This window comes from Agrobacterium sp. GD03872 (assembly GCF_029840625.1).
GTDB lineage: Bacteria > Pseudomonadota > Alphaproteobacteria > Rhizobiales > Rhizobiaceae > Agrobacterium > Agrobacterium fabrum_A.
On sequence record NZ_JAOCCY010000011.1, the window covers coordinates 1 to 56,238 of the forward strand.

Sequence of the window (56,238 nt, forward strand, 5' to 3'; positions counted from 1 at the left end):
GGGCACCCGCTCGCCTCACTCAGGAGCCAAGGCGAGGCAATGGACATTTGTAATTTGCCCTTGATAAACCGAACTCAGTCCCCGCCCCTCACTCAGCCAGCGTCAGCACCAGCGGCCCATTCTTGGTCGCAACCACAGTGTGTTCATACTGCACCGTCGGCGCGCTCGGATCGCTATAGAGCGTCCACGGATCGTCATCGCCGTCTTCGGCCCAGTAAGCCCCCGTCGAGAGAAACGGCTCGACGGTAAACACCATGCCTTCCTGCATGATGCGCCGCTCGTCCTTGTCCGGCCAGGTCGCCAGTTCCTTCGGCTCTTCGTGCAGCGAGCGGCCGATACCGTGGCTGGCGAGATTGGTGATCAGCGTATAGCGGTTCTTCTTGGCGAAAGCGCCGATGGCATTGCCGATATCGGCGAAAGGCCGGCCGGTCTTCACCTGCTGCAAACCCGTCCACATGGCGCGCCTGCCATCGCGGCACAGCCGCTCGATGTCCTTCTTCACCGGCGGCACGGCGAAAGACGAACCCGTATCGCCGAAGAAACCGTTCTTGACGGCCGAGACATCGATATTGACGAGATCGCCCGCCTTGATGATGCGCGGGCCGGGAATGCCGTGCGCCACTTCCTCGTTGACGCTGATGCAGGTCGCACCCGGAAATTTGTAGCAGAATTCCGGCGCCGATTGCGCGCCGTTATCCTCCAGCACCTTGCGGCCGATGGCGTCCAGCTCGGCCGTGGTGATGCCGGGTTCCAGCGCGTCCGCCATGGTCTGCATCGCGACGGCGCAGAGACGGCCGATATCCTTCAGCAGAACCAGTTCTTCTTCGGTGGAAATGACCATGTCTCTGTCCGTCTTCTGTATGGCGGGTCTCAAAACGCCCGCCTTGGCAATCATCAGGCCGTGGCTTTCACCGGATCGGCGCTCCCCGTCAATTCTTTTCTGACGATAGGGGCGACTTTCGTACCATAAAGCTCGATGCCGCGCATGATCTGATCGTGCGGCATCAGGCCGATGGCCATCTGCAGCAGGAAGCGGTCGTTCCTGAAGACGCCATGCGCCTTGATGATCTTTTCCGCCACCAGTTCCGGTTCACCGAGGAAGAGATTGCCCTCCGGCCCACGCGACGCATCGAAATGCGCCCGGTTCGTCGGCCCCCAGCCGCGTTCGCGGCCGATGCGGTTCATTACTTCCGCCTGCGGGCCGTAAAACTGGTCCGCCGCCTTGTCGGTGGTGTCGGCAATGAAGCCGTGCACATTGATGCTGGTGCGCAGTCTGGTCTTTTCCTGCCCGGCGCGGCGCGCGGCCTCATGATAGAGATCGAACAGCGGCGCAAAGCGGCGATATTCACCGCCGATGATGGCAAGCGCCACCGGCAGGCCCATGGCGCCTGCCCGCGCCACCGATTGCGGCGTGCCGCCGACGGCGATCCACACTGGCAGACGCTCCTGCAACGGACGCGGATAGACCCCACGCCCGTTAATGGCAGGATGCTTGGTGCCGGACCAGGTGACGATTTCCTGCTCCCGCAGCGCCAGAAGCAGATCGAGCTTTTCGGCGAAGAGCACGTCATAATCTTCGAGATCGTAACCGAAGAGCGGATAGGATTCGATGAAGGACCCGCGCCCCGCCATGATTTCGGCGCGGCCGTTCGAGAGGAGATCGACGGTCGAAAATTGCTGGAACACCCGCACCGGATCGTCCGAACTCAAGACCGAGACGGCGCTCGTCAGGCGAATGTTCTTCGTCTTCACCGCAGCTGCCGCCAGCACCGTTGATGGCGAGGACACGACATAATCCGGGCGGTGGTGCTCACCCAGCCCGAAAACATCGAGCCCGACCTGATCGGCAAGCTCGATTTCCTCGAGAAGATTCTTTAGACGGCGTGCGCCTTCCGGCCCGCGGCCATCGGCGGGATTGGGATTGACATCCGCGAATGTGTAAAGACCGAGTTCCATAGATGATACCTCTGTTTGCTTGCCTCAGAGATAGGGACGGACTGTCCTTCAGACAAACCTAAAATCTGGAAGTTTAGCTTCGAAAAACTGGATGGGCGCGGCCGGATTCACCGCTCTGCCACCCTCACCCGAAATCGCGATTGCCAGCCCGCCCCCTTTGGGCATACGCTGCCTAAACATGTGCGAAGTAATGCAAAAAGGGGAAAGCATGCATCGGACAGTTATCGTGACAGGCTCCACAAGCGGCATCGGCCTCGCTATCGCGCAGAGATTTGCGAGGGAAGGCGCCAATATCGTGCTGAACGGCTTCGGCGACGAGGACGAGATCGAAAAACTGCGCCTTCTGCTGGAAGCGGAAAGCGGCGGGCGTGTGCTTTATCACCCCGCGGATATGACGAAACCGGACGAGATCGCCGATCTCATTCAGTCCTCGCACGAAAAACTCGGCTCGGTGGATGTGCTCGTCAACAATGCCGGCATCCAGCATATCGCGCCCATCGAGGAGTTTCCGACGGAGAAATGGGACTGGATCATCGCCATCAATCTGACCAGTTCCTTCCACACAATGCGCGCCGCGATACCGCTGATGAAGAAGGCCGGCAAAGGCCGCATCATCAACATCTCCTCGGCCCACGGTCTCGTCGCCTCACCGTTCAAATCGGCCTATGTAGCGGCCAAACACGGCATCATGGGCCTGACGAAGACGGCCGCGCTTGAGCTTGCCCAGACCGGGGTTACCGTCAACGCCATCTGTCCCGGTTATGTGCTGACCCCGCTCGTCGAAAAGCAGATACCAGAGATGGCCAAGGTGCGCGGTATCAGCGAAGAGGCGGTGAAGAACGACGTGATGCTGGAATTGCAGGCGACCAAGCAGTTCGTCACCGTCGATGACGTCGCCGCCGCTGCACTGTTTCTGGCAAGCGACGCGGCAAGTAACATCACCGGCACCCATATTTCCGTGGATGGCGGCTGGACGGCGCAATAATTGCCGAACTTTCTTTCCGTTTTGGAAACAATGAATTGCCAAAACGGAAATCGATATACGCCTGCGGGCGTGCATATGATGCGCAGGGACAATGACAAGAAACCGGCTCGGCAGCCGGTCAAAAAAGCAGGGCATTGCATGAACGACGCGATCAGCTTCATCCTCAACAGCGAAACCATCTCGCTGAAGGATTTCGGACCGACAGACACGCTTCTCGATTATCTCCGCATCAGCAAGCGGTTGACCGGGACAAAGGAAGGCTGCGCCGAAGGCGATTGCGGCGCCTGCACGGTGCTGGTCGGGCGGCTGCTCGATGGTTCGCTGCGTTATGAAAGCGTCAATGCCTGCATCCGCTTTTTAGGTTCGCTGCACGGCACCCATATCGTGACGGTCGAGCATCTGGCCGCGCGCGACGGTACGCTGCACCCCGTGCAGCAGGCGATGGTGGATTTCCACGGTTCGCAATGCGGTTTCTGCACGCCGGGCTTCATCATGTCGCTTTACGGCCTGTGGCTTGCCAGTGAAACCCCCGGCCGCGCCGACATCGAAAAGGCGCTGCAAGGCAATCTCTGTCGATGCACGGGGTATGAGCCGATAGTCCGCGCCGCCGAAAAGATCGCCGCTGCGCGCCCGAGCGCCCTCTTCGACCCGCTGCAACGGGACCGCACCGATATCATGGCCAGGCTCTGGGCCATTCGCGCCAACGAGACGATCATCGTCACCCACGGCGAGGACCGCACCATCATTCCAGCGACACTGACCGAACTGACCGAGATTTACGCTGCTGAACCGAAAGCGACCATCGTGGCCGGCTCCACCGATGTCGGCCTGTGGGTGACAAAGCAGATGCGGGCGCTGAACCCGGTCATCTTCATCAACAATCTCGGGGATCTGCAAACCATCGCCGTGGATGAAGAGGGCGTGACACTCGGCGCAGGCGTCACCTACAGCCAGGCCTTCAAGACCATTGCGGAACACTTCCCGCCGCTTGCCCGGCTGTTTGACCGGCTCGGCGGCGAGCAGGTGCGCAATATGGGCACCATCGGCGGCAACATCGCCAACGGTTCGCCCATCGGCGACACGCCGCCGGCGCTGATCGCACTCGGGGCGACGCTGACCTTGCGATCCTCCTCCGGTAACCGCAGCCTGCCGCTGGAAAGCTATTTCATCGACTACGGCAAACAGGACCGGCTGAGCGGCGAATTCGTCGAGAAGCTCTTCATCCCGTTCCGGAAGCCGGAAAGTCTCTACGCCGTCTACAAGATTTCCAAGCGGCGCGATGAGGATATTTCCGCGCTCTGCGCCGCCTTCAACCTGACGCTCGATACTGACGGCGCGGTCGAAGACATCCGCATCGCCTTCGGCGGCATGGCCGGCACGCCGAAACGCGCCGCGCATCTGGAGGCGGCGCTTCTCGGCAAAGAATGGCGCCAAGAAACGATCGATGCGGCGCGGGATGTGCTGGACGAGGATTTCACCCCGCTGACCGACTGGCGGGCGACTGCCGAATATCGGCAACTGACGGCCAAGAACCTGCTGACGCGGTTTTTCCTGGAGACTTCGGGACAAAGGCAGGAACTCAGCCGTTTCTCGCTGGAGGAGGCGTGATGATGGCGATGGCGACACCCGCACCCTCCCTCATTCCTGTGCTTGTCACAGGAATCCAGCCGACGCGCGTCTGCGCGGCGAAAGACTCTTTTCAGCCCAAAGACTTGGGCTGGCTGGAATCCTGTGACAAGCACAGGAATGAGGGACTATTATCGCTGTCATATACCGTAATTCACCAAGAAGGAGCTTGAACCATGGACACCACAAGCTTCGACAAGACCAAGACCGAAATCGACGGCCCGATGCACGCTTCGCTCCGGCACGATTCCGCCCATAAGCATGTGACCGGCAGCGCCGAATACATCGACGATATTCCCGAACCCGCCGGACTGATCCATGGCGCGCTCGGCCTTGCTGACCGGGCGCATGCCGAAATCGTCTCGATGGACCTGTCCGAGGTCGAAGCCACACCGGGCGTGTTCTGGGTGATGACGGGCAAGGATGTGCCCGGCGAAAACGATGTCTCTTCCGGCGGCCGTCACGACGAACCTTTGCTGGCCGAGACAAAGGTCGAATTCCACGGCCAGCCGATCTTCGCGGTCTTCGCCGAAACCCGTGATATCGCCAGAAAGGCGGCCCGCAAGGCAAAGATCACCTATAAGGACCTGCCGCATTTCACCGATATCGATACGGCGATTGAGAATGGCGGCGCGCTGGTCATCGATCCGATGACGCTTAAGCGCGGCGATGCCAAGCTGGAAATGGATGTTGCGCCCCGCCGCCTCACCGGCACGATGCGGATCGGCGGGCAGGAGCATTTTTATCTCGAAAGCCACATCGCCATGGCCGTGCCGGGTGAGGATGACGAGGTGACGCTGTGGAGCTCCACCCAGCATCCGAGCGAAATCCAGCATATCGTCAGCCACATCCTGCAGGTGCCGTCCAACGCCGTCACCGTGCAGGTGCGCCGCATGGGCGGCGGTTTCGGCGGTAAGGAAACGCAGGGCAACCAGTTCGCCGCCCTTTGCGCCATCGCCGCCAAGAAGCTGAACCGGGCCGTGAAAATCCGCCCCGACCGCGACGAGGACATGACGGCAACCGGCAAGCGCCACGATTTCCGCGTCGATTACGAGCTTGGCTTCGATGAGGAAGGCCGCATCCACGCCGTCGACGCCACCTATGCCGCCCGCTGCGGTTTTTCCTCCGATCTCTCCGGCCCGGTGACGGACCGCGCGCTGTTTCACGCCGATTCCAGCTATTTCTACCCGCATGTGCATCTCACCTCGCGGCCGCTGAAAACCCACACCGTCTCCAACACCGCCTTTCGCGGTTTCGGCGGCCCGCAGGGCATGCTGGGCGCGGAACGCTTCATCGAGGAAATCGCCTATGCGGTGGGCAAGGACCCGCTTGATATCCGCAAGCTGAATTTCTACGGCGAGACCGGCTCAGGCCGCACCACGACGCCCTATCATCAGGAGGTCGAGGACAACATCATCGCCCGCATCGTCGAGGAGCTGGAAACCTCCAGCGACTACCGCGCGCGACGTGAGGCGATCATCGAGTTCAACAAAACGAGCCCGATCATCCGCAAGGGCATCGCGCTCACGCCCGTCAAATTCGGCATCTCCTTCACCATGACCGCCTTTAATCAGGCGGGCGCGCTGGTACATATCTATAATGACGGCTCCATCCACCTGAACCATGGCGGCACCGAAATGGGCCAGGGTCTTTATACCAAGGTGGCGCAGGTGGTGGCCGATGCCTTCCAGGTGGATATCGGCCGGGTGAAAATCACCGCAACGACCACCGGCAAGGTGCCGAACACCTCGGCCACCGCCGCCTCCTCCGGTACGGACCTGAATGGCATGGCGGCCTATGACGCCGCCCGCCAGATCCGCGAAAGGCTCGTCAAATTCGCCGCAGAGAACTGGAACGTGCCGGAAGAGGAAGTCGTCTTCCTGCCGAACCGGGTGCGCATCGGCCTTGAGGAAATCGCCTTCAACGATTTCATCAAAAAGGCCTATTTCGCCCGCGTGCAGCTTTCCGCCGCCGGTTTTTACAAGACGCCGAAAATCCACTGGGATCGCGCCGCCGGCCGCGGCACGCCATTTTATTATTTCGCCTATGGCGCGGCCTGCTCGGAAGTGTCGATCGATACGCTCACCGGCGAATATATGATGGAACGCACCGATATCCTCCACGATGTCGGCAAGTCGCTGAACCCGGCCATCGATATCGGCCAGATCGAGGGCGCCTTCGTGCAGGGCATGGGGTGGCTGACGACGGAGGAATTGTGGTGGGACGGCAAGGGGCGGCTGCGCACCCACGCTCCCTCCACCTACAAGATCCCGCTCGCCTCCGACCGGCCGAAGAGCTTTAACGTCAAGCTGGCGGAATGGGCGGAAAATGCCGAACCCACCATCGGCCGCTCCAAGGCCGTGGGCGAACCACCCTTCATGCTGGCGATCTCGGTTCTCGAAGCCCTCTCCATGGCCGTCGCCTCCGTCGCCGATTACAAGGTCTGCCCGCGCCTCGATGCGCCGGCAACGCCCGAACGGGTTCTGATGGCGGTGGAACGGCTGAAGAAGGTGTGAGGGGGGAGTATCCATGCGGCCAAGCCCCCTCATCCGGCCCTTCGGGCCACCTTCTCCCCGGCGGGGAGAAGAAAGTTCCCGCAAGCTCCCCGCTGCGGCCAAAAGCCTCTTGAATTGCCGCGACAGCGCGGCAGGTTTCTTCTCCCCGCCGGGGAGAAGGTGGCGCGAAGCGCCGGATGAGGGGGCCAGCACCAATGCCTGATACCTCCCTTTCCAACTTCCTCGCCCGCTCCCCCACCGCGATCCTCGTGGAAATCGAGGCCGTGAAAGGCTCCTCGCCGCGTGAGGCCGGAACCTTCATGCTGGTAAGCCAGGATGCGCTGTGGGCAACGATCGGCGGCGGGCAGTTCGAATATATGGCGATGGACCATGCCCGCGCCATGTTGAGGAACGGTGTGGCCGAGGACCGCATGGATATTCCGCTCGGCCCGGAAATCGGCCAATGCTGCGGCGGTCGCACCCTCATCCGCTTCCAGCGGGTGACGAAGGAGATCGCGGTCGCTCTTGAGACGCGGTTGAAAGGCGAAGCCGAACAGCAGCCCGCCATCTTCATTTTCGGGGCGGGCCATGTCGGCAAGGCGCTGGCAGATGCGCTGTCGCTGCTACCCCTGACGCTGACAGTGGTGGAAACACGTGAGAACGAGTTGTACGGTCTTCCGCAGGACATCGCATCCGTGCTGACCCCCATGCCGGAGGCGCTCGTTACGAAAATCCCGGCAAATGGGGCTGCCATCATCGTCACCCACGATCACGCGCTCGATTTCCTCATCGCGAAGGAAGCGCTCGCCCGCGACAATCTCGCCTATGTCGGCATGATCGGCTCGAAGACCAAACGCGCCACTTTCGCCCATTGGCTGGAGCGGGAGGGAGAGCCCATGTCCCGCCTTGCGAAACTCACCCTGCCCATCGGCGGCAACAGCGTCAGGGACAAACGGCCTGCAATCATAGCGGCCCTTGTGGCAACCGAGCTGCTGCAAGCATTTTCCGCTGCCGAAACCCGTCGCAGCGAAAATCGACACGGCCATCCTCAAGGCCAAGATCACGCCTGAGCCCGTCCGGCAGGCTTTCATCCGCCAGATTGTCGGGTTGAAGGCTTTCAAGGGTAAACCGTTCCGCTGTCCGCAGGCCCGCACGCAGGCGGGACCACGCGCGCAAGAGTGCTGTGCGCATGTTCGTCTCCATTCAAAAATGTCAGAAGCTCAGTTGATGAATTGAGCTAAAAATGCTCTGTTTTCCGGAGAAAAACCAATGAAACCTTCGGCAGTTGGCATAAAGAGAACTTATCCATGAAAATGTCCCGCCAGTTTCCCCTGAACGCCCTGCGGGTGTTCGAAGCCGCCGCAAGGCATCTGAGCTTCACCAAGGCCGGCGAAGAGCTGGGCATGACCCAGACGGCGGTGAGCTATCAGGTGAAACTGCTGGAGGAGAATATTGGCGAGCCGCTCTTCATCAGAAAGGCGCGGCAGGTCTCGCTGACCGAGGCCGGGCAGAAACTTGCGCCGAAAGTCGCGGAAGCCTTCACCAATCTGCGGGAGGCCGTCGACAATCTGCGCGACACGTCCGACGCGACCCTGACAATCCATTCCACCGCTACCTTCGCCTCACGCTGGCTTTCGCGGCATCTGGGCGCCTTCCAGCTCGAACATCCGTCAATCGCCGTGCGGCTCGATACATCGAGCGCATTGATCGATTTTTCCCAGTCGGACTGCGATGTCGCCATTCGCTGGAGCAAAGATAACGGCAAAGGGCTGATCTATCATCAATTGCTGCGCGGCGTTTATACTCCGATGCTGCATCCGGGCCTTGCCGAAAGCATCGGTGGATTGCACAAGCCGGAAGACCTGCTGCGCCTGCGCATCATCGATCCCGGCGACATCTGGTGGAGCCAGTGGTTTCAGGAAGTGGGTGTTGAAAATCCCGGCCTCGACCGTTATCCCCGCAGCCGCCTCAATGTGCAGGCCTTCGAAGCCGCCGCCGCGATCGCCAGCCAGGGGGTGGCCATGCTCACCCCGGAACTTTATGCGGATGAGATTGCGCTCGGCCGCCTTTATCAACCCTTCGAGCATCTCAGCAGCGAAGGCAAGAACTACTGGCTGGTCTATCCCGAAAACCGCAGGAACATTCGCAAGATCAGGCTGTTCCGCGACTGGATATTGAAGCGGATCGAGGAAAGCCGGCCACAACAGTTGCCTCAAAATCCCATGTCCGGCGCATAAAAACAGCGCGGCGTATCCTCATCCGGAAACAGGCAGAGATGATATTCGCCATCCTCGGATCGTCTTGCCTCGCTCTGCGACCAGCTGAAGACGTGGCGTCGCGTGACCATGCGGTGATCGCCGGGTGCGAGCGAGACCTCGTAACCGTCAGACGTAACACGGACACTGCGCGTGGGGATCATCTGACAATCGCCGGTTTCGGCGTCGCCATTGCAGCAATAGCTTTCATATTTGAACCCCTTGTGGGATTCATGGGCAAGCGCGGTGGCGGTGAACGCCATAAGCAGGAAGAGGACCGTCAGAACAAGGCGCATCGGCATGGTCTCCGTTGAAACAACGGCGGCTGCCGGAAGATCGTTGCGTCCCTTTATTCAAATTTCACACATCAATACGCACCCGGACACAACGGCACCGGGAACTGCGATACCTGCCCCCTGAACTGCCCCCGCCCCAGGGTTCGCAGCGCCCGCTTTCGGCTTGAGCCGCCAGCGAAACATGTCCTGGAAGCCCTGCGCATCGGCGCGAAAATCGAAATCGATTCTCGGCAACAGGCCCAAGGCTCCGCAGCCTTATATTTTAGCATATCAGCAGGCTGCACAAAGAATAATAGCTGAGTCGCGTTAGTCAGCTAAGCACAAACTATGCGACAGGAACGAACTCCTGCAACTTTACCGGGATTGCCCGCGCACCTGGAAGAACCGGGCAAAGATTGCGGACACAAATGCATCGGATTGTGAACAATCACTGCCTGCCCTCTGCTTTTCCCTTTCCTAACGGTCAAATTTCTCGCAAGGTGCGCTGCACAAGGATCAGGGGAACCGCATGTACGAATATGCCATTGCGTGGGAATGGATGGCCTTTGCCGTCCGCTGGCTCCACGTCATCACCGCCATCGCCTGGATCGGCTCATCCTTTTATTTCATCGCGCTCGATCTCGGGCTGGTCAAACGGCCGCATCTGCCGCCGGGGGCCTATGGCGAGGAATGGCAGGTGCATGGCGGCGGTTTTTATCACATCCAGAAATATCTGGTTGCGCCCGCCCAGATGCCCGAGCACCTGACATGGTTCAAATGGGAAAGCTACGTCACCTGGCTTTCCGGCTTCGCCATGCTCTGCATCGTTTATTATGGCGGCGCCGATCTCTTCCTCATCGATCATTCGGTGCTGGCGCTCACCCAGTTCCAGGCCATCTGTCTGTCGCTCGCTTCGCTTGCCATCGGCTGGCTGTTTTACGATTTCCTCTGCAAATCGCCGCTCGGCAACAATACCTGGGGCCTGATGATCGTGCTCTATGTCGCGCTGGTGGCGATGGCATGGGGTTATACGCAGGTCTTCACCGGCCGCGCCGCCTTCCTGCATCTCGGTGCCTTCACCGCCACCATCATGTCGGCGAATGTGTTCTTCATCATCATCCCCAACCAGAAGATCGTCGTTGCCGACCTGATCGCCGGGCGCACGCCGGACCCGAAATATGGCCGTATCGCCAAACAGCGCTCACTGCACAACAACTACCTGACGCTTCCCGTCATCTTCTTCATGCTGTCGAACCATTATCCGCTGGCCTTTGCGACGCAGTTTAACTGGATCATCGCGGCACTGGTCTTCCTGATGGGCGTCACCATCCGCCACTGGTTCAACACCACCCATGCCCGCAAGGGCAAGCCGACTTGGACCTGGCTCGCGACCGCCCTCATCTTCATCGTCATCATGTGGCTTTCCACCGTGCCGAAGGTGCTGACCGGCGAAGAAGAACAGAAGGCCGCCACCCTTTCGCCGATGCAGCAGCAATTCGTCGCCGACGCGCATTTCGCCAAGGCGCGCGATGTGGTTCAGGGCCGCTGTTCCATGTGCCATGCGGCCGAGCCTGTCTGGGAAGGCGTGCCCTTCACGCCAAAATCGGTGAAGCTCGAAACCGACGAACAGATCGCCGCCCATGCGCGCGAAATCTATTTGCAAGCCGGCCGCAGCCATGCCATGCCTCCCGGCAACATCACCGCCATCACCCCGGATGAGCGCAAGGTGCTGACCGCCTGGTACGAAAGCGCGGTTTCCGGGGCTGGAAAAGCCGAAGGAAAGACTGAATGAGCATGGTTCTGCTGCGTGGCCGCCTGCTGAGCTTCCGCCGCGCGCCGCTTTCGATCGACGATACGCAAAGCTATCTCTATATCGAGGATGGCGGCCTGCTGATCGAGAACGGCAGGATCGCCGCCATCGGCGACTACGCCGATATCCGCAAGCAAGCCCCCGAAGACATCGAAGAAAAGGACCACCGGCCGCATCTCATCGTGCCGGGCCTCATCGACATGCACCTGCATTTCCCGCAGATGCAGGTTATCGGCTCCTATGCCGCCAACCTGCTGGAATGGCTGAATACCTATACTTTCCCGGAAGAATGCCGTTTCGTCGAAAGCGCCCATGCCCAGCGCATCGCCACGCATTTTTACGACGAGCTGCTGCGCCACGGCACCACCACGGCCGCCGCCTATTGCTCCGTGCACAAGACCTCCGCCGACGCCTTCTTCACTGAGGCCATGAAGCGCAACATGCTGATGGTGGGCGGCAAGGTGATGATGGACCGCAACGCTCCGCAGGGCCTCTTGGACACGCCGGAAACCTCCTATGACGAGACGCGCCAGGTCATCGCCGACTGGCACGGCAAAGGCCGCAACCACGTGGCCATCACCCCCCGCTTCGCCATCACCTCCACGCCGAAGCAGATGGAAGCCGCACAGGCGCTGGCGCAGGAATTTCCCGATCTCTTCATCCAGACGCATCTGTCTGAAAATCTCGACGAGATCAAATATACCTGCGAACTCTACCCGGAAGCGACCGACTATACCGATATCTACGTGCGTTACGGCCTGATGGGCAAAAAGACCCTGCTCGGCCACGCCATCCACCTCTCGGAGCGCGAAGCGGACGTACTCTCGGAAACCGGCGCGGTGGCGGTGCATTGCCCCACCTCGAACCTCTTCATCGGCTCCGGCCTCTTCCCGATGAAAAAGCTGCAACGGCGCGAAAAGCCCGTGCGCATCGCGGTTGCGACCGACATCGGCGGTGGCTCCAGCTATTCCATGCTGCGCACCATGGACGAGGCCTACAAGATCCAGCAATTGCTGGGCGAGCGCCTGAACCCGCTGGAAAGCTGGCATCTGATGACCCGCGGCAACGCCGAAGCGCTTTCCATGGTCGACCGCATCGGCACGCTGGAGGCCGGCACGGACGCCGACATCACGGTGCTCAACGCCTCCTCCACGCCCGCCATGGCGCTGAAGATGGAAGTGGTGAACAGCCTGACGGAAGAACTGTTCCTGATGCTGACCATGGGCGACGACCGCACGGTGGTTGAGACCTATGTGGCCGGCAGGGCGATGAAGAGCACGCTTGCATAGTTCGGCTGGGGCCGAAACATAAAGCTGCGGCCTCATTTATATCGGTCACACATTGGAGTGAGCGGATGCCGCGTCTTTCTTCTCCCCGCCGGGGAGAAGTCCGCGGCAGCGGGATGAGGGGGCAAGGGTGGTGAGATACGGCAACGTTGCCCCCTCATCCGACCCTTCGGGCCACCTTCTCCCCGGCGGGGAGAAGAAACCATGCCGCACCCGCTCGCTCCCAATGACAAGCTGACGCCATCCCGGCCGAAATGCGAATGACCTCTGGAGTGCACCGTGCCGGATCTGGACACAACCACAATGCTCATGGTCTTCACGACCTTCACCATCGCGGGCATCGTCAAGGGCGTGACCGGCATGGGGCTGCCCACCGTCGCCATGGGCGTGCTCGGCCTGTTCATGCCGCCCGTCCTTGCCGCCGGGCTGCTGATCCTGCCCTCCTTCGTCACCAATATCTGGCAATTGCTGGCCGGGCCGGATTTCAGGGCCATCGTCGCGCGGCTATGGCCGATGATGATCGCCATCGCCGCCGGCACCCTCATCGGCATCCGGCTGATGACGGCAGGCACCGGCATCTGGACCACCTCGGCGCTCGGCCTGTGCCTTGCTGTTTATGCGGCCTACAGCCTCTTCGCCAAACCCCTCTCCGTTCCGGCACGGCTGGAATCCAGCCTCTCGCCGGCCATAGGGCTGACAACCGGCCTGCTGACCGGCGGCACCGGAATTTTCGTCGTGCCCGCCGTGCCCTATATCCAGTCGCTCGGTTTCAACCGCGACGATCTCGTGCAGGCGCTCGGCCTTTCCTTCACGGTTTCGACCATTGCGCTTGCCGCCAGCCTTGCGTCTCAAGACGCCTTCCGCGTCGAGCATCTGTCGCTTTCCGCACTCGCCGTGCTGCCGGCACTTCTCGGCATGTGGCTCGGCCAGAAGATCCGTAACATCGTCAGCCCGGCCACATTCCGGCGCTGGTTCCTCATCTGCCTGCTTTTACTGGGAGCCGAGCTGTTCTTGCGGGCTTTCTGGTGATGAGGCCCGTCGATTTTGATGTTGCAACCACCACATTCATGTTATGTGAAGCCATCATTCAAATGTGAAGGCTTTATCCATGGGCAAAATCCTGACCATAGCGGACCTGAAACAACAGGCTCAGCGTCGTGTGCCAAAAATGTTTTTCGACTATGCCGATAGCGGCGCATGGACGGAAAGCACCTACCGCGCCAATGAGGATGATTTTTCCAAGATAAAGCTGCGCCAGCGCGTGCTGGTGGATATGACCGACCGGTCGCTTGCCACCGAAATGGTCGGCGAGAAGGTTTCGATGCCAGTGGCCCTCTCCCCCACCGGGCTGACGGGCATGCAGCATGCCGATGGCGAAATGCTGGCGGCAAAAGCGGCCGAAGAATTCGGCGTGCCCTTCACGCTTTCCACCATGAGCATCTGCTCCATCGAGGATGTCGCCTCCGTCACCTCGAAACCCTTCTGGTTCCAGCTCTACGTGATGAAGGACCGGGATTTCGTCAACAATCTGATCGACCGGGCCAAGGCCGCCGGCTGCTCGGCGCTGGTGCTGACGCTCGATCTGCAAATTCTCGGCCAGCGCCACAAGGATCTGCGCAACGGCCTGTCGGCACCGCCGAAATTCACTCCGAAGCACATCTGGCAGATGGCGACCCGGCCGAAATGGTGCATGGACATGGCTCGCACCAAGCGCCGCAGTTTCGGCAATATCGTCGGCCACGCCAAAAATGTCTCCGATCTCTCCTCGCTCTCCTCCTGGACGGCGGAGCAGTTCGATCCACGCCTGTCGTGGAAGGATGTCGAATGGATCAAGCAGCGCTGGGGCGGCAAGCTTATCCTCAAGGGTATCCTTGATGAGGAAGATGCCCGCGCCTCGCTCGATACCGGCGCTGACGCCATCATCGTCTCCAACCATGGCGGACGCCAGCTCGACGGCGCCCATTCCTCGATCGCCATGCTGCCGAAGATCGTCGACGCCGTCGGCGACAGGGTCGAGGTCCACATGGATGGCGGCATCCGCTCCGGTCAGGATGTGCTGAAAGCGGTCGCCCTTGGCGCCAAGGGCACTTATATCGGCCGGCCCTTCCTCTACGGCCTCGGTGCCGATGGCAAACAGGGCGTAACGACGGCCCTCGAAATCATCCGCAAGGAAATGGATATCAGCATGGCGCTTTGCGGCAAGCGGCTGATTACGGATGTGGACCGCAGCATTCTGGCGTGATGGTGACGGAAAAGTAGGCGGGATGATGCCTGAAAGCAGGGCGTGTCAGAAAGTCCCGCCCCACGCCGCCTCCCTCATCCCTGTGCTTGCCACGGGAATGAGGGCGCGGGGATGCCGTCAATGTCCCACCGTCTTCGAAAACACGTTCACGATCACCACCCCGGTCACGATGAAACCGAGGCCGATAACGGCGGCAAGGTCCAGCGTCTGGTGAAAAACAAAATAACCGATGCCGGAAATCAGCACGATGCCGAGCCCGCTCCAGATCGCATAGGCCACGCCGACCGGGATCACCCGCAGCGTGAACGACAGGAGATAAAAGGCCGCGCCGTAAAACACCGCCATCAGCACTGTTGGCAGCAACCGGGTGAACTGCTGCGACTGCTGTAGGAAGGAGGTGGCGATGACCTCGCAGATAATGGCCGCGACAAGCGCCCCATAGGTAAAAAGTGCCGCGTTCATCGTTCCGTTTCCTTTTTCGTCTGGGCGATCATCCGGGCCTTGAGAGCCGCCCTGTCGCCACCTGCCCTGCCATCATCGGCCAGAAGATCGGCAAACCAGATGCCGTCAGCCGCCAGCCGCACCATTTCCAGTATCACCCCGTCATCCGTTTCCTTATGACGGCTGAGACGTCCCGCAAACCAGCTGGTCCACATGCGCCTCAGCGACGGTTCACCGACCATCGATACCGACAGCGCCGCCCATTGCCGGCCCGAATCCCGGTCGCGATCAGCGAAAACGGCGTTCACATAGGCCCGCGTGAAGCATCCGTAGGCTTCACAATCCTGTGAGATAAGCGCATCGATTTCCGCATCCAGCGCCAAAACAAGGTCCGCCATGACAGCTTCGAGCAAGGCCTGCTTGGAGGCGAAGTGGTGGAACAGCCCACCCTTCGTCACCCCGGCGGCATCCGCCACCGCCTGCACCGAAAGTGCGGCAACACCCTGATCGGCAGCAAGTTTCGCCGCGCAATCGAGGAGATTGCGGCGCACGACGTCTGGCTGCTTCTTGCGTTCATGTGCATTTGTCATGACAATAAACATACCGGATGGTTGGTTTCTTTTCAAGGAAATTGTGAGGGCAGCCATCGGATTGAAATTCATACTTAATTAAGCATGAAAGCGATCTCTAAAGTTTTAGCGGTTTTGTTGCCAGAAAGTGTCAGTAGAACTTCGCGCATCACGGCGGCCGAACAAAAGGGGTGGACTATGTCGGGAACGATCAGACGGGGAATGGCGGGAGCATGGGTCTTTGCACTCGCCTTCTTTTGCGCGATCCTCTCGCTGCAGGCATCGCCTGCTCAGGCCGGTTACGCCCATTTCATCATGGATGCCAATACCGGCAAGGTTCTGGCGGCGCGCAATGCCGATGTGCTGAACCACCCCGCCTCGCTGACCAAGATGATGACGCTTTACATGACCTTCGAGGCCCTGCATGCCGGCCGGCTTCGCTGGGACCAGAAGATAAAGATGTCCAAAAATGGCGCATCCACCATCCCTTCCAAGCTATATGTGCGCCAGGACCAGACCTTCACCGTGCGTGAGGCCGTTTATGGCATGATCGTCAAATCCGCCAACGATATGGCGGAGGGCATGGGCGACCATCTCGGCGGCTCCGAGGCACGGTTCGCCGAAATGATGACCCGCAAGGCACGCCAGCTCGGCATGACCAAGACGGTGTTCCGCAACGCTTCTGGCCTGCCCAGCAAATCGCAGGTGACGACGGCGCGCGACATGGCGAAGCTCGGCCTTGCGCTGCAGCGGGACTTTCCCAAGGAATACGGCCTCTTCGCCATGGAATCCTTCAGTTTCCGGGGAAAACGCATCCGCGGCCACAATAATCTGATGTATCGTTATCAGGGCATGGACGGCATCAAGACCGGCTACACCAATGCATCGGGCTTCAATCTCGTCAGCGCCATCAACCACAATGGCCGCCGTGTCGTCGGCGTCGTGCTGGGCGGCAAGACCGCCCGCAGCCGCGATGCGCAGATGGCAGCGCTTCTCGACAAGGCCGTGCCGCAGGCATCGAGAAGCCGCAACACCGAACAGCTCGTCGCCAGCGCCAATGTCAGCCGCACCTTCGGTGTGACGCCCGCGGCTGTGCCTACCGCCGCCGCACTACCCCCCGCCTCCGTGCCATTGCCGATGTTCGCCGAACGCCGCGCCGATCCGGTCGCCATGCAGATCGCCACGGCGAATAGCCAGATGGCCGACATGATGCAGGTTTCGGCCATCCCGCGGCCGGCTCCCGCCGCAGCCCCCGCAGGTCAGCGCAGCCGCTGGGAAGTGCAGATCGCCGCCACCGACAGCGAAGCCGCCGCCCGCTCCCTGCTCGCCAATGCCCGCGCCAATATCGGCAGCTATGCCGGGATCGCCCCTTACACCGAAGCCGTGCGAAGCGGATCGGCAACGCTTTACCGCGCCCGCTTCACCGGCTTCGAAGACCAGTCCTCGGCGGTTTCCGCCTGCAAGGAGCTGAAGGCGCAATCCTACGCCTGTGTGGTGATGAACAGCGAGGGGTGATCTCTACCGCTTCAGCCAGCCACTCGCCAGCGCATCCGCGAGATAGGGAATACCGTTGACCCGCGCCATCTCGGCCATGGCCAGATTGTCGTAGCGTATTTGCCGGAAATAAACCTGCCAGCCGCGCGCCGTCTCTTCCAGCACGGCATAGCTGGCGAGCGGATGACCGGCCTCGACGTGATGGTCGAAAGGCGTGTCGTCCTTCCAGCCGGGGCAGCCGACGCTGCCGGGATTGACGATCAGCCGACCGTCGGAAAGCTGCACGGTGCGGGGAATATGGGTATGGCCGCACAGCATCAGCGGCTGGGCAATGCCTTCCGCCATGGCTTCGATTTCAGCCAGCGGCCGTAATTTCAGCACGCCTTCCGGCGACAGCGTTTCCAGCCAATAGTCGAGATCGCCTTGCGGCGAGCCATGGCAGCAATAGGCGACATCCCTAAACACCATGCTGAATGGCAGGGTTTGCAACCAGTCCAGATGGGCGGCGCTCAGCTGCGCATGCGCTGGCCTTTCCCAGCTTCCCATCTCTTCCGGGGCACGCTCGATCAGCTCCCGGTCATGATTGCCGCGAATGCTGGGTATCCAGTTGCTAACAAGCACATCGCCGGTAAACCCCGCTTCCAGCGGGCCGCTGAAACAATCGCCGAGATTGACGATGTCCTTGATGCCAAGCCTTGCGATATCCTCCAGCACGGCTTCGAGCGCGGCGCAGTTTCCGTGAATATCGGCAATCGCGGCAAAGATCATGGCAATCAGCTTCCTCGATAGGTGGAATAGCTATAGGGCGAAAGCAGAAGCGGCACATGGTAATGGCCGCTCTCATCGGCAATGCCGAAACGGATCGGGATAATATCGAGAAAGGCCGGCTCCGGCAGCGCCACACCCTTGCCGCGCAGATAATCGCCGGCATGGAAAACCAACTCGTATTGACCCACCTTGAAACTCTCTCCGGCAAGCAGCGGCCCGCCATCGACACGGCCGTCGCTATTGGTCTGCACCGTCTTCAGCTTCTCGCGGCGATCGCCGGAAAGCCGGTAAAGCTCGATCGTCAGCCCTTCGGCGGGCGTGCCCTGGGCGGCATCGAGGACATGGGTGGTCAAACCGGTCATGGCTTGGGCTCCGCGATCATATAGGGCTTATCGAAAAAATACTCTTCCAGATTGTTGCCCGGCCCCTCGCGGTCGGCAACCAGAAAATCCGAAACCGCCTGCAACGGCATCAGCGGATAATGCCAGACATTGCGGCGGTAATTCACACCCTGATCGCCCCGCGCCAGAAACACCTGCGGCCGGCCGGGCCGGCCGCCATCGTCATCGGCGACGACCACGAGGAAAGGCCGGCCGGAAAGCGGCGAAAAACTCTGGCTGCCGAGCGGGTGCCGCTCCATCATCTCAATCTTATGCGGAAAGACGCGCGGCTGCCCGCGAAAAATATTGAGGATGATACGCGCCCCCTCACCCGCCGCCTCCGGTGCTGCAAGCGCATGATGCCGCTCGGTCTGGCCGCCATTGATATGCCGCATGGAAGAGGGCGTTGTTTCGATCACATCGCCGAAGGATGCGAATGCCTCCTTGGTGAGAGGTTTTATCTCGAGAAAATCAGTCAAATGTCATTCACCTTGGGCATGCCAGTTGCGGAGAAGGGAGAGACGCGCCTGTAAATCCGGAATGCTCTGCGTTATCGTTTTCCAGACGACCGAGAGCTCCGCCCGGAAATAATCATGCACGATCAGATTGCGCATACCCTTCATCTTGATCCAGGGGATTTCCGGGTGCTGCTGTAAAAATGCGGGGTAGTGCCTGTCCAGCTTGGCAACCGCCTCGCCAATCAGGGCAAGACCCATCATGACCGCCATCTGCGTCCGCGTGTCGGAAGAAAAAGCGGCCTCATCCATATCCTGAATGAAATCCTGTATTCTGGAGGCGGCAACATCCATCTCCTTCAGATAGAGCAGAAGCCGATCCGTACTCATACCGCTTTGGCTTCCTTCAGAACGCGCGCCCTTATATCCGAATGCAGGCCGCCTGACGTGACGACGTCGACCTCCACACCAAGCAGCGCCTTCAATTCCTCCAGCAAACCGCCGAGATCGAACAGGGTCGTACCCGGCAGCGCATCCACCAGAATGTCGAGATCGCTGTCCGGCCGGTCCTCGCCGCGGGCGACGGAGCCGAACACGCGCGGGTTTGCCGCGTTGAAGCGTTTCGTCGCTTCGCGGATCGCTTCCCTGTTCTTTTCCAGCACCTCGGAAGGTCTCATGATCTTCATCTCCAGACGGCGCGATTCTAGCAGAACGGCCACCGCTCGCCAATTCAGCCTTCCGGCAGCATCGAGGAAAGGCGAAGCCAGGCGATCTTTTCCACCTGCGCCGTCGCCGTCTCAAATTCTTCGGCTGCACCGTTGCCGATGCGCGTCTCGAAGGCAGCTAGAATATCGTGCCTGTTCAGCCCCTTGACCGCGATGATGAAAGGAAAGCCGAATTTTTCGGTATAGGCGCTGTTCAACGCGGTAAAACGGGCGTGCTCTTCCGGGGTAAGGCGGTCCAGCCCCGCGCCGGCCTGTTCGTTGCGGCTATCGGCCGTCAACTCGCCCGCGATCGCCAGCTTGCCGGCAAGATCGGGATGCGCCCGCAACACACCGAGCCTTTCGGCTTCGGAAGCGGCGCGAAACTGCGCGCGAAGCACGGCGTGAACCGCCTTCGCCGTCAGTTCCAGCCCGGCTCCGCCGGCATCATAGGCCCGTTCGGCGATAAAGGGCGAATGTTCGAACACGCCGCCGAAGCGGCTGACAAAGTCCTCACGCGTCACCATCAAAACACCTCCGGCTTGTGATGTTCATGCCAGTGACGGGCAATCTCGATGCGCTGCGGGATCCACACCTTCTCGTGGCCGAGCACATATTCGATGAAACGACGAAGAGCCGCCGCGCGGCCAGGACGACCGACAAGACGGCAATGCAGGCCGACACTCATCATCTTCGGTGCGCCCTCGACACCTTCCTGATAAAGCACATCGAAAGCATCCTTCAGATAGGTGAAGAACTGGTCGCCGGAATTGAAGCCCTGCGGCGTGGCGAAACGCATATCGTTGGTTTCGAGCGTATAGGGAATGATCAGGAACGGCTCGTCGCCTGCGCCCTTCACCCAATAGGGCAGATCGTCGGCATAGGAATCAGACGAATAGAGGAAACCGCCCTCTTCCATGACAAGGCGCAGCGTATTGTCGGAAGGCTTGCCCTGATACATGCCGTAAGGACGTTCGCCGGTAACCTCCGTGTGCAGACGCACGGCTTCGAGAATATGCTTGCGCTCTTCCTCTTCGGAAAAATCCTTGTATTCCAGCCAGCGGTAACCGTGGCTGGCAATTTCCCAGCCAGCTTCCTTCATCGCCGCAACGGCTTCCGGGTTGCGCGCCATGGCGGCGGTCACGCCATAAACGGTGGTGGTGACGCCAAGACCGGTGAACATGCGCCACAGCCGCCAGAAACCGGCGCGCGAGCCATATTCATAGATCGATTCCATGTTCAGGTTGCGCTGACCCGGCCAGGGCTGGGCGCCGACGATTTCCGACAGCAGCGATTCCGACGCCTTGTCATTATCGAGAATGCAGCTCTCGCCGCCCTCCTCGTAATTGATGACGAATTGCACGGCGATGCGCGCGCCGCCCGGCCATTTCGGATCGGGAACATTGCGGCCATAGCCCACCAGATTGCGGGAGTAATTTTCGGAAATCATGCAGCCACCCAGACCATCTCTCCCGAGGCGGAAACCGATCTCGGGAGACATAAAACAGACCTCCAAAGCGCGGCGACCCGGAAGGGGCACAACGCACGCTTCAGATATGCGATATCCGAACGGTAGCATCCGCATCCGGAATGTCGAGATCAATCTTGCCGACATTCCGATGCTTTTTTGTATACGATTATTCCGGCGCGCTCTTCAGGCGATTTTTCGGGCGGAGACACGGCCCATGGGGTGAAGCGAGTGCACCCGGAACGGCGCTCCCGGTTCGTCCTCAATGAAAAGCGCAAGGCTGGAGAACTGCAGGGACCGGGTGAGCAGCGGCTCGAAAACCTTGCGCACGGCCCGTTCAATCCTCTGGCTGCTGGAAGCTTCCACACCGCCCGTCAGCGACATCTGGAACCGGAACTCATCCATCACATGCGGACTGCCCCAGCGATGCAGATTGGTAAGCTGCGAGGCCGAAAGCCGGTCCGGATCGGCGCGCTCGATTTCCGCGTCGGAGAGCGGCGCCCGGTAACGGTCGAATTCCTGCACCACGCGGGCGGCGAAAAAATGCAGCACTTCGCAGGGGCGCTCGGGAACGAGGCTGAAGACATTTTCCTGTCTTGCTACCACGAGTTGCGGCAGCGTGAAGGGCTCCTGCTTGCCGGAGAAATACATCAGGTCGCGCAGAAGCGCGGCCTCGGAATGGCCTTCGGCAAGGCGGAAGGGGGCCTTGATCGTGCCATGGAAACCATAACGGCGCGGCAGCGCCGTATGGTAGGAAATCTCCTGCATGCCGAGATCGATCATGCCCGGCGGCTCCACCGCCTGACCGGAATAGGCATCGCGCCCCAACCACGCGGCGGCCGCCTGCGTCAGGGGGTCATTGGGGGAAGGCGTGAAATGAATGGCGTATCGCATGCGCTGTCACCTCGCCGCAAAAGCGGACAAACCGGCCTCGTTGCAGGCCAGCAGATAAGTGATTTGCGTGACAGATTAACGACGTGGACGGCCTGATCAGCACTTTCTAAAGTCTGCGACGGCAATACTCACGTGTTGTTGAAGGTGAAAGCCCGAGGGGATGACAGGCGTGTGACCGCACACGGTTTGCAGCGCCGCATCGGCAAGAAAATGCGCAAGACCGAAGCTGACCTTGAAGCCGCCCGATAGCGCAACGAGCTTCGGATGGTCGGGGAGAGCGCCCACCATCGGGTCTCTGCCTACCGCCTTCGGACGCAGCCCGGCCCAGCGCTCAAGCACCGGCGCACGGGCAAGCGCGGGAACGACGGCAGACGCATCGGCCAGCAGTTTTTCGAGCTTTTCATCGGTACTGAAGGGGTCGGAAAAACAATCTTCGCTGGTACTGCCGATCGCGACCGTGCCATCCTCATGCGGCACGATATAAAGGCCGTTCAGGAACACCACCGGTAGGGCCGGGTCGGCGGCCGCATCGAGAAGTGCGGCCTGCCCCTTCACCGCCTGCCCGAGCGTCACGCCGGCCTCCAGGCCGAGAGCATCGCGGATCAGGGGGAAGGAATCATGGCCGTTGGCGACGATGGCATGGCCAAAAGAAACCTCATCGCCCGACGACAGCACCGCCCGCCCGGCATCCGCGTCGAGCGAAAGGACGCGGCAACCCTGCGCCAGCCGCACATGCCGCGCCTTGCCGAGAAAAGCCGAAAGGAGGGCGATCATCGCACGCGGCGAGACCCGCGCCGCCAGCGTATCGAACACGAAACCCGCCTCACCCGCCGCATCATCCACCCAGCCAGCGGCCGAAGGGTTCTCGCCGACATGCCAATGGAACCGGCGCTCGCCCGACACCCAGTTCTCCAGCGCATCCCGTTGGTGACCTTCGGCAATGGCGCGCAGATGCGGCTTCGGCAGCGGAATGATACGGCCGGAGCGACGGTAGCCGGCGGGAAGCCCGGTTTCCGCCTCCAGCCCGGCAATCTCTTTTTCCAGCGCAACGAGGGCGTCGAACTGGAACTGTTTTTTGTCCGACCAGCGGTCCGGCATATGCGGCATCAACGCGCCCAGCAGCCCGCCGCTGGCGCCGCCGCCGGTGCGATCCGCCTCCACCAGCAATGTATCGATGCCGAGCCTTTCCGCCTTGACGGCGGCCCACAGACCCATGATGCCGCCGCCGACGATGAGGAGCGGCACGGAAGCCGGCAATCTTGGAGATTGACCCTGTTCGAAAGTGGGATTATCGGCTTTAGCCATGAAACATTCCAACGAAAATATCACAGAGACTGACCCAGAGACCGGTTCACCGGCCGGAGAAGCCGCCACCGCGCTCGACTGGCGTGACGGGGATATGCCCTATTCACTGGCCTTTGACGACCATTTTTATTGCCAGACGGATGGCCGGCTGGAATGCGGCCATGTCTTCCTCTCCGGAAACGGCCTGCCAGAACGTTGGCTCGAACGGGAGGACACCTTCCGTATCGGCGAACTCGGCTTCGGCACCGGGCTTAACCTCTGCGAGACATGGCGCCAATGGAAAGAGATGCGTAACGGCCGCGCCACGCTGCATTTCATCTCCTTCGAACTCTACCCGATGAAGGCGGAGGAAATCGACCGGGCGCTTTCCCGCTGGCCGGAAGTGGATGCCGAACGCAAGGCGCTTACCGCCCTCTGGCCCGCCGAGCCGAAAGGCCGGGTCGAAATCCAGCTCGATGACGAAACGCAGCTGACAGTTGTTTGCGGCGAGGCGCTCGCCGGCATTTCCGCAAGCGAGGAAAGTTTCGACGCCTGGTTTCTCGATGGCTTCGCGCCCGCGCGCAATCCGGACATGTGGTCGCTGGAAATCATGCAGGCGCTTTTCGCAAAGACGGCGCCGGGCGGCACATTCGCCACCTATGCCGCCGCCGGCTTCGTCCGCCGCAACCTCATCGCCGCCGGTTTTGAGCTGGAGCGCCGCAAAGGTTTTGCCGGAAAGCGGGAAATGCTCTGCGGGACCAAAGCATTTTCAGCAAAAGCGTGAAGCGGTTTTGCGTCTGAAAATGCGCCATGGAAGATAACGCTCCGGCTGAAGCAACTCCGGAAACCGTACTCGCAGCCGATATTCACACGCCCGGCACGTCGCGTCGCGGCATGTTTTCGCCCAGCCATTGCGCGATCTTGTCTTCCAGCGCCTCGGGGCTGATCGGCTTCGACAGATAATCGTCCATGCCCGCCTCCAGACACAGCTCCCGGTCCGCCTCCTGCGTATGGGCGGTAACGCCGATGATCGGCACATGCCGGCCGTCGGCCGCGGCCCGCTCAGTGGCGCGAATGGCCTGCGTCGCCTGATGTCCGTTCATGACCGGCATCGAGACATCCATCAGGATGATGGCGGGATTATTCTCCTGCCACGCCTGCACGGCTTTCTTGCCATTGCCGACGATCAGAAAGCGCAGGCCCGCCTGCTGCAATATCTGGGTGAAGACAATCTGGTTGACGTCATTGTCCTCGGCCACCAGCACATCGACAAGGCTGGGACGATGCCGTGCAGGCGCCGCCACGGGAGTTTCGACCCGTTGTTTCTTTTCGACGGGGCCGCTGTCCGGGCGGCGTTTTCCATTGCCCTCCCCGCCTGCAAGCGGATGCTGCCGGGCGCGCTTCATCCGAACGTCCCGCACCACATCGAACAGGGTGGAGCGCAACAGCCGCGCCCGCGCCGGCTTCATCAGATGCGCCTGCACATTGAGATCGGTGAACAACGTCTCGTCGCCAACGACGTCCATGGAGGTCAGGAAGACGATGGCGATGTCATCGAAGCGCTTGTCCGCCCGGATGCGCTCCACCACATCCAGCCCGTTCATGTCAGGCATATGATAATCGAGGATGATGGCGTCGATGGCAAAACCGAGCGACGCCGCCTCCTCCAGAACCGCAATGCCGGACAGCCCGTCCCCCACGGCATGCCCGTCTATGCCCCAGCTCTTCAGCTGCTCCGTCAATATGCGGCGATTGACGTCATTGTCGTCGATGACGAGCACCCGTATATCGTCAATCGCCACGGAAAGCAGCGGGACGTCCCGCCGTCGTTCCGTCACCTGAAACGGGATATTGACCTCGAAGGTCGAACCCCTGCCGACCTCGCTGACGACATTGATCGCGCCGTCGAACAGGCCGACGAGGCCGACCGTGATCGCCAGGCCAAGCCCCGTTCCCTCGTGCCGGCGCGTCGCGGAGCCATCCACCTGGCTGAACTTGTCGAAGATGGTTTCGAGCTTGTCGGCGGGAATACCAATACCGCTGTCTTCCACGCGCAGCGACAGAATGGTCTCCGACGCCTCCGCCGAACGGGCCGCAAGCTCCACCAGCACATGCCCGGTCTCGGTAAACTTGACGGCGTTTCCAACGATATTGGTGACGATCTGGCGGAAACGCCCGGCATCGCCGATGACCTTGCCGAAAACCGAGGGATCAATCCGGACGATCAGCTCTATGTCCTTTTCCAGCGCCGCCGAGGACAGCAGGGACACCACATCCTCGACCGCCTCCGCCGGATCGAAAGGCACGCTGCGCAGCCGCATCTGCCCGGCCTCGATCTTGGAGAAATCGAGGATGTCGTTGATGATCGTCAAAAGCGCATTGCCTGACTTGACGATGATATCGGTAAAGGTCTTCTGACGCGTATCCAGATTGGACTTGGCCAGCAGTTCCGCCATGCCGAGCACGCCGTTCATGGGCGTGCGGATTTCGTGGCTCATATTGGCCAGGAATTCCGATTTGGCCCGATCGGCCGCTTCCGCGCGGGAAAGCAGCCGCTGCAATTCCTCCTCGCGCAGCTTCATCTCGGTCACGTCGGTGACGATGATGAGCCAGTAATTGCCGGAACTGTTGGTGGCTTCCAGGTTGAGCCAGCTTTTGCCGGCCACATGGATCAACCAGGAGAACGGCCGGTTGGCGGCGATATTCTCCCTCCAGGCGCGCAGCGTCTCGGCAGCCTCCTCGGCCGTGCCGAAATCGCCGCGCCCGGCGCAATGGGCAAAGAAGCCGGACCAGTTCTGGCCTTTTTCCAGGAGGTGCGGCGGCACGTCGAACATGCGCGCCATCGCCTCGTTGGACATGATGATCGTGCCCTGCTCGACCAGCGCCAGCCCCTGCGCCATGGCGCGCGTGGCGCCCTGCATATAGGCGCCGACGCGCTCCAGCTCGGCCTTCGCCTTGCTGATCTCCACATCGCGCATGCGCACATCGGTGACATCGGCATAGGTGCTGAGGATTTTTCCGCCTTCGAGCCGGGTTTTCGAAATGACCGTGACCTTGCCGCTTTTGCTGCGGACCTCGCGGGGTGCAAAGACCTCCTCGTCGAGAAGCCGCTGCGTCCGCTCGCTGTAGATGTCGTCGAAGGGCCTGTCGCCATAGTCATAAAGGCCGCTGTCGAAATTCATCTCCATGAATTCGCGATAGCTTTTGCCGACAAGCGACTTCTCGCCGCCGATTTCGCCCCAGACCTGATAGAAGCACGGATTGACATATTCGATGACGAGATCGGCATTGAGCAGCAGCACGCCCACCGGCAGGGCATGGAGAACCGCTTCAAGCTGCCGATGCAGCGCCTCGGCCTCGGCCTGCGCGGCGATCAGCGCCTTTTCCCGGTCCTGCAGCAGGCTGACATCGGTGACCGAACCCACCAGGTAATGTTCGTCGTCAGGCGTCGCGACCCGGCCGAGCCGGATGATGACGGGCACGCCATCGCCATCCGCAACCGGAACCTTCCCCATCTTTTCGATTGCGTCTCCGGTGCGCAGGATGTGCTCGTTTTCCTGCCGGAACAGCGGCCCTTTCTCCAGAAACATCTCGCATTCGGTCTTGCCGATGTAATCGGCGAGGCTGCCGCCCAGGAATTTTTCATAGGCTGCGTTGGCAAATGTCAGCCGCCGGTCCTGGTCCCTCAGGAACACGCCGACGGGCAATTGCTCAAGCGCCGCGCGCAGCAGCCAGGTCTCGCGGATCTGCGTGCTCAGAAGCGTCTCATGCGCCTTGAACTCGGTGACATCCACCCGCAGCCCGACCAGCATGCCGTTTTCCAGCCGCTTGTTGACCATCCGCATCCATCGGCCATCGGCAAACTGCTCCACCCTTTCGAGATAGGGCAGGGAAAAATCCCGCAATTGCTCCTGTATCCACCCTTGGAAGGCCGGATCGTCTTCTTTCGCGTCGCGGTAGCCGCTCGAAAAATAGACGGTTTCCATCAGCGTTTCGAGCCGGAGGCCAGGCTTCAGTTCGATGCCCAGGGCGCTGTAGAATTCCCTGAACCGGGCATTGCAATAGAGCAGCCGGTTTTCGCTGTCGTAAATGACGATGCCGGCATCGACGAGATCGATCACGCCGCTGCCGAACAGCAGCTGCGAAGCACTGTCGGCGTCTGGAAAAACCGCCGCCGCAGCGGCTGGCATGTCCTCGAACGCTTCGAACAGGAAAAGATTGCCGTCATCGCCGGTAAAGCGCTCGCAGCGAAGCGTGTACGGTCCGGACGAGCCCGCGACATGGCAGGCGATCATCTCATCCGTGGCGAAGACAAGCGCACGGCGCTCCCTGTCCTCACGTTCGGCATCGCGAATATCGGCGGAAAGGGAAAGGCTGGTGTGGCCTTCGAATGCCGCTGGCATGCGCCCCATGATCCGGGCATAGGCGGCATTGACGACAACATAACGCAGCTCGCTGTCCTTGATGCACGCGGGCAGGTCCAGGGCGGCGACAGCCCTGCAAGCCTTTTCCAGCAACCCGCTGCCCTCGGTCAATCGATACTCCACACCGTGCAGTTTCACCGTTGTCGAATCAAATATTTACAGATGACTTCCGCAAAAACGTTATGCGAGAAAATCCGTTTTTGCTATGCGCGTTGCACTCCGATACCCTTTTTTAACCATAATTATTCGCCACCGGCGGCGGCGCAGCGACCGTCGTCACGCGCCCCCGCGCATGGCTGCCATGCGCCGCCGGCGGCCGCGTTACAAAACTATCGCTTGACTTTACTGCATAAAACGCCCACATGCCGGTCAAGCTTTCACCTTCGGCAGCCGCGTGAGCTGCAGCATATGACCGGAAGACTCGTTCCAAGAGATATCCGGGCCGCATGAAGGAAAAGCGCAGAGAATACAGAAGACGGCATTTGCCGCACTGATGCGCAGAAAGTTATTCCAACCCACAAGTTCCCAATTCACGCGGGGTTCTTGACGCCGAAACCGCCGGACAGCAGCCCTGTTCCGGACGTTTGGTTTTTGGCGCCCCGAAAGGCATTATATTGACCAGTTTTAGCGAACTCGGCCTCTCCGAAAAGATTGTGGCCAGCGTTACCCAGCTTGGCTACGCCACTCCCACCCCCATTCAGGCAAAGGCCATTCCGCTGCTGCTCGAAGGCCGTGACCTGATCGGCCTCGCACAGACCGGCACCGGCAAGACCGCCGCTTTCGGCCTGCCGATCATCGAAATGCTCATGAAGCAGGCGGACCGCCCGGCCAACCGCACCTGCCGCACCCTCATCCTTGCGCCGACGCGCGAGCTGGTGAACCAGATCGGCGAAAACCTGCGCGCCTTCGTGAAGAAGACGCCGCTGCGCATCAACCAGGTGGTCGGCGGCGCCTCGATCAACAAGCAGCAGCTGCAGCTGGAAAAGGGCACGGATATCCTCGTGGCCACCCCCGGCCGCCTGCTCGATCTCATCGCCCGCAACGCCATCTCGCTCTCCAAGGTCACCTATCTGGTGCTTGATGAAGCGGACCAGATGCTCGATCTCGGCTTCATCCACGATCTGCGCAAGATTTCCAGAATGGTCCCGGCCAAGCGCCAGACGCTGCTCTTCTCGGCCACCATGCCGAAGGCGATTGCCGATCTGGCCCACAGCTACCTGACCGATCCGGTCAAGGTCGAAGTGACGCCTCCGGGCAAGGCCGCCGACAAGGTGGAGCAATATGTCCATTTCGTCGCCGGCAAGAACGACAAGACCGAGCTTCTGAAGAAATCGCTCAACGAGAACCCGGATGGCCGCGCCATCGTGTTCCTGCGCACCAAGCACGGCGCCGAGAAGCTCTACAAGCATCTCGAACATATCGGCTTCAAGGTCGCCTCCATCCATGGCAACAAGAGCCAGGGCCAGCGCGAGCGCGCTCTCAAGGGCTTCAAGGACGGTGAGATCAAGGTGCTGGTCGCAACCGACGTTGCCGCCCGCGGCATCGACATTCCGGCCGTCACCCACGTCTTCAACTACGACCTGCCGGAAGTGCCCGACGCCTATGTCCACCGCATCGGCCGCACCGCCCGCGCCGGCCGCGACGGCATCGCCATCGCGTTTTGCGCACCGGACGAAACCCGCCTGCTGCACGACATCGAAAAGCTGATGAAGATCGATATTCCGGTCGCGTCAGGCGAACGCCCGGCCGGTCTTGCGAGCCCGACGCGCCCCAACAACAACCGCGGCGGCCGCAACAACAATGGCGGCCAGCAGCGTGGACCCCGCGAAGGTGGACGCCACAATGGCGAATCCCGCCCGTCGCGCCACCATGCACCGCGCGATGCCGACAACGATCTGGAAGTCACCTCCGACTTCAAGCGCGTCAAGCAGGCTGAAGGCGACGCAGGCCGCCCGGCCGGCCCACGCAAGAACCGCCGCCCGGCCCGCAAGCCCGGCGGCAGCGGCGCCAACCGCCACGCCCCTGCCGGCGGCAACGGCCAGGAAAAGCGCGCTTCCGGCAACGGCCATCGTGGCCGTAACCGCTAAGAGACGTTAATCGTTAAGCCGGGCTTTCGCCCGGCTTTTTCGTTTGTAAGGCGGAGAAGTCCGGTCTCGACCTGGTGTCTATAGGAGATTGCCACTACGCTTCCTCCTCATCCCTGTGCTTGTCACAGGGATCCAGCCAGCCCAGGTCCTTGGGCTGAAAGGACTCTTCCCGTCGCGCAGACGCGCGACGACTGGATTCCTGTGACAAGCACAGGAATGAGGGAGTGCATGCGGAGGCCACCCGGTAGCGGGCTTTTCTTTGCCTTCACCCACCCTGCGCGACCGGACGACGCCGTGACGGCAGGGTCATGGCCAGCACGCCGGCAATGACGCAGACAAGCCCGACCCACATGGCAGGCGTCGGCACCTCCCCCAGAAACACCATGCCGATGGCGACACCGACGGGCACCCTGAGATAGGCCTGCGAGGTGGTGCCGACGGAGCCCAGCGTCTGCATCAGCCGGAAATAGATCATGAAGGCGAGCGCAGTGGAAAAGACGCTGAGGCAGACGAGCGCCGACAGTGACGCCGCCGAAGGCGACAATGTCCAGGGCCGGTCGACGATCAGGCTCACGGGCAGCAGCAGGACGGCACCGCAGATAAGCGAACCGGCGGCCGGCATGATGGGATCGAGCCCCTTGAAGTTCTTGCTGAAAATGGCCGCACAGGCATAAGAAAAGGCTGCCGTCAGCACCGCAAGCTGGCTCCACAGCGTATCGCCGGCCCCGTTCAGCGCGTCCAGACCGATGATGAGGCACACACCCGTCATGCCGGCGATGGTGCCGAACAGCTTGCGCCCGCTGACCGGCTCATGCCGGATGAAAAGCGCCGTCAGAAGAAACGTGAAGATCGGCGTCGTTGCGTTGAGAATGACGGCGAGACCGGCATCGATGCTCTGTTCCGCCCAGGCGATCAGCGTGAAGGGCAGAACGCTGTTGATGCAGGCCTGAATGAAGAACAGCCGCCAGGTGGCAATATCCCTGGGCAGGCGCAGCCCGCGCAGCCGTATGACCGCCAAGAGCAGCAGACCGGCGATCAGCGTTCTCGACGCGATGAAGGTGATCGGCGGTATCGTCTCCACCCCGATCTTGATGAAGGTATAGGACGCGGCCCACAGCGTGGACAGCAGGGCAAGAAGCAGCAATTCGCGGGCGATGGGGTTCTGGGAGGTCACGGATCGATTTTCCAACTGCGTTCAGGATGAACCGTTCCTAACCCGAAAACAATCACCTATGCTTCGGCGACGGCCGAAGTTTCCGCCTTTTTGAAAAAAGCTCCGCACGGCATGCCCATGCGGAGCTTCAGCGAAAAACCTTGCGATGATCTGTCGGGCGGATCAGGCCCGGCGCTCATCCACCGAGAAGGCGCCCGGACCGGCAAAGACCAGATAGAGGAAGATGAAGCAGAACAGGATGGCGGCATCACCGCCGTTCAGGGCCGGGAAGAAATTGCTCGGCGCATGCGCCATGAAATAGGCGACCGCCATCTGGCCGGACAGGATGAAGGCGACCGGACGCGTGAACAGCCCGACCAGCACCAGAATGCCGCCGACGAGTTCCAGAAGCGCCGCCGCGAGCAGCATCGTCGGCAGGGAGCCGTCCATCTGCGATGTCGGGAAGCCGAACAGCTTCTGCGTTCCATGCGCAATGAAAAGCAGCGCCGTCATGATGCGCAGCGCCCCAAGTGCCTGCGGGCGATAGCGGGAGAGAGAGTCTAAAGTTGCCATGTTCATGTGTCCCCGTTGAAGTGATGCCGCGCTCGATACAGTGCATTTAAGCCTTTATGGATACACGTCTCGAACACCGGAAATCACGTTTCCGATATAGCAGAACTCCCTTAAATACCTGAAGGGAGGCATTCTACACATGGTTGATTTTCCAGCATAAAATTGACCTTATGCCAAAAAAATCAACTCAAGGGTACAGGCATTTTCTGGCGTGACAAGGGCGGAAAAATCCGCCTCTTCCTCACGCCTGCAAGACGACGACCTTCGAGCCGACCGGTACGCGGCTATAGAGATCGATGATGTCGTGGTTCAGCATGCGGATGCAGCCGCTCGACATGGCGTGGCCGATGGATTGCGGCTGGTTGGTGCCGTGCAGACGGAACATGGTGTCGCCGCCGCCGCGATAGAGATAGAGCGCACGTGCGCCGAGCGGATTGTTGGGGCCGCCCGCCATGCCGCCGGCAAATTTCAGATTGCGCGGATCGCGGCGCATCATGTTCGCGGTCGGCGTCCAGGACGGCCATTCCGCCTTGCGGCCGATATAGGCGTCGCCCTTCAATGCAAGGCCCTGCCGGCCGACGCCGACGCCGTAACGCATGGCGCGACCATCGCCCAGAACATAATAGAGCCGCCGCGCCGGGGTATCCACCACAACGGTTCCGGCCGGGTGGCGGGTGTCATAGGCGACTTCCTGCCGGCGCAATTCCGGTTTCACCTTATCGAGATGCATGGCGGGCAGCGGAAACTTCTCTTCCGGCATCGCCGCATAATTGAGCCTCTGCTGGCCGATGCCGGTATTGGCGCAGCCGGCCAGAAACAGCGGCAATCCGAACAGAACACCACGACGTGAAATAGACATGTAACCCCCGCCAAATCTTTGGATTAACGAGAGGTATAATTTTATGGTTAACAAACCCCTAATATGAGGTTGTGGTAATTAACCCGCCGCAACCGTTTGGGCAGGCCTGCGGTTGGCGAGATAAACCCCCGTCACCGCCAGAACGGTGCCGGCAACCATGGCCGGCGTCAGCGTTTCCCCGAAAAGCAGGGCGGCCTCGACAGCGGCAAGCGGCGGCACGAGATAGATCAGCGAGGCGGCGCGCGAGACCTGCCCGCGCCGGATGAGATAAAGAAGCAGCGCCACGGCGCCGATGGAGATCGCACCCACGGACCAGGCGAGCGTAGCGGCAAGGCCGAGGCTCCAGTCCACATGCCCATCCTCCAGCAGAAGCGCGAAGGGCACGGTGACCAGCAGCGCACCGACATATTGCAGCGTGGCGACCGCCATGATGTTTCCGCCATGGACATATTTCTTCTGGTAGAGCGTGCCATAGGTGACCGAGGTCATGCCCAGCACATTCACCGCCACGGCGTAAAGCGGCACGGACAGGCCGACAGCGCCGGTGGCCATGACCTTCGGCAGCACGGCAATGGCGATGCCGGCAAAACCGATGAGCAGGCCGGCGCGCTGCAAAGGCGAGATCCTCTCGCCGATCATGAAACGGGCGGCCACCGCCGTCATCAGCGGCTGCAGACCGGCAATGATGCCGCCGATTGCCGCCGGCACGCCCTGCCCTATCGCCCACCAGATCATGCCGAGATAAAGACCGTGCAGGAAGACGCCGGACAGGATCGCCCGAAACACATCCGCACGCTTCTCCGGCCACTGGATGGCGGAAAACCGGCAGATCGCCCATAACAGCGCACCCGCCAGCAGGTAGCGCAGACAGAGGAAAGTCAGCGGCCCGGTATAATAGACCGCATATTTGGCGGTCACCCAGCCGGTCGACCACAGGAAGACAAAAATGGCCGGAGCCAGACGGTCGAGCGACATGGGAACATCCCCTGTGCCGCATGGTGCCCGTAACCGAAACGGCATGCGGCGAATTGATATTTCTGCGGCCTCACGCAAACCGGCAATGCCGGGCATTCCGCAAGGCGGTATCCGCATCCCGATGAAAGGTCAAAGGCGTTTTCGTGATCACATCTTTCAGATTTTCTGATGCAAGGACAGCAACTCATCAACCGAAAGCGAACGAACAAAATTTATGCATTCGCCCACGGCGCATACAGCGCCATCGCCGCCTTCCGCCGCACCTTGCCGCGCAACCAATCTTCCATTGCTGCATTTATAGGCTGAAACCGAAAAAACGCTTCTTTTTTAAAACCCTAGGTCGGCGAAAAATCTTCTCAGGGAGGTCCGCATAGTTCTTGCATTGCATTTGGCGTTGTATTCATATGGTAAAAAAGGGGACATCGAAGTTGGCATTTGACGAAATGATAAATGCGGACGACACGCCGCGAAGCCCATATGAAAACTATAACGAGTGGTACAGCCGACAGGACAGGGCGCACCTGATCCAGAAATCAAAAGACGCGGAAAACATCTTTCGAAAAACCGGTATTACTTTCGCAGTCTACGGCCATGCCGACAGTTCGGAAAAACTGATCCCCTTCGATATCATCCCGCGCATCATCTCCGGACGGGAGTGGCGCAAACTGGCCCAGGGCATCGAACAGCGCGTCATCGCCCTCAATGCTTTCCTCGACGATATCTACCACAAGCAGGAAATCATCCGCGCCGGCCGCATCCCCCGCGAAATCATCGAGAAAAACGAAGCCTTCCTGCCGGAAATGATCGGCTTCACCCCGCCCGGCGGCGTCTATACCCATATTGTCGGCACGGATATCGTCCGCACCGGCGAAGACCAGTTCTATGTTCTGGAAGACAATGCCCGCACGCCCTCCGGTGTCAGCTACATGCTGGAAAACCGCGAGACGATGATGCAGATGTTCCCGGAACTCTTCCACGAAAACCGCGTGCGGCGGGTGGAGGACTACCCCTATCTGCTGCGGCAATCGCTCGCCTCGCTCGCCCCGCCCGGCTGTTCCGGCAAGCCGCGCGTCGCGGTCTTGACGCCCGGCATCTATAATTCCGCCTATTATGAACATTCGTTCCTTGCCGACATGATGGGCGTGGAGCTGGTGGAGGGTTCCGACCTGCGCGTCATGGACGGCAAGGTCAAGATGCGCACCACCCGCGGTTATGAGGCCATCGACGTGCTTTACCGCCGCGTCGACGACGACTTCCTCGATCCGCTGACCTTCCGGCCGGATTCGGCGCTTGGCGTGCCCGGCATCATGGATGTCTACCGCGCCGGCAACATCACCATCGCCAATGCCCCCGGCACCGGCATTTCCGACGACAAGGCCATCTATTCCTACATGCCGGAGATCGTTGAATTCTACACCGGCCGCAAACCGCTTCTGGAAAACGTGCCGACCTGGCGCTGTTCGGAGCCGGACAGCCTGAAATATGTGCTGGACAACCTCGCCGACCTCGTCGTCAAGGAAGTCCACGGTTCGGGCGGTTACGGCATGCTGGTCGGCCCCACGGCGACGAAACGCGAGCGGGCGCTGTTTGCGGAAAAGCTCAAAGCCCGTCCCGCCAATTATATCGCGCAGCCGACGCTGTCGCTGTCCACCGTGCCGATCATGGTGAAGAACGGCATCGCGCCGCGCCATGTCGATCTGCGCCCCTATGTGCTCGTCTCGGACAAGGTGCAGATCATTCCCGGCGGCCTGACCCGCGTAGCGCTGAAAAAGGGCTCGCTGGTGGTCAATTCCAGCCAGGGCGGCGGCACCAAGGATACCTGGGTACTGGAGGATTAAGCCATGCTGGGCAGAACGGCAAACGGGCTCTACTGGATGTTCCGGTACATCGAGCGTGCTGAAAACATCGCCCGGCTGATCGATGCGGGCCTGCGCGTTTCACTGACGCGCAGCGGCAGCGGCGATGAGGACTGGGACGGCGTGCTGCAAAGTGCGGGCGTGCGCGAGGCCTTTCTCGAAATGCACGAGAAGGTGACGGCGGCGGATGCGATCGATTATCTGCTGCGGGAAAAATCGAACCCTTCCAGCGTCATGTCCTGCATCGAGGCGGGCCGCAACAATGCCCGCATGGTGCGCACGGCGCTGACGCGCGAGACATGGGAAGCCACCAACGAATTCTGGATCGAGCTGAAGAACATCCTCGGTCGCAAGCTCAACCATGCCGAACTGCCGCAGACCATCGATGTCATCAAACATCGCGCCGGTCTGGTGCGCGGTGCCTTCCACGGCTCGATGCTGCGCAACGACCTCTATAATTTCTCCCGCATCGGCACCTTCATCGAACGCGCCGACAATACCGCCCGCATTCTGGACGTCAAATATTACGTGCTGCTGCCGGCGGTCGCGCATGTCGGGTCGTCGCTGGACAATGCGCAGTGGGAGTCCATCCTGCGTTCGGTCTCGGCCCACCGCTCCTATGGCTGGGTCTACGATGCGGAATACAAGCCCTCCAACATTGCCGACTTTCTTATTTTGAACGGTCGCATGCCGCGCTCGCTGGCCTATTGCTACGAGAAGATCGCCAGCAACCTCAATTACATCGCCGAGGATTACAGCGAGAGGCACAAGGCGCATGACACGGCCGAGAGCATTCGCGACAGCCTGCGCGCGACCACCATCGGCCGTGTGATGGATGAGGGCTTGCACGAATTTCTGGAGAGATTTGTCAACCGCAACGGACAATTGGGACAGGAAATCACGGAAGGCTACCGCTTCTATCAATAAGCGCGTGGACGGGGACAGCTTATGCGTCTGAAAATCACCCATACGACGGAATATGTCTATGACGAGCCGATGCCCTATGCATTGCAGCGGCTGCGCCTGACGCCGCAGACCGGCCCGGGCCAGACGGTGGAGAATTGGGATGTCTCCGTCGATGGCGCCACCGTGGAAGTGGCCTATGACGACCATTTCGGCAACCGCGTTGCGCTGGTGGAAACAGAAGGCCCGCAGCAGCGGGTCAAGGTGGTGGCGAGCGGCTTCGTGAACACCGAGGACAAGGCCGGCGTGTTCGGGCACCATATCGGCAATGCGCCGCTGTGGCTCTTTCAGCGCGAGACGCCGCGCACCAAGCCGGGAAAGCTGGTGCGCGAACTGGTGAAGGCAAGCGCCGGCGAAAGCGAGCTTGCCCGCCTGCATAACCTCATGGAGATCATTCACCACAAGGTGGAGTATGTGCCGGGCGCAACCGACATCGAAACCACGGCGGAAACGGCGCTGGAAGCGGGCAAGGGCGTCTGCCAGGACCATGCCCATATCCTGATTTCCGCCGCCCGGCTGATGGGCCTGCCGGCCCGTTACGTTTCCGGTTATCTGATGATGGAAGAGGTGGAGGAGCAGGCGGCCACCCACGCCTGGGCCGAAGTTCATCTTCAGGGACTGGGCTGGGTGGGTTTCGACGCCGCCAACAATATCTGCCCCGACGACCGTTATGTGCGCATCGCCTCCGGCCTCTGCTACCGCGACTGCGCGCCGATATCGGGCATGCGCATCGGTCCGGCCGGCGAGACGCTGAGCGTTTCGGTCACCGTGCAGCAGTCGCAGAGCCAGTCGCAAAGCTGAGACGATGGCCGGCAGGGACGACGACACAATCGGCTTCTATACGGGTAACGCCGCGGCCTATACCTCGCGTGGGCAGGCGGCGGATCGCCCGCATCTGGAAACATTCCTGGCGCGGCTGCAAGAGGGTGCAAGCATTCTCGAACTGGGATGCGGCGGCGGGCAGGACAGCGAATTCATGCTGGCCGCCGGTTACGATGTCCACCCCACCGATGGAACGCCTGAAATCGCCAAAGCGGCGCAAAACCGGCTCGGCATTCCCGTCCGGACATTGCTGTTCGAGAATATCAATGAGAGTGAGCGATATGACGGCGTCTGGGCCAATGCCTGCCTGCTGCATGTGCCCCGCCCTGCCCTGCCGGGCATTATCGGTCGCATCCAAACCGCGCTGAAACCGGGCGGCGTTTTTTATGCCAGCTTCAAGGCGGGAGAAGCGGAAGGCCGCGACATGTTCGGCCGTTATTACAACTACCCTTCCAAGTCCTGGCTTGAGGACCTCTACGGGCAATTCGACTGGACGGGTTTGGAAATCGAGGCCCGGCGCGGCAGCGGTTACGACAACAAACCGACCGACTGGCTGCATGTGACGGCAACGAAGTCCTGATCCGTTTCAGGAACTTGGCGGTTGCGAAAGTGTCCCTTGACCGTTTAAATCTCCGCATCGATTTGAAAGCATGATCCGGCTTCAGCCTGCGGGAGGAAAGCCGGCCGGGAGACGGCCTTGTACAGCATTTCCGACTATCGCGACTGCCAGTCGCATGGCCCCGTCATCGCCGAACGGGTCTGGACGGCATGGTGGCAGGATAGCGGCCTTCAGGTGGGCGATGTCGCCGAGCACCTGAAGGACATGACCAACCCCCATACGTTGCCCACCGGCTTCGTCGCCCATGATGGCGACGATTATGTCGGCTCCGCCTTCCTCATCCATTGCGATCTGGAGGAGCGTCCGCAATATCTGCCCTGGGTCGCCGCCCTCTGGGTGGAAGAGGACCGCCGGCGCTCAGGCGTCGCCCGGGCGCTGATGCAGGCCGCGACGAAAAGGGCAGCCGAACTCGGCCACCACATCAGCTATCTGTGCTGTGAGCGCGATCTCGAAACCTACTATATCAATTGCGGCTGGACCGTCCTGGAACGCGGCGTCGGCAAGCACGACCTGACGGTGCTGACTTTCAGCACCCAACCATAAACCGCCCGCCACATTCCCGTGCCGGACAACCATGGACCACCGGAGGAACCATGCAACCGCCAGCCGCCATCATGGAAACCGCACTCTATGCGGATGATCTCGATGCCGCCGAAACCTTTTACCGGGATGTCTTCGGGTTGGAAATGGTGCGCAGGCTGCCCGGGCAATTCGTCTTCTTCCGATGCGGGCAGCAGATGCTGCTGATCTTCGATCCCGAGCAATCCCGCCGGGCCGACCCCGACAATCCGATCCCACGCCACGGTGCGGTGGGGCAAGGCCATTTCTGCTTTTACGCCAAGGACAAGTCGGAGGTGGACGGCTGGAAGGCCCGCTTCGAAGTGCTCGGAATTGCCGTCGAGCACTATCACCGTTGGCCGAATGACAGCTATTCCGTCTATATCCGCGATCCGGCGGGAAATTCGGTCGAGGTGGGCGAAGGCAAGCTTTGGGGGATTGATTGATGGAGCGCAGAGGTTTTCGCGCGAAAACCATCGTTTCCGTCATTCCGGCCTCGAGCCGGAATCCAGGCGGCGCGCGCCGGCGCAGCAGGAAGACTCTTTTCAGCCCAAGGACTTGGGCTGGCTGGATACCGGCTCAAGGCCGGTATGACGGATAGAGGGAGCAAAATTGCCCCCTCGACCATTAGCATGTCCGGTCCGCAGATCAGATCTGCCGAACCGTGATCTCTTCTTCCGCATCCACGGCCAGCGGGTTCTTCAGCGGCAGGCCGAAACCGGCGGCTTCGATCTCGAACACGTCGCCCGCTTCGGGCTTGATGCCCTCTGCGAAGGAAAGCGTCGCGGTGCCGAACATGTGCACATGCACGTCGCCGGGCGCGCGGAACAGGCCGTATTTGAAGTGATGATATTCGAGATTCGCGAAAGTGTGGGACATGTTGTCCTCACCCGAAACGAAGGGCTTTTCGAAAATGACCTTGTCGCCGCGACGGATGCGCGAGGTACCACGAATATCGGATGGCGGGGCGCCGACGCGGATTTCCGGGCCGAAGCTTGCCGGGCGCAGCTTGGAATGGGCGAGGTAGAGGTAATTGATCCGCTCGGTGACGTGATCGGAGAATTCGTTCGAGACGGCAAAGCCGATACGCACCGCTTCGCCCTTGTCGGAGATCACGTAGATGCCGGCCATCTCAGGCTCTTCGCCGCCATCGAGCGCAAAGGACGGAGAGGTGAGTGCGGCACCCGGTGCCGCCGCCACATGGCCGTTGCCCTTGTAGAACCATTCGGGCTGAACGCCCTTTTCGCCAGCCTTGGGCTTGCCGTTTTCAAGACCCATGCGGAACATCTTCATGGAGTCCGTCAGGCTTTCTTCCGCCGCTTCCGTGGTCTTCTTGTGCATGCTGTCGCGGGTTGCGGCCGAACCCAGATGGGTGAGGCCCGTGCCGGTCAGATGCAGATGCGCCGGATCGGGATGGGTGATCGGCGGCAGGAAACGGCCTTCGGCATAGGCCTTTTCGAGATCGACGGCATCGCCCAGACCATGGGCGGAGACGACATCGGCAAGGCTCTTGCCGCCATTGGCGGCTTCCATGGCGAGTGCGTAAACGGACTCCGCACCCTTGACGGCCTGCGCCTGTCCGCCTTCTTCGCGAACGGCGACGGTGATTTTGCCACTGGCATCCTTGATCTGTGAAATAAGCACGGGATTTCCTTCCTCGGGCGCGACGCGCCTTGTCCTCTCGGCGCCTTGCGCCTGCATCTTATGAAAGTGGCCGGAAACCGGCCACTTTTTTGACTTGCCATGTGGGTTGGGCAATCAGCCCTTGTTCTTGTTGTAGACGTCGAAGAACACGGCGGCGAGCAGCACGAGGCCCTTGACCATCTGCTGGAAGTCGATGCCGAGGCCGACGATCGACATGCCGTTGTTCATGACGCCCATGATGAAGGCGCCGATGACCGCACCGGTGATCTTGCCAACGCCACCGGATGCCGAAGCGCCGCCGATGAAGCAGGCCGCGATAACGTCGAGCTCGAAGCCCACACCCGCCTTCGGCGTCGCCGAGTTGAGGCGTGTCGCGATGATCATGCCGGCAAGACCGGCCAGCACGCCCATGTTGACGAAGGTGAGGAAGCTCAGGCGCTCGGTGTTGATACCGGAAAGCTTGGTCGCCTTTTCATTGCCGCCCATGGCGTAGATGCGACGGCCGATGGTGGTGCGGCGGGTTACGAAGCTGTAGAGCGCAACGAGAACAAGCATCACGATCAGCACGTTGGGCAGGCCGCGATAGGTGGAAAGCTGGTAGCCGAGGAACAGGATCGCGGCCGAGATCAGCAGGTTCTGGGCGATGAAGAAACCGAAAGGTTCGACATCGATACCGTGCTTCACGTTCACGACGCGACGGCGCCATGCGAGATAGAACAGCACGACGGTAATCAGCACCGTCAGGATCATCGAGGTGGTGTTGAGACCTTCAATGCCGCCGATATCGGGCAGGAAGCCGGTGCTGATGATCTGGAAATCGGTCGGGAACGGACCGATGTTCTTGCCGCCGAGCACGAACAGCGTCAGGCCGCGGAACACCAGCATGCCCGCCAGCGTCACGATGAACGACGGAATGCGGTGATAGGCGATCCAGTAACCCTGTGCAGCACCGATGATGCCGCCGATGACGAGACAAATCAGCGCCGCCAGAAACGGGTTCATGCCCCATTGCACGGTCAATATTGCCGCTATCGCGCCGACAAAGGCGACGATGGAGCCGACCGAAAGGTCGATATGCCCGGCGACGATGACAAGCAGCATGCCCAGCGCCATGATGACGATGAACGAGTTCTGCAGGATGAGGTTGGTCAGGTTCACAGGGCGGAACAGGATGCCGCCGGTGTAGAACTGGAAGAAAACCATGATGGCGACGAGCGCGATCAGCATGCCGTATTCGCGGATATTGGAGCGAATATACGACCCGACCGAGATGACGTTACTTTCTTCGTTTGTTGTGTTTGCCGAACTCATGAGTTCTTCTCCCCTGAGCGCATGATAGCGCGCATGATGCTTTCCTGGCTCGCCTCTCCCTTCGGCAATTCAGCGACGATGCGGCCTTCGTTCATGACGTAGATGCGGTCGCAATTGCCGAGCAGTTCGGGCATTTCCGATGAGATCATCAGAACGCCTTTGCCGTCGGCAGCGAGCTGGTTGATGATGGTGTAGATTTCATATTTCGCGCCGACATCGATACCGCGGGTCGGTTCATCGAGGATCAGGACATCAGGGTTGGAGAACAGCCACTTGGAGAGCACGACCTTCTGCTGGTTGCCGCCCGAAAGGTTGACCGTTTCCTGAAAAATCCCCGACGAGCGGATGCGCAGGCGTGTGCGAAAATCGCTCGCCACCTTCATTTCCTTGATGTCGTCGATGATGCTGGCATTCGAGACGCCGGCAAGATTGGCAAGCGTGGTATTGTGCAGGATGTTGTCGTTGAGCACGAGACCGAGATGCTTGCGGTCTTCCGTGACATAGGCGAGACCGGCATCGATGGCCTTGCGTACGGTGCTGACATCGACCGGCTTGCCGTCGATCAACACTTCGCCGCTGATCCTGTGGCCATAGGACTTGCCGAACACGCTCATCGCAAATTCGGTGCGCCCGGCACCCATCAGACCGGCAATGCCGACGACTTCGCCCTTGCGCACGGTAACGTTGATATCATGCAGAACCTGACGGTCGCGGTGCTGCTGGTGATAGGCGTTCCAGTTCTTCACTTCGAGAATGGTCTCGCCGATCGGCACGTCGCGCGGCGGATAACGATCCTCGAGATCGCGTCCCACCATGTTGCGGATGATGACATCCTCGCTGATTTCTTCCTGATGACAGTCGAGCGTCTTCACCGTCATGCCGTCGCGCAAAACGGTGATCTGGTCGGCCACCTTGCGCACTTCGTTGAGCTTGTGGGTGATGATGATCGAGGTCATGCCCTGCTTGCGGAATTCCATCAAAAGGTTCAGCAGCGCCTCGGAGTCGCTTTCGTTGAGCGAAGCCGTCGGCTCATCGAGAATGAGCAGCTTCACGCTCTTCGACAGCGCCTTGGCGATTTCGACCAGCTGCTGCTTGCCGACGCCGATATCGGTGATCAGCGTCTCCGGCGATTCCTTCAGGCCCACCTTCTTCAAAAGTTCGCGGGTACGGTTGAAGGTCTGCTGCCAGCTGATGACGCCGCTCGAAGCGACCTCGTTGCCAAGGAAGATGTTTTCCGCAATCGACAGGAGCGGCACGAGCGCCAGTTCCTGGTGAATGATGATGATACCAATATCTTCGCTATCATTGATGGCGCGAAAATTCCGCACTGCGCCTTCATAGTGGATTTCGCCCTCATAGGTGCCGGCGGGGTAAACACCGGAAAGGACCTTCATCAAGGTCGACTTCCCCGCGCCGTTCTCACCGACGAGTGCGTGGATCTCACCCTCTTTAACCTTGAGGTTGACGTTCTCAAGCGCTTTCACGCCCGGAAACGTCTTGGTGATGTTCCGCATTTCGAGAATGGTATTGGCCATATCGCAATCCAGCGCCCGATTAATTCCGGCGTTTTTATTTTTATGGAAAAACGGGGATGACGCCAAGTCATCCCCGCATGTGTTTCGAGCTTATTTCAGCTGGTCTTCCTTGTAGTAACCGCCATCGACGAGAACCTGCTTGTAGTTCTCCTTGGTTACTGCAACCGGCTTCAGCAGGTAGGACGGAACGACCTTGACGCCATTTTCATAGGTCTTGGTGTCGTTTACCTCAGGCTCCTTGCCCTGCAGAACGGCGTTGACCATGTTCACGGTCACCTTGGCGAGTTCGCGGGTGTCCTTGAAGATGGTGGAGTACTGTTCGCCGGCGATGATCGACTTGACGGAAGGAACTTCAGCGTCCTGACCGGAAACGACCGGCAGCGGCTGGTCCTTCGTGCCATAACCAACGCCCTTCAGCGAGGAGATGATGCCGATGGAGAGACCGTCATAAGGCGACAGAACGGCGTCAACCTTGGCGTCGGTGTAATAAGCGGACAGCAGGTTGTCCATGCGGGCCTGGGCCGTTGCCGGATCCCAACGCAGCGTACCGACCTTGTCCATGCCGGTCTGGCCGGACTTCACGACGAGCTTGCCGCTGTCGATGTAAGGCTGGAGAACCGACATCGCGCCGTCATAGAAGAAGAAGGCGTTGTTGTCGTCCGGGGAGCCGCCGAAGAGCTCGATGTTGAACGGGCCCTTGCCGTCCTTCAGGCCGAGCTTGTCGACGATCGAAGTCGCCTGCAGAACGCCAACCTGGAAGTTGTCGAAGGTGGCGTAGTAGCTGACGTCGCCGCTGTTGCGGATCAGGCGGTCATAAGCGATGACCTTGATGCCCTGTTCGCCGGCCTGCTTCAGAACGTCCGACAGCGTCGTGCCGTCGATCGATGCGATCACGAGGACCTTGACGCCCTTGGTGACCATGTTTTCGATCTGGGAAAGCTGGTTCGGAATATCGTCGTCGGCATATTGCAGGTCGGTCGTGTAACCGGCTTCCTGCAGCTGCTTCACGATGTTGTTGCCATCGTCGATCCAGCGTGCGGACGACTTGGTCGGCATCGCGATACCGACGGAACCCTTGTCCTGTGCGAAAGCCGGCACTGCGAAAGAAGCAGCACCGATGGCACAAGCTGCCATCAGCGAAATAATGGACTTCATTAACTCTCTCCCTTGAGCCCTTCTCTGGAACCCGCATGTTGCGGCGCACCATGAAATTCATGCCGTCAGAGGAAGAAGCCGCATTGCGCTCGCCCCAATTTCGCAACTGCGAAATGGAACAGCTGCCGCTCCTCCCCGGCATTCCGCAAATTGTTCTGAATCCATATAACTGTCAAATAGAATAAATCAGTTTCCATATATCAATTATGGTATATTAAATCGATACAAAAACCGATGAGGGGTATAAAACCACGAATGAACAACCAAAAAGTGTATGAGCAGACGCAAACAACAGAGGCCCTTTTTGTCTTTGAAGACAACCCCTTGCTGCGCGCCGGATTGAAGATGAGCCACCTGCGCATGCTTGTCATGATCGAGGAGCACGGGCAGGTCAGCGCAGCCGCGGCCGCCATGAACATGACACAACCGGCGGCTTCGCGCATGCTCTCGGAAATGGAGTCGATCGTCAAATCACCCCTTTGTCAGCGGGCCTCGCGCGGCGTGGTGCTGACGAAATTCGGCGAGGCGCTGGCGCGGCGGGCCCGCACCATCCTGCTGGAACTGCGCGAGGCGAGCCGCGAGCTCAACCAGATGAAGTCGGGCAGCGGCGGCTCGGTCTATATCGGCGCCGTCACCGCGCCGGCGATCAGCCTCGTGGTTCCCGCCATCAGGCGCGCCATGGACACCTATCCCGGCATCGAAATCAACGTGCAGGTGGAAAGCAGCAACGTGCTGGCCCGCGAACTGCTGGCGGCCCGGCACGATTTCATCATCGGCCGGATACCGGATGATTTCGATCCCAGCCTCTTCTCCATCCACGAAATCGGCATAGAGCGCGCCTGTCTGGTGGTGCGCGAAGGCCACCCCCTGCTTCGCGGCGCGCCCGTGACCCTGCAGGATCTCTCCGGTTACGACTGGGTCTTCCAGCCGCCCGGCGCGCTTTTGCGCAGAACCATGGAGGATGTGTTCCTCACCCACGGCGTCGCCATGCCGCGCAACGTCATCAACACACCATCCGTGGTGCTCACCCTGGCGCTTGTCTGCAACACGGACGCCATTGCCCCCATCGCGCAGGACATGGCCGAATTTGTCGCCGGCCAGCAGGCCGATATCGGCCGAACCCGGATATTGCCGACGGATTTCGAACTCGTCGTAAAGCCATACAGCATCATCACCACCAAGGGCCGGGTTTTGCCGCCCAGCGCCCGCCTGCTCTACGATCTGGTGCTGGATGAGAGCCGCAAGCTGACCGCCGCGTGACGCCGGCAAGCCAGACACCACCTTCATTGTTTATAGAAGCCGGATCGTTCAGACCGGCGCAGGGAACAGCCGCATGCTCTTCGGACAATCCGTCTTCCAATCGGTCGTCGACAGGCTGAAACAGGAGAAAGAACAGGAAGAGGAAGGTGGGAAGCCGCCGCCGCCCGCCGGTCATCGCATTGCCGGTTTCAGCTCGGGTTTCGTCCTCGACACGCATATTGAGGCCCCGCCGCCGGCAAACGCCAATCTCGATGCCTATCTGGCCTTCCTGGCCGACCCCGCGCCATCACCGGAGCCGGAACCGGATCCCGAGCCCGAACCGATGCCAGCCCACCTCGAAAAGACGTCGCTTGCCGATGTTTCGGCGGAGCTGGCGATCCACGACACCGACACGGCCGCAACACTTGCGGAAAAACGCCGCGCCTTTGCCCGCCGCAATCATCCCGACCGGGTGAAACCGCAGTTCCGGCAGAATGCGACGCTGCGCATGACGGCGGCCAATCTCCTGATCGACCAGGCGATCCGGATGCTGCGGACGCGGGAGCATTTCCGCTAGACGCGGCCGGCGGCCCTATCCCGGGACATGCATGAGCGGACGATAAGCGGCGCTTCAGCCCGCATCGTTTTTATCGGTGGGCGCGCTTTCGGCGGAAGTCTCGCCTGCGCCATCCTTGGCCGCAGCGTCGGGGCTCGCGGGTTTGAACTTCAGCAACAATTCATAGGCCGCATAAGCGCCGATACCGGCGACGATGGTTCCCCAGAAAAACTCGCGATTGACGAATTCGATGACGGCCCATGCGGCGCAAAAGCCGACGATGAGCAACCGGACCCACAGGGGACGATAAAGCGGGTGACTCGTATCGATATTCAGCATGGTGTTCCGGTCCCGGGCCTTTCCAGTCGATCGCATGGTTGCGGCTCCCGCCCCGCAGGGCACGAGAATATCCATGCGTCTTGGCGGTTTCCCAGGAAAATTGCAACGCAATTTAACCCGACGCCGATCAGGCTGTCGTGAAAGGCCGGGGCTGGAAGATCGACCGCCACCGCGGACGACCGGAAAACACGGCCACAGGCGACACGAGCCCCTCTTGCGGCCGTCCCTCGCCTGGATCGCCATTGTCGTCTTCGAGCGTCAGTCCCGCAGGCGCCCCAGCAGCGCCAGAAGCTGATCGCGGGCCTTCTTGCCGCCGATCCTGTCGATCAGTTTTTCCTCGCGGTCCCGCCAGCTATGGGAAAGCCGGTCGAGAAGGCTGCTACCCTCCTCCGTCATGTCGAGGAAATGAACGCGCCTGTCCTCCTCCGATTTGCGGCGGACAAGCAGCCCCTTCTCTTCCATACTGTCAACGATCGCGACGAAATTGGCGCGCTGTATGCCGAGCGCCTCAGCCACATCGCTCTGTTTCAGCCCCGGATTGCCGCCGACGATGACGAGAACGGAAAAATCGGCCGGCCGCAATCCCTGCTCCGCCAGCACATCGGCAAAGCCGTTTGCCACGGCAAGTTGAGAGTGCCGCAAATGATAGCTGATCGCAGTCGTCAGCAACCCATAGTCGATTGTCGTCATATGCGCGGCTACCGCGCTGCCGCTTTCGCCCTTTTCGGTCCGCGGCCCGTTGCTATGTGCCAGTCGCAAAGCCATCCGATCCCCCGCCTGATTCGTTCCTTTACCTTGCCGAAATCATAACCGACAACATTGAGAAACTGTATCCCAAATAAATGTAGGTGATACTAATATTGTATAATAATTTGACAGTTAATCGCCGGCAAAGCAAACCCGGACTCCAGATCATCACCCGACGAACAAAAAAAGTATGACTATTTACCCGCCAATTTTGAAGGGAAAAAATCGCTTCCCGCACCGAATTTCAAAGGCATTGCCGCGGTCCGTCCACCCTTTCGCAAGAGCAGCGAAACAACGGCACGGCGCAGCAATAACATACTACTTATAAGGGAAAACCCATTCCGGAAAAAAGACAATACGTCAAACGACGGATTACCCCGCCGCCACCGGGAAGCCTGCGGCCATCCCCATAAGGCGCCACCACGCCCATCCCGCCCAAAAACCGACGGCGTTTCGCAAATCTCTGATTTTTAGACATTGATGCAAAAACAAAGCTGGGGTATGAACCAACCGCTGCACGCGATTCAAGCGTGACCGCTGCACCCGTAGCTCAGCTGGATAGAGTGTTGGATTCCGATTCCAAAGGTCACAGGTTCGAATCCTGTCGGGTGCGCCAAATACCGCCGATTGGCCCTATTGTACACCATAACCGCCGCGCATACGCCCGCGCAGGGGACGGTCTGCGCGTGAAAAAGCGTTTCTGATTCAGCTGGAAGCGGAAAATGATTCCTGCCCCTCCTACTCTGGAAAAAATGAACCGCCGGTCCGCCTACATGAAGGAGGGCCTGTCACCATCGGTCCCCGGCTTGTTGACCCCGACATTGCCATGCAGATGAAGGCCTGGAGAGCGGATGATCTTCGTGATCAGATCGGCCACGCTTTTACGCGAGACAACGGTGCCCTTGAACGGCTCGTCGCGTAGCGTCAATTCATAGTCCGCCTCGTCGTCGTCTGTCAGCCAGGCGGGGCGGATGATGGTGTAGTCCAGCCCCGATGCCTCGATCGCATCGCCCGCGCGACGAAAAGGTTTCAGCTCCTCTCCGATCGTTTGCCGGTTCCATTCGCCGAACTTGCCGGGCACCTCATCATAGATTCCGAGCGAAAGCACGAAGATCAGGCGCCTGACGTCCGCCGCCTGCATCGACGCGATGATGCTTCGCGCCTGATCATCGAGATCATCGCCGGTCAGATTGGCATAGACCACATCCTGTCCCTCCATCGCAGCATCGAGGGCTGATCGGTCGAGCACATCGCCCTGAACGACGGATGCGTTCGCGGGAGTGCTGGACAACTTGCCGGCATCGCGCATGAACAGTGTCATGCCGATACCACCACCCCCTGCAATATCCTGCACGACGTGGCGAGCGATCTGGCCGCTCGCCCCCAGAATGAGAGTTTTGGTCATTGCCCTGCCGCCCCGTTCAAATGCGTCTTGAAGAACGGCACCAGCTTTTGCAGTGCGAGGTCGACGGGCTCGGGCTTGTCGTAAAGATCGTAGTGAGACCAGTCCTCCAGCAAGACGAGCTGCCGGTCCCTCGAGGCTGTGGCGCGGCCGTAGATTTCCATCCCGTCACGATAGGCGCCGAAGGCGCCGACCTTCTGGCCGATCACCACCATCATCGGTTGGGTCATCAGCATCTCGGCAAAGGCGAAGGCGTCCCAACTGAGCGTGTTCTGCGCATGGCTGAACAGCATGCGCGTCCAGCCGCCGGGCTGCTGTCCGCGCGGCGTCTTGTAGTAGTCGGTCGCCTCGAACACGTCGCGTTCGGTGAGGCCAGCGGCCCGGGCCGCATCGGGGCTGGCGGGGAGAAGTTCGTTGACCTGCAATTCGCCGCCGCGCACTTCCTTGGTTCGCTGCGCCGCCATCGCTTCAAGCGCTCCGAGCGGATCGTAATTGCTGAAACCCTCGCGGAACAGCCGGCCGATATTGACCGGGGTGATCGCGACGGCGGCCTTGATGCGCTTTTCGGTCAGCGTGGCGTTCAGCACATAGCCACCGCCGCCGCAGATGCCGATCACGCCGATCCGGTCGGCGTCGACATAGGGCAGTGTAACCGCATAGTCGATAACGTGGCTGATGTCCTCCACCCGCTGCGTCGGATCCTCGATCCAACGCGGCTCCCCGCCGGATTCGCCTTGGAAGCTCGCGTCATAGGCAATGACGACAAAGCCCTGTTCGGCCAGCGCCTTGCCGTAGACATTTCCCGAAGTCTGCTCCTTGCAGCTTCCGAATGGATGAACGGCGACGATCGTCGGCCAGCTCCTTGCTGCATCGAAATTCGGCGGGAACTGGATGTTGGCGGCGATGTGCCAGGCCATATCGCGGTTCTGGATTTTCACGGATTCCATGATCGTTTCCTCTCGGTGAGGGCGGCATCGGGGGTAAGCCCGTCCCGATGCACGCCAGTTTCGTCACTCGGCAGCCTGCGCAGCCGTGGCGTTGGCGGAGAGCTTCGCCTTGAAGAACGGCGCCAGAACCGAAACGGCCTCGTCGACGAATTTCTGTCCGTCATAGAGGTCCATGTGATTGGCCCCTTCGACGATGTGAAACGCCTTGTCCGTGCTCGCAGCACGGTCGAAGAGGTCGTCGCTCATCCACTTGCTGCCCGCCACGCTGCCGGCGACGATCTGGATCGGTTGGGTCAGATAGACGTCGGCCATGTGATAGGCATCGTAGGTGATGATCTGATTGAGGCTGCGCAGCGTTGCGAAGCCCGGCGCGGTCGCGCACTCGGCACGCGGCGTGTGGTAATATTCCCAGGCCTGCCGCAGCTCTTCGTTCGGCGCGTCCTTTTCGGTCAGCGGCGCCAGCGGCATGGTGGCGTAACCCTTGCCTGCGGCGTCCGTCGTGCGGGCGTTCGATCCCGCCTCGACATAGGGCAGTGCGTCGATAGACCTGACGGTGTTTTCCCAGCCATTGCGGAACATCGAACCGATATTGACCGCGCTCACCGTGCCGACCGCCTTGATGCGGCGATCCTGAATGGCGGCATTGGCGGTGTAGCCCGCACCGGCACAGATGCCCATCGCGCCGATCCGATCCCTGGCGACGTAAGGCAGCGTGGTCAGATAATCGATGACGGCGCTGACATCCTCGGTGCTGACATAGGGATTTTCGAGCTGGCGTGGTTCGCCGCCGCTCTCGCCCTGATAGGAACGGTCGAAGGCGATGGTGACGAAGCCCTGTTCGGCGAGCTTCCTGGCATATGTGCCAGCGGTCTGCTCCTTCACGCCGCCGCCGGGATGCGAAACGACGATGGCCGGCCAGGTTTTCGTTTCATCGAAACCTTCGGGGAAATTGATCGCGGCCGACATGACGATGGTCGGGTTGTTGGAATTGCTGAAGCTGATCTTGCCCATTTCCAGTCTCCTTCTGTTGAGCCAGCGGCGGTTTGAAATTCTTTCCGGGTATCCGCTTGCCGATGGAGGTAATCTACGTCAGAAAGATTGTGCCGATTAGACAGGGAATTCATATTGGGCCTATCACTGGAGTGATGAATGAGGCGGGATGAGATTGCCGATCTGGCGGCGTTCGTCGTCGTCGCCGAGGAGCGCAGCTTCACCAAGGCGGCGACGCGTCTCGGCATGGCGCAGTCCGCCCTCAGCCAGATCGTGCGGCGGATCGAGGAACGGCTGGGTGTGCGGCTTTTGTCGCGCACGACACGGAGCGTCGCGCCGACCGAAGCGGGCGAGCGGCTGATCGCGACGCTCGGTCCCATGCTGCACGACCTCGATGTGGCCGTCGCGTCGCTCGGCGATCTGCGGGATCGACCGTCGGGCACGATCCGCATCACCACCGTGGAGCACGCGGCCAAGACAATCATCGTTCCGGCAATGAAGCGGCTGCTGCCGGACAATCCCGACATCAAGGTGGAAATCACCATCGACTACGGTCTGGCCGATGTCGTTGCCGACCGCTTCGACGCGGGTGTCAGGCTCGGCGGCGACATTGCGAAGGACATGATCGCCGTGCGCATCGGACCGGACACGCCGATGGCGATTGCCGGTTCACCCGATTACTTTCTGAAACATCCGGCGCCAACGTCGCCATCGCAACTCGTCGATCATCGTGCGATCAATCTGCGTCTGCCGACATCCGGCACGCTGAACGGCTGGCGTCTCACACCCGGCGGCCGGGAGACGCGCGTTCGCATCGACGGGCCTCTGGTCCTCAACACCATCGACCTTATTCTGGACGCGACACTCGACGGGCACGGCCTCGCCTATCTGCCGCTCGATCAGGTTCAGCCGCATCTGGATGCAGGCCGGCTGATGCGGGTGCTCGGCAAGTTCACGCCCGACTTGCCGGGCTATCACCTCTATTATCCCCATCGGCGGCATCCATCCGCCGCCTTCAGCCTGTTCGTCGAGACCCTGCGGTTTCGCGGGTGAGGCAGTGTCGCGAAATACTCCGAATGTGGTTGAAGAGGCGTATCAAGCAAGATCGGCGAAATCTGGCGCTAAAACATTCACCGAATTATCGATTTTGACCACGATAGCGCGGCGTGCGGGATTCGAATCGACTTAAGGGAGGGCTATAGCGGAAACGTAGTTCTCATCATCGCCCGGTGCGGCGTGCCAAATTCCGCCGATTACCCTCTACAGCACGCTATTGCCGCCCAAACTGCGCGCAAAAAGACCGGGAGATCGGTTGCGACCTCCCGATCTTTTAAGTCTGTGTTCCTTTGGATAAGGATCGCCTGTCTTTCGCACCGGCTGCATGGCAGTTGAGACTGACGCGGTCGCAGGTTTCGATGTCGAAGACTTCGAGCCCCGCACAGGCGCCCGTTCGCGGAGGTCCAGACCGTTATCGATCGCCCTCTCGGTCGTGGAAATCGGTCTCGCCCTTCTTCCAGTAGCCGGACATCGTGAGACGATCGCGTGGCATTGCGCGATCGAGCTGGAAATGACGGCGGAGCGTGCGGACGGTCGCAGATTCGGCTGCGAACCAGACTTCGCAGTTCTCTCCCGGCAAATCTGCCGACATCATCGCTGCGGCAAGATCGGTAGCCGTGCCCGCCTCCCGGCCGTTGCGCGGAAGCCAGGTGATCTCGACATCAGCGCGGGAACGAATGACCTGCACGTCTGCGTCCTCGGGGATTTCAACGAACACGTCGACGGCAAGACCGGGCGGCAGAGCTTCGAGGATCGAGCCGATGGCCGGAAGAGCCGTTTCGTCACCGCCGATCAGCAGATGGGTGATCTCCGGGTCGAGCCGGAAACCGGAACGGGGACCGGCGAGCTGAACCACGTCGCCCGGCTTTACGCTTGCCGCCCAGGTCGAACAGGGCCCGTCGCCATGGAGGACAAAATCGATATCCATCTCGCCCGAATCTTCGCGGAACTGGCGAATGGTGTAAGCGCGGCCGCTCGGCTTCTCGCTCTGTGGCGTCGGCACGAAGAGCTTGATCCATTGCGCCGGCCGGCGGACCGGAAAATCCGCGAGTGCTGTCGAGCCGATGGTGACACGCCGCATATGGGGCGTGATCGACCGGACATTCCGGACTTCCGCGATCCGCAGGCGGCGTTCGGGCGGGATCGGGCGCTCGGCGTCCGATGGCGATGAATGATGCTGTTGCATGTCGAAATATCCTTGTCTTGCCGGTTCAGGCGTAACGGCGACGCCTGCCAAGCGTGGTGAGGGAGAGGAGGAAAGCCGCCGCAGCCATCGCCGCCGCAACGCGGAAAGCGAAGCGCATGCCGTCCGTCACCATGTCGGGCGTGGCGGTCGCCGTATCGCCGCCCACGGCATGGGCAAAGAGCGCGCCCATCAGCGAAGCGCCGGTGATGAGGCCGAGATTGCGGGCGAGCGCCAGCAGGCCGGAGACGAGGCCGCGTTGTTCCGGCCGGGCGTCAGCCATGACGGCGGTGTTGTTCGGCGTCTGGAAGAAAGCAAGGCCGACGCTGATGAACAGGATCGCGACGATATAGATGGCGACACCACCGTCGAGCGAAACCCAGGACATCACGAAAGCGCCGATGGTGAACAGCGCCAGTCCGATGACCATGGCGAGCTTCGCGCCGATGCGGTCCGCGACGGTTCCGGCCGGAATGCCCATGATCGCGGCGGCGAGCGGCCCGACCGTCATGACGAGGCCGACCATGCGGGTATCGAGTCCGAGCGCCTTCGACAGGAAGAACGGCCCAAGCACCAGGGTCGCCATCATCACCGCGTAGACCAGCACGCTCATCACCATGCTCAGCGAGAGCAATGCATTGCGGAACATGGAAAGCTTCAGGAGCGGCGCCTTCGCCTTGACCTGTACGGCGAGAAACAGGACAAGGCCGACCAGCGCCCCCAATCCGAGCTGAAGCACGAGCGGCGAGCCGAAACCCTGCTTGCCGGAGAAGGTCATGGCGAGTGAATAAGCGCCGAGCGTCAGCGCCAGCAGGATGGTGCCGAGCCAGTCGAAACGTGCGGCGGGCGCGGGATGCTTCGGCGCATCGACGGCGTTTGGCAGATAGCGGCTGATCAACAGAAATGCGAGCAGGCCGAAGGGCAGGTTCACCCAGAACACCGCCTGCCAGCCGAAGGCGGCAAGCGCCAGCGAACCAAGCGACGGCCCGAGCGCGATGCCGAAGGAGACCATGGTGGAGAGCACGCCCATGGCGAAGCCGATGCGCTCCCTGGGAAAAACCTCGCCGACGAAGGCGAAGGACAGCGCCATCAATATTGCCCCGCCGAGGCCCTGGCCGGCGCGGCCGGCGATGAGCAGCGGCAGATTGGTGGAGAGGGCGCACAGCACCGAAGCCGCCATGAAAATGGCAAGGCCCCAGAGATAGAGCCGCTTCTTGCCGAGCTGATCGCCGAAGCGGCCGACGCCGACAATCAGCGCAGTGACGACGAGAAGATAGCTCACCACCACCCACTGAACGGAGCCGAACGGGACGCCGAGATCCTTCACCAGCGTCGGCAGGGCGACATTGATGATGTTGGTGCCGAGCTGGGAGAGCAGGATGGCAAGCGAGAGGCCGGTCAAGACCATCCCGGAATGGATGGGCCGGTGTTGGGGGGCGGGGGCATGTGCGGTCCCATGCCCGGCGGCATGGGGGTGAGATGCGTGGGAATGTGGGGATTGGGTCATCGAGTGTCCTGTCGAAAGCGTCCCCTTTTGGGGATCGTTGCGGTTCGGCTTTCGATAGCGCTCGACGTTATTTGCATACAGTGCAATGTCTTTATTATATGTTTGCATCAAACGCACGAATGAGAGCTTTCAACCATGCCCGTCAAATCCGCCGCCAGGCGTTCCGTTCCGCCGCTCGACATGAACCTTCTCGTGACCCTCGACGCGCTGCTCTCGGAAGGCAGTGTCGTAGGCGCGGCGCAACGGCTGAACCTCTCCGCACCGGCGATGAGTCGTCAGCTTTCCCGCATCCGGCACCTCCTCGGCGATCCCATACTGGTGCGCGCCGGGCGTGGGCTGGTGCCGACGCCGCGTGCGGAAAACCTGCGCGAGCGGCTGCGCCGCCTCGTCACGGAAGCCGAGACGTTGGTGCGCGGTGAGGACGACCTCAATCTTTTCCGGATGGAACGCACTTTCGTCATCCGCGCCAATGACGGCTTCGTCGGCACCTTCGGCGCGGCGCTGGCGTCCCTCGCAGCATCTCAAGCACCGCAGGTCCGGCTGCGCTTCGCCCATCAGGACAAGGAGGATGTCGAGGCATTGCGCGAAGGGCGGATCGACGCCGATGTTGGCGTCATCGGCGCGATGGGGCCGGAAATCCGTTTGCAGGCGTTGTTCCACGACCGCTTTATCGGGGTGGTTCGCCTCGATCATCCGATGGCGGACGCGGTGACGCCGGAAGGCTTCGCGGCATTCCCGCATGTTTCGGTCTCGCGGCGCGGGCGTTTCGCGGGGCCGATCGATGAGGCGCTATCGTCTCTCGGCCTCAAACGCTTCGTCGCGATCGCGGTCGCCAATTTCGCGGACGCGCTGGCGATCGTGCGGACCTCAGACCATGTGGCGGCGGTGCCGGCGCGGCTTACCGAGCCGGCGAGAGCTGACCTTCACAGCTTCGAGCTGCCGGTCAAGACCGACGCACTCGCCATCTCGCTCGCCTGGCATCCACGCTTCGATGCGGATCCCGCCCATCGATGGCTGCGTGGCATTGTGCGGGAGGCCTGCATGGAGAAACGACTGAAGCCTCGCATCGGCAAGGCCGAATGATCGAGAAGCCTCCGCATCCTACTATCCCGAACCGGGCGGCAGCTCATGGACGAAGGCCGTGGGGTTCCTGCGGAGCATGGGATATGCAGGACTTGTTCGACCGCTTTGACGATCGGAGCGACATCCATGGCGAGCCTGCGGGATTCAGTGAAGGCGCCGCCGGCAGAACAGACTACGCTCATTGATCCAGCCTTTTGATGCCGATTTTAGAGCGCTATGACGTAGACACAGTTCTTATCATCGCCCGGCGCTGCGCGCCATATTTCCCAGCGCTTTCAGCATTTCACACCACCTCTGAAACAATCAAGGAAAGCATATCGGGGATAGGTTTCAGGAACCCCGGATGAAATCAACCGGTAAGGGCTGCGTCAAAAAGACCATGGCCGGGCGCATAGAATGAAGTTGTTGAAGCAGCCGTTCTGAGGTAGCGCTACCCCTGACAGATTGTATCAGGCAACAGGCTGGAAATACTCAAATGATGGATTGGGATTGGGTAGATTTGTTCCCCATAGTCTTCCTTCCGTTCAAGCTTATCGTGTTGGGCACGGGCATGTTCTTTGCCATCAAGTGGCATCACGATCAGGCGAAGAAGGAAAAAGACGCCAGCGGACCGTAAGCGCCCGCGCACGCATCCTTGGCGCTTCAGCTTGATCGGCCGGTCTTGGGGATCGGTTGCAGATACCCGCAGGGATGCGGTTCTCTCAGCGCCGTCGCCGTGAAACATCGAGACCGGCGGCTCACCAGCCCACATGGCGCAGAACGCCGTAATCATGGTCATCGACCGCGAAGTTGGCGCCGCCCGCGTCGCAGGCCATGTCGATGCCATATTGCTGGGCCACACTCTTTATGGCTTCGTGCTGCTCGCGATAATCGCCGGATGCGCGCAACTCCTCAAGCGTTCGGCCACTCCAGACAACAACTTTCTTGACCGCCTGTTCATCGACTTTCCACTGCGCGCAGGGATTGCTGCGGTGATAGTCGGCCTCCGCCATCGCCGATGCAGCCCACAGGGCGCGCGATTCCATGTCCATCGCGAATGCCGGGTCCAGGTTGCCGGCAAGCAGGATCGTCGCCGTGACGATGGGCAGGATGCTCTGCTTGAATGATGACGTGTCACGAAAACGACTGAACATGTTCCTCCCCCAACACCACCTTGATCCCTGACCGGACAGGGAGAGATTTCGGCAAGATGGCTGCACGCATATCAGCACTGGAAAACCACTCTTTCCCGTGAATTTCGCGGCATGTTAAATGCAATGCCCGAACTAAAT

Annotated in this window: 54 protein-coding genes and 1 tRNA gene; 24 read left to right on the top strand and 31 right to left on the bottom strand. The window is 60.7% G+C overall.

Annotation, left to right across the window (positions count from 1 at the left end; all coding sequences use genetic code 11):
• Nucleotides 1-88: 88 nt before the first annotated feature.
• Nucleotides 89-841: a type I methionyl aminopeptidase gene (map, locus tag N5D22_RS19780; protein WP_279659174.1), complete on the bottom strand. Its 753-nt coding sequence runs from the start codon at nt 839-841 to the stop codon at nt 89-91.
• 53 nt (nt 842-894) lie between these two features.
• Nucleotides 895-1,956, bottom strand: a complete 1,062-nt coding sequence (locus N5D22_RS19785; protein WP_279659173.1) for an LLM class flavin-dependent oxidoreductase — start codon at nt 1,954-1,956, stop codon at nt 895-897.
• 208 nt (nt 1,957-2,164) lie between these two features.
• Here N5D22_RS19785 and N5D22_RS19790 point away from each other — a divergent pair, with 208 nt between their 5' ends.
• From N5D22_RS19790 to N5D22_RS19810, 5 genes are all read left to right on the top strand, one after another.
• The gene (locus N5D22_RS19790) at nt 2,165-2,941 is read left to right on the top strand and encodes a 3-hydroxybutyrate dehydrogenase (protein WP_279659172.1); all 777 of its coding nucleotides are present in this window, start codon (nt 2,165-2,167) and stop codon (nt 2,939-2,941) included.
• 138 nt (nt 2,942-3,079) lie between these two features.
• Nucleotides 3,080-4,549, top strand: a complete 1,470-nt coding sequence (xdhA, locus tag N5D22_RS19795; protein ID WP_279659171.1) for a xanthine dehydrogenase small subunit — start codon at nt 3,080-3,082, stop codon at nt 4,547-4,549.
• A 194-nt stretch (nt 4,550-4,743) separates the two neighbouring features.
• The gene (gene xdhB / locus N5D22_RS19800; RefSeq protein WP_279659170.1) at nt 4,744-7,083 is read left to right on the top strand and encodes a xanthine dehydrogenase molybdopterin binding subunit; all 2,340 of its coding nucleotides are present in this window, start codon (nt 4,744-4,746) and stop codon (nt 7,081-7,083) included.
• Nucleotides 7,084-7,277: 194 nt separating this feature from the next.
• Nucleotides 7,278-8,132 (top strand): xanthine dehydrogenase accessory protein XdhC, encoded by an 855-nt coding sequence (xdhC, locus tag N5D22_RS19805; protein ID WP_279657539.1) that lies wholly within the window; start codon nt 7,278-7,280, stop codon nt 8,130-8,132.
• Between the two features lie 237 nt (nt 8,133-8,369).
• Nucleotides 8,370-9,299 carry a LysR substrate-binding domain-containing protein gene (locus tag N5D22_RS19810; RefSeq protein ID WP_279657538.1) on the top strand — a complete coding sequence of 310 codons (930 nt, stop codon included), beginning with the start codon at nt 8,370-8,372 and terminating at the stop codon, nt 9,297-9,299.
• Here N5D22_RS19810 and N5D22_RS19815 read toward each other — a convergent pair.
• Nucleotides 9,275-9,613, bottom strand: a complete 339-nt coding sequence (locus tag N5D22_RS19815) for a hypothetical protein (protein ID WP_279657537.1) — start codon at nt 9,611-9,613, stop codon at nt 9,275-9,277. The two genes, N5D22_RS19810 and N5D22_RS19815, sit on opposite strands and share 25 nt — an antisense overlap.
• 508 nt (nt 9,614-10,121) lie before the next feature.
• On the opposite strand from N5D22_RS19815, the gene puuD reads away from it, so the two are divergent.
• The 4 genes from puuD to N5D22_RS19835 all read left to right on the top strand — a co-directional run bounded on the left by puuD (nt 10,122) and on the right by N5D22_RS19835 (nt 14,930).
• A complete protein-coding gene (gene puuD / locus N5D22_RS19820) occupies nt 10,122-11,384 on the top strand; it encodes a urate hydroxylase PuuD (protein ID WP_279657536.1) in 1,263 nt (420 codons plus the stop codon).
• On the top strand, nt 11,381-12,691 hold the full coding sequence (gene guaD, locus N5D22_RS19825; protein WP_279657535.1) for a guanine deaminase: 1,311 nt from the start codon (nt 11,381-11,383) through the stop codon (nt 12,689-12,691). The genes puuD and guaD overlap by 4 nt, the downstream gene beginning before the upstream one ends.
• Nucleotides 12,692-12,997: 306 nt before the next feature.
• The gene (locus tag N5D22_RS19830) at nt 12,998-13,717 is read left to right on the top strand and encodes a sulfite exporter TauE/SafE family protein (protein ID WP_279657546.1); all 720 of its coding nucleotides are present in this window, start codon (nt 12,998-13,000) and stop codon (nt 13,715-13,717) included.
• A 79-nt stretch (nt 13,718-13,796) separates the two neighbouring features.
• Nucleotides 13,797-14,930, top strand: coding sequence for an alpha-hydroxy acid oxidase (locus N5D22_RS19835; protein ID WP_279657534.1), 1,134 nt, complete (start codon nt 13,797-13,799; stop codon nt 14,928-14,930).
• Nucleotides 14,931-15,047: 117 nt separating this feature from the next.
• Here the strand turns inward: N5D22_RS19835 and N5D22_RS19840 are convergent, their stop codons facing one another.
• Together N5D22_RS19840 and N5D22_RS19845 are read right to left on the bottom strand one after the other, a co-directional pair.
• Nucleotides 15,048-15,392 carry a multidrug efflux SMR transporter gene (locus N5D22_RS19840; protein ID WP_279657533.1) on the bottom strand — a complete coding sequence of 115 codons (345 nt, stop codon included), beginning with the start codon at nt 15,390-15,392 and terminating at the stop codon, nt 15,048-15,050.
• A complete protein-coding gene (locus N5D22_RS19845) occupies nt 15,389-15,973 on the bottom strand; it encodes a TetR/AcrR family transcriptional regulator (RefSeq protein ID WP_279657532.1) in 585 nt (194 codons plus the stop codon). Before N5D22_RS19845 ends, N5D22_RS19840 begins: the two co-directional genes overlap by 4 nt.
• Nucleotides 15,974-16,162: 189 nt before the next feature.
• Between N5D22_RS19845 and N5D22_RS19850 the strand changes: the two genes are divergently transcribed.
• Nucleotides 16,163-17,455, top strand: a complete 1,293-nt coding sequence (locus N5D22_RS19850; protein WP_279657545.1) for a D-alanyl-D-alanine carboxypeptidase — start codon at nt 16,163-16,165, stop codon at nt 17,453-17,455.
• A gap of 3 nt (nt 17,456-17,458) precedes the next feature.
• Here N5D22_RS19850 and N5D22_RS19855 read toward each other — a convergent pair whose 3' ends face one another.
• The 9 genes from N5D22_RS19855 to N5D22_RS19895 form a co-directional block, all read right to left on the bottom strand.
• A complete protein-coding gene (locus tag N5D22_RS19855) occupies nt 17,459-18,202 on the bottom strand; it encodes a metallophosphoesterase family protein (protein ID WP_279657531.1) in 744 nt (247 codons plus the stop codon).
• 5 nt (nt 18,203-18,207) lie between these two features.
• Nucleotides 18,208-18,564 (bottom strand): hydroxyisourate hydrolase, encoded by a 357-nt coding sequence (gene uraH / locus N5D22_RS19860; protein WP_035260925.1) that lies wholly within the window; start codon nt 18,562-18,564, stop codon nt 18,208-18,210.
• Nucleotides 18,561-19,061 carry an ureidoglycolate lyase gene (locus N5D22_RS19865; RefSeq protein ID WP_279657530.1) on the bottom strand — a complete coding sequence of 167 codons (501 nt, stop codon included), beginning with the start codon at nt 19,059-19,061 and terminating at the stop codon, nt 18,561-18,563. The genes uraH and N5D22_RS19865 overlap by 4 nt, the downstream gene beginning before the upstream one ends.
• A 3-nt stretch (nt 19,062-19,064) precedes the next feature.
• Complete coding sequence (locus N5D22_RS19870) at nt 19,065-19,427, bottom strand: DUF86 domain-containing protein (RefSeq protein ID WP_113381258.1); 363 nt, start codon at nt 19,425-19,427, stop codon at nt 19,065-19,067.
• Complete coding sequence (locus N5D22_RS19875) at nt 19,424-19,714, bottom strand: nucleotidyltransferase family protein (RefSeq protein ID WP_035220685.1); 291 nt, start codon at nt 19,712-19,714, stop codon at nt 19,424-19,426. Before N5D22_RS19875 ends, N5D22_RS19870 begins: the two co-directional genes overlap by 4 nt.
• A 53-nt stretch (nt 19,715-19,767) precedes the next feature.
• Nucleotides 19,768-20,265 carry a 2-oxo-4-hydroxy-4-carboxy-5-ureidoimidazoline decarboxylase gene (gene uraD / locus N5D22_RS19880; RefSeq protein WP_279657528.1) on the bottom strand — a complete coding sequence of 166 codons (498 nt, stop codon included), beginning with the start codon at nt 20,263-20,265 and terminating at the stop codon, nt 19,768-19,770.
• A complete protein-coding gene (gene puuE, locus N5D22_RS19885; RefSeq protein WP_279657544.1) occupies nt 20,265-21,188 on the bottom strand; it encodes an allantoinase PuuE in 924 nt (307 codons plus the stop codon). The genes uraD and puuE overlap by 1 nt, the downstream gene beginning before the upstream one ends.
• A 204-nt stretch (nt 21,189-21,392) precedes the next feature.
• Nucleotides 21,393-22,100, bottom strand: a complete 708-nt coding sequence (locus N5D22_RS19890) for a DUF1045 domain-containing protein (RefSeq protein ID WP_279657527.1) — start codon at nt 22,098-22,100, stop codon at nt 21,393-21,395.
• Between the two features lie 96 nt (nt 22,101-22,196).
• The gene (locus N5D22_RS19895; protein WP_279657526.1) at nt 22,197-23,405 is read right to left on the bottom strand and encodes an FAD-binding oxidoreductase; all 1,209 of its coding nucleotides are present in this window, start codon (nt 23,403-23,405) and stop codon (nt 22,197-22,199) included.
• Here N5D22_RS19895 and mnmD point away from each other — a divergent pair.
• On the top strand, nt 23,404-24,168 hold the full coding sequence (gene mnmD, locus N5D22_RS19900) for a tRNA (5-methylaminomethyl-2-thiouridine)(34)-methyltransferase MnmD (protein WP_279657525.1): 765 nt from the start codon (nt 23,404-23,406) through the stop codon (nt 24,166-24,168). The two genes, N5D22_RS19895 and mnmD, sit on opposite strands and share 2 nt — an antisense overlap.
• An 82-nt stretch (nt 24,169-24,250) precedes the next feature.
• Here the strand turns inward: mnmD and N5D22_RS19905 are convergent, their stop codons facing one another.
• A complete protein-coding gene (locus tag N5D22_RS19905; RefSeq protein ID WP_279657524.1) occupies nt 24,251-27,919 on the bottom strand; it encodes a response regulator in 3,669 nt (1,222 codons plus the stop codon).
• Between the two features lie 503 nt (nt 27,920-28,422).
• On the opposite strand from N5D22_RS19905, the gene N5D22_RS19910 reads away from it, so the two are divergent.
• Entirely contained in the window at nt 28,423-29,895 is a 1,473-nt protein-coding gene (locus tag N5D22_RS19910; protein WP_279657523.1) for a DEAD/DEAH box helicase, read from the top strand.
• 265 nt (nt 29,896-30,160) lie between these two features.
• On the opposite strand, the gene N5D22_RS19915 is transcribed toward N5D22_RS19910, so the two are convergent.
• From N5D22_RS19915 to N5D22_RS19930, 4 genes are all read right to left on the bottom strand, one after another.
• The gene (locus N5D22_RS19915; protein WP_279657522.1) at nt 30,161-31,069 is read right to left on the bottom strand and encodes an EamA family transporter; all 909 of its coding nucleotides are present in this window, start codon (nt 31,067-31,069) and stop codon (nt 30,161-30,163) included.
• A 162-nt stretch (nt 31,070-31,231) separates the two neighbouring features.
• A complete protein-coding gene (locus tag N5D22_RS19920) occupies nt 31,232-31,621 on the bottom strand; it encodes a DoxX family protein (RefSeq protein WP_279657521.1) in 390 nt (129 codons plus the stop codon).
• Between the two features lie 241 nt (nt 31,622-31,862).
• Nucleotides 31,863-32,480: a L,D-transpeptidase gene (locus N5D22_RS19925; RefSeq protein WP_279657520.1), complete on the bottom strand. Its 618-nt coding sequence runs from the start codon at nt 32,478-32,480 to the stop codon at nt 31,863-31,865.
• A 78-nt stretch (nt 32,481-32,558) separates the two neighbouring features.
• Nucleotides 32,559-33,455 (bottom strand): DMT family transporter, encoded by an 897-nt coding sequence (locus N5D22_RS19930; protein ID WP_279657519.1) that lies wholly within the window; start codon nt 33,453-33,455, stop codon nt 32,559-32,561.
• Nucleotides 33,456-33,883: 428 nt separating this feature from the next.
• On the opposite strand from N5D22_RS19930, the gene N5D22_RS19935 reads away from it, so the two are divergent.
• From N5D22_RS19935 to N5D22_RS19960, 6 genes are all read left to right on the top strand, one after another.
• Nucleotides 33,884-35,293: a circularly permuted type 2 ATP-grasp protein gene (locus tag N5D22_RS19935; protein ID WP_279657518.1), complete on the top strand. Its 1,410-nt coding sequence runs from the start codon at nt 33,884-33,886 to the stop codon at nt 35,291-35,293.
• A gap of 3 nt (nt 35,294-35,296) precedes the next feature.
• On the top strand, nt 35,297-36,238 hold the full coding sequence (locus N5D22_RS19940) for an alpha-E domain-containing protein (RefSeq protein WP_279657517.1): 942 nt from the start codon (nt 35,297-35,299) through the stop codon (nt 36,236-36,238).
• Nucleotides 36,239-36,259: 21 nt separating this feature from the next.
• Nucleotides 36,260-37,075 carry a transglutaminase family protein gene (locus N5D22_RS19945; protein WP_279657516.1) on the top strand — a complete coding sequence of 272 codons (816 nt, stop codon included), beginning with the start codon at nt 36,260-36,262 and terminating at the stop codon, nt 37,073-37,075.
• A 4-nt stretch (nt 37,076-37,079) separates the two neighbouring features.
• Nucleotides 37,080-37,676 carry a class I SAM-dependent methyltransferase gene (locus tag N5D22_RS19950; RefSeq protein WP_279657515.1) on the top strand — a complete coding sequence of 199 codons (597 nt, stop codon included), beginning with the start codon at nt 37,080-37,082 and terminating at the stop codon, nt 37,674-37,676.
• A gap of 117 nt (nt 37,677-37,793) precedes the next feature.
• Nucleotides 37,794-38,258 (top strand): GNAT family N-acetyltransferase, encoded by a 465-nt coding sequence (locus N5D22_RS19955; RefSeq protein WP_279657514.1) that lies wholly within the window; start codon nt 37,794-37,796, stop codon nt 38,256-38,258.
• A 50-nt stretch (nt 38,259-38,308) separates the two neighbouring features.
• Nucleotides 38,309-38,719 (top strand): VOC family protein, encoded by a 411-nt coding sequence (locus N5D22_RS19960; RefSeq protein ID WP_279657513.1) that lies wholly within the window; start codon nt 38,309-38,311, stop codon nt 38,717-38,719.
• A 202-nt stretch (nt 38,720-38,921) separates the two neighbouring features.
• Here the strand turns inward: N5D22_RS19960 and araD1 are convergent, their stop codons facing one another.
• The 4 genes from araD1 to chvE all read right to left on the bottom strand — a co-directional run bounded on the left by araD1 (nt 38,922) and on the right by chvE (nt 43,918).
• The gene (gene araD1, locus N5D22_RS19965; protein ID WP_279657512.1) at nt 38,922-39,917 is read right to left on the bottom strand and encodes a 2-keto-3-deoxy-L-arabinonate dehydratase AraD1; all 996 of its coding nucleotides are present in this window, start codon (nt 39,915-39,917) and stop codon (nt 38,922-38,924) included.
• 114 nt (nt 39,918-40,031) lie between these two features.
• Nucleotides 40,032-41,228 carry a sugar ABC transporter permease GguB gene (gene gguB / locus N5D22_RS19970; protein WP_059754318.1) on the bottom strand — a complete coding sequence of 399 codons (1,197 nt, stop codon included), beginning with the start codon at nt 41,226-41,228 and terminating at the stop codon, nt 40,032-40,034.
• Nucleotides 41,225-42,763, bottom strand: coding sequence for a sugar ABC transporter ATP-binding protein GguA (gene gguA / locus N5D22_RS19975; RefSeq protein ID WP_279657511.1), 1,539 nt, complete (start codon nt 42,761-42,763; stop codon nt 41,225-41,227). The genes gguB and gguA overlap by 4 nt, the downstream gene beginning before the upstream one ends.
• Before the next feature lie 90 nt (nt 42,764-42,853).
• Nucleotides 42,854-43,918, bottom strand: coding sequence for a sugar ABC transporter substrate-binding protein ChvE (chvE, locus tag N5D22_RS19980; RefSeq protein ID WP_003520542.1), 1,065 nt, complete (start codon nt 43,916-43,918; stop codon nt 42,854-42,856).
• 255 nt (nt 43,919-44,173) lie between these two features.
• On the opposite strand from chvE, the gene N5D22_RS19985 reads away from it, so the two are divergent.
• The gene (locus tag N5D22_RS19985; RefSeq protein WP_279657508.1) at nt 44,174-45,178 is read left to right on the top strand and encodes a LysR family transcriptional regulator; all 1,005 of its coding nucleotides are present in this window, start codon (nt 44,174-44,176) and stop codon (nt 45,176-45,178) included.
• Nucleotides 45,179-45,251: 73 nt separating this feature from the next.
• Entirely contained in the window at nt 45,252-45,734 is a 483-nt protein-coding gene (locus N5D22_RS19990) for a hypothetical protein (protein WP_279657507.1), read from the top strand.
• 54 nt (nt 45,735-45,788) lie between these two features.
• Here the strand turns inward: N5D22_RS19990 and N5D22_RS19995 are convergent, their stop codons facing one another.
• Nucleotides 45,789-46,052 carry a hypothetical protein gene (locus tag N5D22_RS19995; RefSeq protein ID WP_279657543.1) on the bottom strand — a complete coding sequence of 88 codons (264 nt, stop codon included), beginning with the start codon at nt 46,050-46,052 and terminating at the stop codon, nt 45,789-45,791.
• A 258-nt stretch (nt 46,053-46,310) separates the two neighbouring features.
• Nucleotides 46,311-46,817 (bottom strand): MarR family winged helix-turn-helix transcriptional regulator, encoded by a 507-nt coding sequence (locus N5D22_RS20000; RefSeq protein WP_279657505.1) that lies wholly within the window; start codon nt 46,815-46,817, stop codon nt 46,311-46,313.
• Nucleotides 46,818-47,338: 521 nt separating this feature from the next.
• Here N5D22_RS20000 and N5D22_RS20005 point away from each other — a divergent pair.
• A tRNA-Arg gene (locus N5D22_RS20005) sits at nt 47,339-47,415 on the top strand.
• 153 nt (nt 47,416-47,568) lie between these two features.
• On the opposite strand, the gene N5D22_RS20010 is transcribed toward N5D22_RS20005, so the two are convergent.
• From N5D22_RS20010 to N5D22_RS20020, 3 genes are all read right to left on the bottom strand, one after another.
• Nucleotides 47,569-48,204: an SDR family oxidoreductase gene (locus N5D22_RS20010; protein WP_279657503.1), complete on the bottom strand. Its 636-nt coding sequence runs from the start codon at nt 48,202-48,204 to the stop codon at nt 47,569-47,571.
• Nucleotides 48,201-49,148, bottom strand: coding sequence for an alpha/beta hydrolase (locus tag N5D22_RS20015; protein WP_279657501.1), 948 nt, complete (start codon nt 49,146-49,148; stop codon nt 48,201-48,203). The genes N5D22_RS20010 and N5D22_RS20015 overlap by 4 nt, the downstream gene beginning before the upstream one ends.
• Before the next feature lie 63 nt (nt 49,149-49,211).
• Nucleotides 49,212-50,159, bottom strand: coding sequence for an alpha/beta hydrolase (locus N5D22_RS20020; protein WP_279657499.1), 948 nt, complete (start codon nt 50,157-50,159; stop codon nt 49,212-49,214).
• A 138-nt stretch (nt 50,160-50,297) separates the two neighbouring features.
• Between N5D22_RS20020 and N5D22_RS20025 the strand changes: the two genes are divergently transcribed.
• Nucleotides 50,298-51,191 carry a LysR family transcriptional regulator gene (locus N5D22_RS20025; RefSeq protein ID WP_279657497.1) on the top strand — a complete coding sequence of 298 codons (894 nt, stop codon included), beginning with the start codon at nt 50,298-50,300 and terminating at the stop codon, nt 51,189-51,191.
• 415 nt (nt 51,192-51,606) lie between these two features.
• Here the strand turns inward: N5D22_RS20025 and N5D22_RS20030 are convergent, their stop codons facing one another.
• Nucleotides 51,607-52,380 carry a siderophore-interacting protein gene (locus tag N5D22_RS20030; RefSeq protein ID WP_279657496.1) on the bottom strand — a complete coding sequence of 258 codons (774 nt, stop codon included), beginning with the start codon at nt 52,378-52,380 and terminating at the stop codon, nt 51,607-51,609.
• Between the two features lie 25 nt (nt 52,381-52,405).
• Nucleotides 52,406-53,779, bottom strand: coding sequence for an MFS transporter (locus tag N5D22_RS20035; protein WP_279657495.1), 1,374 nt, complete (start codon nt 53,777-53,779; stop codon nt 52,406-52,408).
• Between the two features lie 240 nt (nt 53,780-54,019).
• On the opposite strand from N5D22_RS20035, the gene N5D22_RS20040 reads away from it, so the two are divergent.
• On the top strand, nt 54,020-54,967 hold the full coding sequence (locus N5D22_RS20040) for a LysR family transcriptional regulator (protein WP_279657494.1): 948 nt from the start codon (nt 54,020-54,022) through the stop codon (nt 54,965-54,967).
• A gap of 475 nt (nt 54,968-55,442) precedes the next feature.
• Nucleotides 55,443-55,583: a hypothetical protein gene (locus N5D22_RS20045; protein ID WP_279657493.1), complete on the top strand. Its 141-nt coding sequence runs from the start codon at nt 55,443-55,445 to the stop codon at nt 55,581-55,583.
• Nucleotides 55,584-55,704: 121 nt separating this feature from the next.
• Here N5D22_RS20045 and N5D22_RS20050 read toward each other — a convergent pair whose 3' ends face one another.
• Nucleotides 55,705-56,100 (bottom strand): hypothetical protein, encoded by a 396-nt coding sequence (locus tag N5D22_RS20050; RefSeq protein ID WP_279657492.1) that lies wholly within the window; start codon nt 56,098-56,100, stop codon nt 55,705-55,707.
• Between the last annotated feature and the right edge of the window lie 138 nt (nt 56,101-56,238).

What these genes read in the sequence shown, in the direction of transcription:
- N5D22_RS19830 (WP_279657546.1), top strand. Translation starts at nt 12,998, where the DNA reads ATGGTCTTCACGACCTTCACCATCGCGGGCATCGTCAAGGGCGTGACC.
- N5D22_RS20030 (WP_279657496.1), bottom strand. Translation starts at nt 52,380, where the DNA reads ATGCAACAGCATCATTCATCGCCATCGGACGCCGAGCGCCCGATCCCG.
- N5D22_RS20050 (WP_279657492.1), bottom strand. Translation starts at nt 56,100, where the DNA reads ATGTTCAGTCGTTTTCGTGACACGTCATCATTCAAGCAGAGCATCCTG.
- uraD (WP_279657528.1), bottom strand. Translation starts at nt 20,265, where the DNA reads ATGGTGACGCGTGAGGACTTTGTCAGCCGCTTCGGCGGCGTGTTCGAA.
- xdhC (WP_279657539.1), top strand. Translation starts at nt 7,278, where the DNA reads ATGCCTGATACCTCCCTTTCCAACTTCCTCGCCCGCTCCCCCACCGCG.
- chvE (WP_003520542.1), bottom strand. Translation starts at nt 43,918, where the DNA reads ATGAAGTCCATTATTTCGCTGATGGCAGCTTGTGCCATCGGTGCTGCT.
- mnmD (WP_279657525.1), top strand. Translation starts at nt 23,404, where the DNA reads ATGAAACATTCCAACGAAAATATCACAGAGACTGACCCAGAGACCGGT.
- N5D22_RS19995 (WP_279657543.1), bottom strand. Translation starts at nt 46,052, where the DNA reads ATGCTGAATATCGATACGAGTCACCCGCTTTATCGTCCCCTGTGGGTC.
- guaD (WP_279657535.1), top strand. Translation starts at nt 11,381, where the DNA reads ATGAGCATGGTTCTGCTGCGTGGCCGCCTGCTGAGCTTCCGCCGCGCG.
- N5D22_RS19845 (WP_279657532.1), bottom strand. Translation starts at nt 15,973, where the DNA reads ATGTTTATTGTCATGACAAATGCACATGAACGCAAGAAGCAGCCAGAC.
- N5D22_RS19985 (WP_279657508.1), top strand. Translation starts at nt 44,174, where the DNA reads ATGAACAACCAAAAAGTGTATGAGCAGACGCAAACAACAGAGGCCCTT.
- N5D22_RS20045 (WP_279657493.1), top strand. Translation starts at nt 55,443, where the DNA reads ATGATGGATTGGGATTGGGTAGATTTGTTCCCCATAGTCTTCCTTCCG.
- N5D22_RS19895 (WP_279657526.1), bottom strand. Translation starts at nt 23,405, where the DNA reads ATGGCTAAAGCCGATAATCCCACTTTCGAACAGGGTCAATCTCCAAGA.
- uraH (WP_035260925.1), bottom strand. Translation starts at nt 18,564, where the DNA reads ATGACCGGTTTGACCACCCATGTCCTCGATGCCGCCCAGGGCACGCCC.
- N5D22_RS19945 (WP_279657516.1), top strand. Translation starts at nt 36,260, where the DNA reads ATGCGTCTGAAAATCACCCATACGACGGAATATGTCTATGACGAGCCG.
- N5D22_RS19940 (WP_279657517.1), top strand. Translation starts at nt 35,297, where the DNA reads ATGCTGGGCAGAACGGCAAACGGGCTCTACTGGATGTTCCGGTACATC.
- N5D22_RS19890 (WP_279657527.1), bottom strand. Translation starts at nt 22,100, where the DNA reads ATGCGATACGCCATTCATTTCACGCCTTCCCCCAATGACCCCCTGACG.
- puuD (WP_279657536.1), top strand. Translation starts at nt 10,122, where the DNA reads ATGTACGAATATGCCATTGCGTGGGAATGGATGGCCTTTGCCGTCCGC.
- N5D22_RS19950 (WP_279657515.1), top strand. Translation starts at nt 37,080, where the DNA reads ATGGCCGGCAGGGACGACGACACAATCGGCTTCTATACGGGTAACGCC.
- N5D22_RS19855 (WP_279657531.1), bottom strand. Translation starts at nt 18,202, where the DNA reads ATGATCTTTGCCGCGATTGCCGATATTCACGGAAACTGCGCCGCGCTC.
- N5D22_RS20015 (WP_279657501.1), bottom strand. Translation starts at nt 49,148, where the DNA reads ATGGAATCCGTGAAAATCCAGAACCGCGATATGGCCTGGCACATCGCC.
- puuE (WP_279657544.1), bottom strand. Translation starts at nt 21,188, where the DNA reads ATGATTTCCGAAAATTACTCCCGCAATCTGGTGGGCTATGGCCGCAAT.
- N5D22_RS19960 (WP_279657513.1), top strand. Translation starts at nt 38,309, where the DNA reads ATGCAACCGCCAGCCGCCATCATGGAAACCGCACTCTATGCGGATGAT.
- N5D22_RS19810 (WP_279657538.1), top strand. Translation starts at nt 8,370, where the DNA reads ATGAAAATGTCCCGCCAGTTTCCCCTGAACGCCCTGCGGGTGTTCGAA.
- xdhA (WP_279659171.1), top strand. Translation starts at nt 3,080, where the DNA reads ATGAACGACGCGATCAGCTTCATCCTCAACAGCGAAACCATCTCGCTG.
- N5D22_RS19840 (WP_279657533.1), bottom strand. Translation starts at nt 15,392, where the DNA reads ATGAACGCGGCACTTTTTACCTATGGGGCGCTTGTCGCGGCCATTATC.
- N5D22_RS19785 (WP_279659173.1), bottom strand. Translation starts at nt 1,956, where the DNA reads ATGGAACTCGGTCTTTACACATTCGCGGATGTCAATCCCAATCCCGCC.
- N5D22_RS19790 (WP_279659172.1), top strand. Translation starts at nt 2,165, where the DNA reads ATGCATCGGACAGTTATCGTGACAGGCTCCACAAGCGGCATCGGCCTC.
- xdhB (WP_279659170.1), top strand. Translation starts at nt 4,744, where the DNA reads ATGGACACCACAAGCTTCGACAAGACCAAGACCGAAATCGACGGCCCG.
- map (WP_279659174.1), bottom strand. Translation starts at nt 841, where the DNA reads ATGGTCATTTCCACCGAAGAAGAACTGGTTCTGCTGAAGGATATCGGC.
- gguA (WP_279657511.1), bottom strand. Translation starts at nt 42,763, where the DNA reads ATGGCCAATACCATTCTCGAAATGCGGAACATCACCAAGACGTTTCCG.
- N5D22_RS19990 (WP_279657507.1), top strand. Translation starts at nt 45,252, where the DNA reads ATGCTCTTCGGACAATCCGTCTTCCAATCGGTCGTCGACAGGCTGAAA.
- N5D22_RS20020 (WP_279657499.1), bottom strand. Translation starts at nt 50,159, where the DNA reads ATGGGCAAGATCAGCTTCAGCAATTCCAACAACCCGACCATCGTCATG.
- N5D22_RS19870 (WP_113381258.1), bottom strand. Translation starts at nt 19,427, where the DNA reads ATGAGTACGGATCGGCTTCTGCTCTATCTGAAGGAGATGGATGTTGCC.
- N5D22_RS20025 (WP_279657497.1), top strand. Translation starts at nt 50,298, where the DNA reads ATGAGGCGGGATGAGATTGCCGATCTGGCGGCGTTCGTCGTCGTCGCC.
- N5D22_RS20000 (WP_279657505.1), bottom strand. Translation starts at nt 46,817, where the DNA reads ATGGCTTTGCGACTGGCACATAGCAACGGGCCGCGGACCGAAAAGGGC.
- N5D22_RS20010 (WP_279657503.1), bottom strand. Translation starts at nt 48,204, where the DNA reads ATGACCAAAACTCTCATTCTGGGGGCGAGCGGCCAGATCGCTCGCCAC.
- N5D22_RS19835 (WP_279657534.1), top strand. Translation starts at nt 13,797, where the DNA reads ATGGGCAAAATCCTGACCATAGCGGACCTGAAACAACAGGCTCAGCGT.
- N5D22_RS19925 (WP_279657520.1), bottom strand. Translation starts at nt 32,480, where the DNA reads ATGTCTATTTCACGTCGTGGTGTTCTGTTCGGATTGCCGCTGTTTCTG.
- N5D22_RS19875 (WP_035220685.1), bottom strand. Translation starts at nt 19,714, where the DNA reads ATGAGACCTTCCGAGGTGCTGGAAAAGAACAGGGAAGCGATCCGCGAA.
- N5D22_RS19920 (WP_279657521.1), bottom strand. Translation starts at nt 31,621, where the DNA reads ATGGCAACTTTAGACTCTCTCTCCCGCTATCGCCCGCAGGCACTTGGG.
- gguB (WP_059754318.1), bottom strand. Translation starts at nt 41,228, where the DNA reads ATGAGTTCGGCAAACACAACAAACGAAGAAAGTAACGTCATCTCGGTC.
- N5D22_RS19930 (WP_279657519.1), bottom strand. Translation starts at nt 33,455, where the DNA reads ATGTCGCTCGACCGTCTGGCTCCGGCCATTTTTGTCTTCCTGTGGTCG.
- N5D22_RS20040 (WP_279657494.1), top strand. Translation starts at nt 54,020, where the DNA reads ATGCCCGTCAAATCCGCCGCCAGGCGTTCCGTTCCGCCGCTCGACATG.
- N5D22_RS19815 (WP_279657537.1), bottom strand. Translation starts at nt 9,613, where the DNA reads ATGCGCCTTGTTCTGACGGTCCTCTTCCTGCTTATGGCGTTCACCGCC.
- N5D22_RS19850 (WP_279657545.1), top strand. Translation starts at nt 16,163, where the DNA reads ATGGCGGGAGCATGGGTCTTTGCACTCGCCTTCTTTTGCGCGATCCTC.